Raw genomic sequence first — 56,656 nt, forward strand, 5'->3', positions numbered from 1 at the left:
CAAAGGTTGGTCAACAAAGTATCTAAACTTGGTTCATCACGCTATTGAGTTCTCAAACAACCTACGCACACAACAAACACACCACACAATCGGTGGCAGCCACGTTGCGACGGATTACGAGCGTAAAGCAACCGTGAAGATAAAGCAAATTCCCGGTAAACAACCCGCTGCACTCGCACACACACGAACTGTTTTTACAGCTTTAAAATGATTGGCCAGACGCTTATGACTACCAGCGTTCCGAGAGTCTATAACCCGCGGTGCTGTGTCGCGCTGACTTGGATTAATGTACACACACCCCACACCAAACACAAACCCGCAGGCCAAAAGGCTTTTCTGCAGGGTATGAAATCACACTAAAGTGCACATGCACCCGTCTACAGGGTTTTAACACTGCACAGACTCAGCCTTTAGCGCTTCACGCGCTCCACTTCTGCACCCAGTGAGCACAGCTGTTCCGGGAACTCCGGGTAGCCACGGTCAATGTGGTAGACGTCGTGCACTTCGGTCTTCCCGTCCGCCACCAGGCCGGCCAGCACTAGTCCCGCACCCGCGCGAATGTCTGAGCTCCACACCGGCGCAGAAGAAAGCTGCTCCCTACCCCGGATAACCACGTGGTGGCCGTCAATGCTGGCGTCCGCCCCCAAGCGCATCATCTCGTCGACAAACCGGAAGCGGGACTCAAAGATGTTCTCCGTGATCACGCTCATGCCTTCGCTCACAGTGCACAGCGCAATCGCCATCGGCTGCAGATCAGTCGGGAATCCGGGGAAAGGTAATGTTTGGTAGTCCACCGCCTTGGGGCGTTCGTGCTGCACTACCCTAAAGCCGGTCGGGTACGTCTCAACCTGGGCGCCAACAAGCTTTAGCTTCTCCAAAACCAGGTGCAAGTGCTGTGGATCGATACCTCCGACCGTGATGTCCCCTCGCGTCATTACTGCGGCATACGCCCAGGTGCCAGCGACAATTCGGTCGCCAACGACTTCGTGGTCCACCGGGTTTAGTCGCTTCACCCCCTCGACGGTGATGGTGTTGGAACCGGCGCCGCTGATCTTCGCGCCCATCGCTACCAGCATGTCGCACAGGTCTACGATCTCCGGTTCGCGCGCCGCATTGTCCAGTGTGGTGGTGCCCTCAGCCAACACCGCAGCGGTCAGAATGTTCTCTGTTGCGCCCACCGAGGGGAAGTCCAGCTTAATCTGCGCGCCATGGAGCTCTTCTGTCTCGGCGACCAGGCAACCGTGTTCGATCTTGGTGGTTGCACCCAGGAGCTCTAGGCCGGATTGGTGCATATCAAGGGGGCGGGAACCGATGGCGTCACCACCAGGAAGAGCAACCCGCGCCTTGAGGCACCGCGAGGTCAATGGCCCCAGCACCGCGACGGATGCACGGAACTGGCGCACGGCCTCAAAGTCCGCGTTGTACTCGATGTGCTCGGGAGTCGTGATGCGCACGACGTCGCCATCGAGCTCCACCTCACAGCCCAGGCCGCGCAGAACCTCAGCCATATAGGGCACGTCGGCGATTTCGGGGCAATTGGTCAACGTGGTGGTCCCAGGCGCCAAAAGCGCTGCTGACATGAGCTTAAGCACGCTGTTCTTGGCGCCGGACACCTTGATGGCGCCCTGCAGCCTGGTTCCACCTGTCACTACGAAGCTGTCTTTCACGCCCCCCAGCCTATAAAAAAATCGCCCCGCGCAAAGCGGAGCGATTGTTCAAAGCAATATCAGGGCTGAATCAGGGCAATGCGCCGATACGTCGAGCGGCGTTGACCGCCTCGTAACGGGTGTGTGCCCCGAGCTTACGCATCACGGAGCGCAGGTAGCTCTTCACGGTCTCCGCGCCGATACCCATCTCGGCTGCGGCCTCTACGTTCGTATGCCCCAGGGCCACGCAGGCCAACACGTCGAGCTCGCGCGCTGAAAGCTTGGTGGTCTGCTTCACACGCACTGGAGAAACCATCTGGTCGCACAGAGCTTCAATGTCGCGACGCAGGTCTTCGTCCTCCACGCGATTGGCCAGCATGCGCAGCTTGCTGTGCGTGGCGCGCACTTGCTCCCATTCCGCACCGGACATCGACCGGACTTGCTTGTTTGCAGCCGCCCCTGCCGCTGCACCGCGTCCAGCGTCGTTTGCGCGCAGCGCCTCGTTGACAGCAATCTCCTGTTCCAGGCAGCGGGCAGTCATGGTGACCTCTTCGAGCACCTTATCGCCCATGCGGGCACGCGAGTGGACGCCTGCGTAGAGCACTCCCCTGACTTCCCGCTTCACAATCACAGGCACGGCAACGACGGAGTGCAACCCTTCGTCACGGATGTGCCGATCGAAGTCGTGGCTGATGGCCTTTGCCCGGGTGTAATCGGAAACACCCACGGGGCGGCGGGTGGTCACCACGCGCCCACCAACTCCCGCACCCGGGGCAATCTCAAGGTTGTGCAGCGCTGGGGTGCGTAGACCCACCCACTTGGAGATCCGCAACTTTCCGTCCGCCGAGCTCGTGGCGTACATAGTCACCGGAATGCCGGTCGCGTTCTTTAGAGAATTCAGCGCAGAAATGATGACGTCGTCGTCATCGCGTTGCCGCTGCTGGTCCACCTGGTTCACTCCTCAAACTTGACCTGTGGCGCCCGCCCCGAAGGGCTAGGACGTCGTGTGAGAGGGAGTATAGTTCACCCCCTTGTTACCCCCAAAACTGCCCCCATGCTTTTGTTGCAAGAAGGGAAGGGCGCGCGCACGACCTTATCGGGGCTAATCGAACAGAGTTTCTCAGGAAAAGTTAAGCGCTACCTAGGTTTATTATGCGAGCCAAGCTGTTGTCCACTGTCTTATCAGCAGCCTTCAAAAGATGCTTTTCCAGCCTTCCGGCAATCAGCGGCACCGACACATCTGCGATCAGAATCGCCTCTACTGCGGTCTCCGCCGCCCCTTCTGCTGCGAACTCCCCAGCGCCCCCAGTGACGGGTGCGTAGATGAAGTGAGTATCCATCGTCCCCATCTTCATTGGCAGATCCATCTCGGCCTTTACCTCGAACGCGCCGGTTTCATCCGGAGGCGAAACGTAGGTCTCTTGGTATGCGATGGGCGCCTCACCGTCTTTGGCGAGTTCTTTTAGCTCTTTTTGTGACGCCCTCACGCCAACCCGCGCCCATACCCGACCATCTGGCAGAACCTCCCGCTCGGCCTCGATGATCTGGGATTCCGTTTGTTCCACCATCCCTTCGTCCGTCAGCAGGAACGCCTCGCTGGAGACGACCTCATAGACATCATGAATGGACAGGTCAATAGTGCGGTTGACTTGCTTCGAATGCGACATATCCGCAATTGTGCCAGGAATGGCGCCCGGTGGTGCGACTAGCGGTGCTGCCACTCCGGCTTGCGCTTCTCCACGAAGGCCGTCATGCCTTCCTTCTGATCCGCGGTGTCGAAGAGTCGCCAGAACTGCTGACGCTCCGCCTCCACGCCCTCTTCCAGGGTGGTGCGGTAGGCCTCGTCCACCATCTCGGTGGCGGCAGCCGTTGCGACGTGGGACATGCTTGCAACCTTTGCCGCTACCTTCTGCACCTCGTCAGCGAAGCCCTCCGCCGGAAGCACGCGGGAAACTAGACCACTGCGCTCAGCCTCTTCGGCATCCATCATGCGACCGGTGAGGATCAAATCCATGGCCTTGTACTTGCCCACTGCGCGGGTCAGGCGCTGGGTGCCGCCCATGCCGGGGATGATGCCCAGGGTGATCTCCGGCTGGCCGAACTTTGCGGTCTCGCTAGCCAGCAGAATGTCGCCGAGCATCGCTAGCTCGCAACCGCCGCCCAGGGCGAAGCCGGATACGGCGGTAATCAGCGGGGTCTTCAGCTGCGCTAGCTTCTCCCAGTCGCCAAACAGGCGCTTTTCCGCCACCTCGGGGTAGGTTTCATCCTTCATTTCCTTGATATCCGCGCCAGCGGCGAATGCCTTCTCACTGCCAGTAATAACGATGGCGCCGATCTGCGGATCCGCGTCCAGAGACTCCGCTGCCGGAACAATTTCAGACAGCACGGCACTGTTCAGCGCGTTGAGGGCCTTCGGGCGGTCCAGGGTGATAGTCGCGACGGCGCCGTTGACGGCCACCTGGATGTTTTCATAAGTCTGGTTTTCGGTAGTCATGCTTGCCATTGAACCAAATCCCCTGCTGCGGTGCCTGAGAATTTGGTCAAGATCGGAGCGTAGGGGCGTCAAAAAAATTATGAAGCACTTACGAACGCACAGGTCAAGCAACCTAGGTCAAGGAACAGTGGTGTCGAGCGGACGAAAAGTGTAGACTACCCAGTATAGACCGATCAGTCTAGAACGAAAGGATCGCCCCCATGGCGAGGATTTACAACAACATCACCGACCTCATCGGCGGAACTCCGCTAGTTAAGCTGGGCGCATACAGCGAAGGGCTGAAGGCCAACGTCCTGCTGAAGCTGGAAGCTTTTAACCCGGCTAACTCCGTGAAGGACCGCATCGGTAAGGCCATCATCGAGGCGGCTGAGAAGGACGGCACCCTGAAGCCGGGCGGCACCATCGTCGAGGCAACCTCCGGAAACACCGGTATCGCACTGTCCATGGTCGGCGCCGCTAAGGGCTACAAGGTCATCCTGACCATGCCGGAAACCATGTCCAACGAGCGCCGTATCATGCTGCGCGCTCTGGGCGCAGAGCTAGTTCTGACCCCGGGCTCCGCCGGCATGCAGGGCGCAGTCGACAAGGCCAACGAGATCGTCGAGAACACCGACAACGCTATCCTGGCTCGCCAGTTCGCCAACCCGGCAAACCCGGAGGTCCACTACAACACTACCGGCCCGGAGATCTGGGAAGACACCGACGGTGAAGTAGACATCTTCGTTGCTGGCGTGGGCACCGGCGGCACCATCTCCGGTGCGGCTAAGTACCTGAAGGAGAAGAACGACAAGATCGAGATCGTCGGTGTGGAGCCGGCGGACTCCCCGCTGCTGACCGAGGGCCGCTTCGGCCCGCACAAAATCCAGGGCCTGGGCACCAACTTCTTCCCGGAGATCCTGAACAAGGACATCCTGGACCGCGTGGTGGACGCTCCGCTGGAGAACGCAACTAAGACCGCCCGCGAGCTGGCCGTCTCCGAAGGCATCCTCTCCGGCATCTCCTCCGGTGCAGCCGTGTGGGCAGCTGTGCAGGAAGCACAGAAGGACGAGAACGAGGGCAAGACCATCGTCGTCATCGTTCCCGACTTCGGCGAACGCTACGTCTCCACCCTGCTGTTCGACGACCTGCGCGACTAGTTTCGCCCTGGCAGCCACCCGCAACCTAGTGACGGCTGGCTAACGGCTAGTAGCTGCAGGCAAGTAGGCGCTACCGCCTTTCCACCCCAGCGGTGGAATAGGGGGCAGCGCCTTCTCGTTATAGTGGCTGCGAAAGCTTTAAGCCGATCCCCACCCAACCGAAAGACCACACCGTTGAGCATTCTTGGACGCATCCGCGAAGACCTGGCTAATGCCCGCGAGCACGACCCAGCAGCACGCGGAGACGTAGAAAACGCCATTGTGTACTCCGGCCTGCACGCCATCTGGGCGCACCGCGTATCCCACGCACTGTGGAAGCGGGGGCACCGGGGCATCGCCCGCATTATTAGCCAAGCCGCTCGCGGTTTCACCGGCATCGAAATCCACCCTGGCGCCACCATCGGCCGTAGGTTCTTTATCGACCACGGCATGGGTGTAGTCATCGGCGAAACCGCGGAGATCGGCGATGACGTCATGCTCTACCACGGCGTGACGCTCGGCGGCTCCGAACTGGTGCAGCGCAAGCGCCACCCCACCATCGGCAACGGCGTGATGATCGGCGCAGGCGCGAAGGTGCTGGGCCCCATCACTATCGGCGAGGGCTCCGCGATCGGCGCCAACGCGGTAGTGACCAAGGACGCTCCCCCGAACTCCATCCTGACGGGCATCCCGGCGAAGATTCGCCCCCGCAAGCCCAACCAGAACACTCCGCTCGTCGACGCCGTAAAGTGGGTCGACGATATGCAGAACAACATCTAGGCGCGCCCCGCAGCGCGCCCAGTGCGATTGCGCGCACCACGCGCAGCCGACTAGGCCAGCAGCTCCTTAAAGTCCGGGTTCTTCTCCACGAAGGCCTCGACAGCGGAGCAGCTGGCCTTAATCTTTAGCCCCTCCTCCTTGGTCTCCAGCAAAGCCTCGCTAATCAGCGGCTTGGATAGCCCCTGCCCTCGGAACTCCGGATCCACCACGGTGTGATTGAAGTCGCGGACGTTGCCCTCCTGGGAATACTCAGCGAAGCCAGCCTCCTGGTCATCCATGTAAATGACGAAGCGGCTCTGCTCTTGATCGTGAACGACGCTCTTGGTGCCTGACATAGTGCTGGGACTCCCTTCCCTATTTGCTCTTCTTATCCTCTAGTAGCTGTGCTAACTTCTAGCCCCCAGTGTACGTACGGCAAAACCCCGGTAGCATTCCGCTACCGGGGTTAAATGTGGCCAGAGCCGGGATCGAACCGGCGACCTTTCACTTTTCAGGCGAACGCTCTACCAACTGAGCTATCTGGCCTTCGTTGCCCGACCGCTTCCGATTCGAACATCGAAGCGACCCTGACGGGACTTGAACCCGCGACCTCCGCCGTGACAGGGCGGCGCGCTAACCAACTGCGCCACAGGGCCAATCTTGCCTGCGCAACTAAATAAAACGACCAGACCACAACTTGTCTAAGCCGTCCGTTGCACGAGAATAGACTCTACACAGTCTCAAAGTTCTTAAGCAAATCAGCTGTACAAACGCCATTTCCGGCAAGCTTTCGCGTCACTGTTGAAGTGTTCAACACACAAGCTGGGGGCATCACAAAGAAAACAAAAAGAAAAGAACCCCCCGGCGCGAAAAGCACCGGAAAGGCTCTCTATTAGGTCTTTTATGGCGACCCTGACGGGACTTGAACCCGCGACCTCCGCCGTGACAGGGCGGCGCGCTAACCAACTGCGCCACAGGGCCGTACTCCCAACGGGATTCGAACCCGTGTTACCGCCGTGAAAGGGCGGGGTCCTAGGCCTCTAGACGATGGGAGCTCTACAAAGTAAGCCAGCAAGAAACTCTAGCTTTCCTTAGCAGCTTGAACAGTTTAAACCAGGGGCGAGCAGCAGAACAAATCGCCCGGTGAGGTGGGCAAAGTCAGCCACTAACCCCGCTTTGGAACACGTGTTAGTCCGCAGCCGTCGGGTAGTCCGTGTAGCCGCGCTCGCCACCCATATAGAACGTGTCCTGATCTGGCTCGTTCAGCGCCAGACCCTCCTGCCACCGGCGCACCAAGTCCGGGTTAGCGATCAGCTGGCGCCCCACCACCACGGCATCCACGTAATCCAATGCCAGCTCGCGCTGCGCGTCCTCCTTCGTGGTGACGGTGCCGAACCCGTCGTTCATCAGAACCTTGGTCACACCGTTGGCGCGGGCCTTATTCGCCAAGGTCGCAATTAGCTCGCCTTCCGGCTGTGCGTGCAGGAAAGACACGTAGGCAAGGTTCACAGGGGCAAGAGCATCCAGCAGGCCACCGTACGTGGCCAGCATGTCCTCCTCGTCGTCTTCGATGACTCCCTGTACGTTGTGGCCCGGCGAAAAACGCACTCCCACGCGGTCCGCGCCGATTTCCTCTACTATCGCGCGAATCACCATCTCCGGCAGGCGCCAGCGGTTCTCGGGGCTGCCACCAAATTCATCCTCTCGCTGGTTGGCAGATGGTGCCAAGAACTCGTGCAGCAAGTATCCGTTGGCGTTATGCACCTCCACACCATCGACACCTGCGTCAATGGCTCGGCGTGCAGCCCTGCGGAATTCCTCGACGATGCGCGGGAGCTCGTCAACCTCCAACGCCCGTGGAACCGGGGCATCCATCTTGCCGGCAAAGCCACGAACCTGGCCGTCCCAGCCCAATGCGCTGGGCGCTTCCGCCTGCGCTCCGTCGATGAGATCAGGGTGGCTAGTGCGACCACCGTGCATGATCTGCATGAAAAGCACACCGCCGGCATCGTGCACTGCGTTGGCTACGCCCTTCCAGCCGGCCGCCTGCTCCTCATTTGCGATACCTGCCTGGCCCGGAAATGCACGGTTCGTCCACGCAGGAAAGGTCCCCTCCGTAACAACCAATCCGGCGCTAGCACGCTGGGAATAGTACTTCGTGTGCAGCTCGTTCGGCACAGCACTGTGGCCCGCCCGCTGGCGGGTCAACGCTGCCATGGTGACACGGTTGTTCAAGGTAAAACGGCCAAGTTCCAATGGGGTAAACAAAGTTGTCATGCCAGCTCCAACAACCTTCGGTACCGCTTTGTTCCATCCTCGTTTCGCCCTATCAACGGAAAAACCCCGCCGCAGTGCACCATGGAAATCACCATAAACGCGCTGCAGCGGAGTGGTTAAAGCTGTGGGCCCTGCGGGGCTCGAACCCGCGACCTGCGGATTAAAAGTCCGTAGCTCTACCAACTGAGCTAAAGGCCCAACGGGAGCATTCTATCTAATGCTTCTACGAAGCAGAAAATTGCCCCCTAGCGCCAGCCCCTAGCCCTTCATGGAACCCTTCTCCGCCAGGTTGATGTGGAAACTGAAGGCGGATTTCAGGTCGTGCGGAGTCTGCAGGTAATTCCCTGCTGCGCAGGCACGCTCGTAGTACTCCTCCAGCAGCGGTCGGTAGTCCGGGTGCGCAACGGAGATGATCTTCGGCACGCGATCGCGCGGTGCCAGGCCACGCAGGTCGGCGTAGCCGTGCTCCGTGATGATCACCATCACGTCGTGCTCCGTGTGGTCGACGTGGGAGGCGAAGGGCACGATGGCGGAAATGTCGCCGTCCTTGGCCGTAGACGGGGAGATGAAGGTGGACAGGAAGGCGTTGCGCGTGAAGTCGCCGGAGCCGCCGATGCCGTTCATGATGCGCGAGCCAGACACGTTCGTGGAGTTCACGTTTCCGTAGATGTCACAGCCGATCATGCCGTTGGAGGCGATCAAGCCGGTACGGCGGATGACCTCCGGGTGGTTGGAGATCTGCTGCGGGCGCAAGACGATGTGCTCGCGATAGCGTTTCGCCTCATCGTTCATCTTCTTTGCGTACTCCGGGGAAAGCGCGAAGGAGGTTGCGGAGGCGACGGTCATCTTGCCGTTGTCGATGAGGTCCAGCATGCCGTCCTGGATCACCTCAGTGTAGGCCTGGATGTTCTCGAACTTGGAGTCCAGCAGACCCGCCATCACGGCATTCGGCACGTTACCCACGCCGGACTGCATGACGTAGCCGTCGTAGGTCAGGCGACCGGCCTCAACCTCGCCCTCGAGGAGGTCCAGGAAGTGCCCGGCAATCTTCTCGGAGATCTCGTCGGTCGGCTTGAAAGGCGCGTTACGGTCCTCGGCGTTGGTCTTCACCACGGCCACAACCTTGTTCTGGTCGACCGGAATGTACGGCGTGCCGATGCGATCGCCGGGGCGGTTGATCGGGATCGGGGTGCGTTTCGGCAGATCCTGGATCTTGTAGATGTCGTGCATGCCCTCCAGGTCGAGGGACTGCCACTCGTTGACCTCGATAATGACCTTGCGGGCGGAGTTGAGGTACTCCACGTTGTTGCCGACTGCCGAGGAGGGGATGATGTTGCCCGCCTCGTCGATGCGTACGGCTTCCACGACAGCTACGTCCAGCTGCCCGAAGAAGCCTTCCTCAACCTGCTGGCCGAGGTGGGAGAGGTGGATGTCCTGGTACTTGATTTCGCCCGCGTTGATCTTCTTACGCATCACCGGATCGGAGGCGTAGGGGGTGCGGTATCGCACCGCATCCGCTTCCGCCAGCACACCGTCACAGTCAGGCGCGGTAGAAGCGCCGGTAAAGAGGTCAATCTGGAAGTCTTCCCCGCGACCATGCAGTTCCTTAGCCTTCTCGGCGATGGCGGTCGGCAGCGCCTTGGGGTAGCCCGCGCCCGTGAAGCCGGACATGCCGATCTTGTCGCCATGGTTGATGAACTGCGCCGCCTCGTCGGCGGACATGACCTTGGACCTGTAGAACTCGTTGGCGATGCGCTCAGACATCGGTTCCTCCTCCATTACTGTGTAGCGGTTTCTCCGCTTCATTTCCTCAGCCTACATAAATGTGACGTAGCTCGCCCTCACCCTTCAGCCTATTGTTGAACAATCTTTGTTGCTAGTTTGGCTTCTTTTTGGACGCCCTTTGGTATTCTGTCTACCCCGGTGTGACAATGGTGCCCGTGACTACATCGACCACAACCCCCGCCTCCACCACGCCGCAAGATTCAACCGTCCAGGCCGGCTCGACCGGCGGAGCCCCCTCGGCGAACCAGCAGTTCCAAGGACTGCAGATCGGCAAGATGCAGCTCGACTCCCCCGTCGTGCTCGCCCCGATGGCAGGCGTAACCAACGTGGCCTTCCGCAGCCTGTGCCGCGAACAGGAGCGTGAACGCATGGGTTCCGTCGCCGGACTTTACGTCTGCGAAATGGTGACGGCTCGCGCGCTGGTCGAACGCAATCCGAAAACCTTACACATGACGACCTTCGCGCCAGACGAGGATCCCCGCAGCCTGCAGCTGTACACCACCGACCCGGAGTACACCTACAAGGCGGCGAAGATGATCGTCGACGAGAACCTCGCCGACCACATCGACATGAATTTCGGCTGCCCCGTGCCCAAGGTCACCCGCCGCGGCGGCGGCTCCGCCCTGCCTTACAAGCGCAGGCTCTTCGGAAATATCGTGGCCGCCGCAGTCAAGGCCACGGAAGGCACGGACATTCCCGTGACCGTGAAGATGCGCGTGGGTATCGACGACCAGCACCACACGCACCTGGATGCCGGTCGCATCGCCGTGGAGGAGGGTGCGGCCGCCGTGGCTCTGCATGGCCGTACCGCGGCACAGCGCTACTCCGGCCACGCGGATTGGAACGAGATCACGCGCCTCAAGCATCACCTGGCCCACACCGGAATCCCCGTGCTGGGCAACGGCGACATCTTCAAGGCCACTGACGCCCGCGCCATGATGGAGCAGACCGGCTGCGACGGCGTAGTCGTAGGCCGGGGTTGCCTGGGCCGCCCGTGGATCTTCGCGGAGCTCTCCGCCGAGCTACGCGGCCTGCCGGTCCCCAGTGAACCCACCCTGGGCGAGGTAGCGCGCATCATTCTGCGCCACGCGGAACTGCTGGCCGCCCACGACGGTGAGCAAAAGGCCTGCCGCGACTTACGCAAGCACATGACATGGTACCTGCGCGGCTTCCCCGCCGGCGGGGAACTACGCCGGAGCCTGTCCCGGGTAAGCAGCCTGGACGAGCTGAAGTCTGCACTCGCCGACGTGTGGGACTCCCCCGCCCTGGCCGAGGACGCCGACGGCGCCCGCGGCCGCCAGGGATCCCCGGCGAAGGTGGCCCTTCCGGAGGGGTGGCTGGACGACCCGGAGGACGAGACTGTCCCCGACGGGGCAGATATCGAAAACAGTGGCGGTTAACAGTTTTCGGGTCTATGGGTTTTTCGGGGCTATACGCGGGGGCTAAACCTCAGCGCCACCGAGCTCCAGAGACTATAGTTTTTTCACATGCGTAGGGTGTACCGAAACCAACTCCGAGAATTTAAGCACGACATTTCGCTGATGGCGGATTTCGTGCGCACTGCGCTCAATTCCGCTACCCGTTCTCTGCTAGAAACCGACCTGGACCTTACCGAGAAGGTCCTAAGCAGCGTGGATACACTCGAGGATCTGCGAGAAACAGCAGTCAAGGATGCCTTCCGGCTGCTAGCGCTGGAGGCGCCCGTAGCGCGGGACTTGCGCATCGTCGTTGCGGGCCAGCACATTGTCGAGGATTTCACCCGCATGGGCGCGCTTGCGGTGCATGTGGCAAAGGTGGCGCGGCGGCGTCACCCAGAAAACGCTGTCCCTGCGACCGCCCGCCCATATATCGAAGAGATGGCTCGGCAGTGCGACAACTCGGCGGCGAAGATCCAGACCCTGCTGCGCGAGCTCGACGTAAACACTGCCCTCGAGCTCGTCGAAGACGACGATGCGGTCGATGACATCCACCGCCACATCTTCCAGCTCACCACCCAGCGCGAATGGCCACACACCGTGCGCGAGGCCGTGGACGTCACGCTGCTGTCACGCTACCTCGAGCGCTACTCTGACCACGCCGTGGAGATCGCCAACCGAATCGTCTTCATCATTACTGGCCTCACGCCGGACGAGTACCACCGAAAGCAGGAGGACGAAGAGCTGCAGCAGCGGTTCCGCGAGCAGTTCGACGAGAGGCGCTACCGCTACGACACGAACCTGGACTACTAGCCAGGATTATTAACCAGTCGCTCCAAGTGGGATTTAGCGCGCGTACGCCTTCTTCGCGAACTTTGCGGCGTTCAGCGCATCGTCGAGCAGCTGCTCCGGGGTGCGGCTAACGTCCAACTGGATGCCCTTTTCCCCCGGCGTGAGGCGCTGCAGATCCTCCAGCTGCGCGGTCAGCAGCTCGCGTGGCATGTCAGCTTCTCCCACACGGTTCTTCATGCGCTCCGCGAGCACATCCTCGGTGCCGTACAGGTGGACGTAAAACACGGTCGCGTTCTCACCCGCGTCGTTCAGGATCTCGCGGTGGTCGATGCGCAGCGCGGTGCAGGCAGTGACGGTGTTATTGCCTTGGGTGGCCTCGTCCGCAATCCAATCACGCACGATCCCTAGCCACTTATGGCGCCCAGCCTCCGGCGGGAGCTTGCCGTCTTGCAGGATCTCCAGTGCCCCTTCGGGGTGCAGGTCGTCGGCTTCCTGCAGCTGCCAGCCGGTCTTCTCGGCCAGGGCGCGCGCCAGGGTGGTCTTGCCGCTGCCGCTCACCCCCATCACGACGACGTGGAGGGTTGCCGGGGTCTCTTGGCTAGACATGTGGCTCCTTTCTTCTCTGCGGTGGTTCTCTGGGATACCCGTTACTGCCTCCAGTATGCCCATTATTTTTATTGTTGACGCCAAAAGCGGGGTTCCGGCGCTAACCGGAACCCCGCTAGTGGGTGGCAAGCTCAGCGGGAGCCTGCCGAAGACACTTTTTCTAAGATTCTGTACCCGCGTGATACGCAGATAGGAGCTTTATCCGAAGCGACCGGAGATGTAGTCCTCGGTCTCCTTCTTCGACGGGTTTTCGAAGATCTGCTTGGTCGGGCCAACCTCGACCAGCTGGCCGGGCTTGCCGGTAGCTTCCAGGGAGTAGAAGGCGGTCTGGTCGGACACACGGGCTGCCTGCTGCATGTTGTGCGTCACGATGACGATGGTGAACTCTTCCTTCAGCTCGTGGATCAGGTCCTCCACTGCCAGGGTGGAGATCGGGTCCAGCGCTGAGCAGGGCTCGTCCATCAGCAGAACTTCTGGCTCGACCGCGATGGCGCGGGCGATGCACAGGCGCTGCTGCTGACCACCGGACAGGCCGCCACCCGGCTTGTCCAGACGGTCCTTAACTTCGTCCCACAGGTTGGAGCCACGCAGCGCGCGCTCTGCAATCTCACGGAGCTTCTTCTTGTTCTTCGCGCCGGACAGCTTTAGGCCAGCCACTACGTTCTCTTCGATGGACATCGTCGGGAACGGGTTTGCCTTCTGGAAGACCATACCGATGGTGTTGCGGACAGCCACCGGGTCGATCTTCGGGCCGTAAATGTTTTCACCGTCAAGCAGGATCTCGCCATCGACGTAGGCGCCGGGGATAACCTCGTGCATACGGTTTAGGGTGCGCAGCACGGTGGACTTACCGCAGCCGGACGGGCCAATGAAGGCGGTCACTGCCTTCGGCGGGATGTGCAGGTTGACGTCCTGTACGGCGTGGAAGTCGCCGTAGTAGATGTTGACGTCGTTGAGGTCTAGGCGCTTAGCCATTGTGTTGTTCTCCTAGGAAAGGCTTTGTTTGGGTTTTCGGTCCCAGTGGGGCCTAAGGCGATAGGTTCAGCCTTAGACCTTCACCGAGTAGCGCTTCGAGATCAGGCGGGCGCCAATCATCAGGATCGCCACGAGCAGCACCAGGGTCAGTGCGGAGCCCCACAGGCGCTCTAGCACGAACTCGTTACTGCCTGCGCCATACAGGTCAACCATGTACAGCGGCAGGGACTGCTGACCACCTTCGAACGGGTTCCAGTTGATCTTGGTGGTGGAGCCAACCAGGATCAGCACTGGCGCGGACTCGCCCATCACGCGGGCGACGGCCAGCATGATGCCGGTGACGATGCCGGACAGAGCAGTCGGGAGGACGATCTTCACGATGGTCTTCCACTTCGGCACACCCAGTGCGTATGAGGCCTCACGCAGATCCATCGGAACCACGCGCAGCATCTCTTCCGCGTTACGCACGATGATCGGAACCATCAGCAGCACCAGCGCCAGTGAGACTGCGAAGCCGGAGCGCTCAAAGCCGAACATGGTGATCCACATCGCGTAGACGAACAGGGCGGCAACGATGGAGGGAACGCCGGTCAGAATGTCGACCATGAAGGTCGTGATCCTGCCGAGGAATCCGCCGCGAGAGTACTCCACCAGGTAGATAGCGGTGAACACGCCGATCGGGATGGAGACCGCGGAAGTAACCAGAACTTGCATCAAAGTACCGATGATGGCGTGGACTGCACCACCACCGGCCTTGTTACGCGGCTGGCCGACCATGTCGTACATCCACCAGTCGGGGTTAAGAATGGCGGGCAGACCTTCGCCGACGACCTTGATTAAGACCCACAGCAGTGGGACCAGGGCTAGCGCCATGGCGAAGTAGATGATGACGGTGGCGAACTTGTCGACCGCCTTACGCTTACCAGAAATCTGGGTAAACAGCTCGGAGGACGAAGAGGACTTCTTGTTTTCTACAGTTGCTGCATCAGTCATTGTTCTCTTCTCCTACTTCTTCGCCACAACGGCACGGGCGGCAGCGTTGACCAAGAAGGTCAACAGGAACAGGACGAGGCCGGCGGAGATGTAGGCACCCGCCTTCAGCTCGTCGTTGAACTCTGGCGCGGCTGCGGCAATGGCCGTTGCGAAGGTCGTACCGCCATCCATCAGGGAGCCACGGAAGTTCGGCGCACTAGCGATGACCATGTACAGTGCCATGGTCTCACCCAACGCACGGCCCAGGCCCAACATTGCACCGGAGATGTAGCCGGACAAGCCGAAGGGCAGCACGGTCATGCGGACAACTTCCCAGCGGGTTGCGCCCAGAGCCAATGCGGCTTCGACGTGCCCCTTCGGGGTCTGCACGAAGACCTCACGGGTGGTGGCGGCGATGACCGGCAGAATCATGATTGCCAAGACGACGCCACCGGTGAAGATGTTTCGAGAGGTGGAGAACGGCGGGGAGCTACCCTGCTGGTGGTTGAACAGGAAGAAACCGCCGGCCCAGCCAGACAGCCACTCGAAGAAGTCACCCAGCGCCGGGCCGAGGACGTAAGCGCCCCAAATACCGAACACGATGGAGGGCACTGCGGCCAGCAAGTCGATCATGAAGCCCAGGGGCTTGATGAAACGCTTCGGGCAGTAGTTAGACAGGAAGATCGCAATGCCCAGTGCAACCGGCATGGCCAGCAGGAGGGCGACGATCGAAACCAGGACGGTGGTGAAGAACAGGTTCGGGATACCGAACTGCATCCATCCGCCGTCATTGTTGGTGTAGTCGGTGTTCCAGCGTTCACCGTAGGTGAAGAAGCTGAAAATTCCGTCGCGCAGGCGGTTCAGTGCGGGGACTGCCTGCATGATCAGGAACAGGCCGATCAGGCCGATCATCACGGTGATCAGGATTGAGGAGGTCTTTGCCAGCGTTTCGAAAACAACATCGCCAGGGCGCTTAACGCTGCCACCGCCGGAGCGTTGGCTATTCTGCGCCAACTGGTGATCCTGCTTCGGCTGAGGGGCGTCGCCCTCTGCCTTTGCAGACTTGGCGACCTCAACCTTATTGGCGTTTGCCATGAGGGATCCTTAAAAGGTCGTTATTCAATACCAGAATAAAATTGAAAAGTGTTTCGCGTCACTGTAGTTGCCGTATTCAAATCGTAACCCCCGATCGAAGAACGAGCGGGGGTTACGTCACTGTCTGAATGCCAGCGTTTAACTACTTCAGAGCGTCGACAGACTCTTCCAGCTTAGACTTGAACTCGCCGTCCACCGGGATGTAACCCTGGTCAGCCAGATCATCGTTCTGGTTGTCCAGGATGGTGTTCAGGAAGTTCTTAACCAGCTTCGAGGTGTTGTCGTCGTAGCCAGCGGAGCAGACGATCTCGTAGGTGGTCAGAACCAGCGGGTACTCATCCTCGCCGTTCATGCCGTACAGCTTGTCAGCGTCCACGACCAGGTCGTTGCCCTCACCGGAGAACTCAGCCCCACCCAGAGCCTTGTTGACGTTGTCCTTGTTCAGCTCAACCGGGCCGGAACCGAAGTCGATCTTGGCGATGTTGACTGCGTCGAGCTCCTCAGCGAAGCCGGACTCAACGTAGGTGATTGCACCGTTGGTAGCTGCAACCTGGTCAGCGACACCCTTGGACTTCGGAGCACCGGTGCCGACCTTGGTCGGGAAGCTCTTGCCCTCGGAGTCCCACTCGCCGGTGGACGCAGACAGGAACTTCTGGAAGTTGTCGGAGGTACCGGACTCGTCAGAGCGGTATACAACCTCGATCGGTTCGGACGGCAGGTCAACGCCCTCATTCTCGGCCTTGATGGCCTCGTCGTCCCACTTCTTGATCTCACCCTTGAAGATCTTGGCAACGGTCTTGGTGGACAGGTTCAGCTCGTCCACACCCTCCAGGTGGTAAGCGATTGCCACCGGGCCGATAACCATCGGCAGGTGCCATGCGTCGTTGCCGTCGCAGCGCTTCTTGGCGTCCGCAATCTGGTCGTCCTTCAGCGGGGAGTCGGAACCAGCGAAGTCAGCCTGGCCAGCGATGAACTTCTTCTGGCCGTCACCGGAACCAGAAGCGTTGTAAGCCAGGGTAGCCCCGGTGCTAGAGAAAGCCGGGCCGAAGATGTTCTGGATTGCGTTGTCCTGAGAGGAAGCGCCTTCGCCACGCAGTTCGCCGGTGGCCTCTTCCATCTCGCGGGAACCTTCGCCGCTGCCGCCTTCGTTGTTGTCAGCGTTGGAGCAGCCGGTCAGGATCAGGGAACCAGCAAACAGGGTTGCAGCTACAGCGCTGGTGCGCTTCATGGTGAACTTCACGAGGTTTTCCTCCGAAAATTGTCAGAAGTACAGAAAAGTGTCTTACAGGAGAAGCCCGCAGTTGTAGGAGCCACTCTTGCGCCACCAAGAAAGTTAATCGGTGCTTATGGATTTAAAGAGTGCTGTAAGTGAACAGCAGATGAACAACAGTGTTCATGCAGTACAGGCAACTTTGTCGGTTCAGAAAGCATTGCCAAAGCACCCCCAGCGCCACACCTAAACGCTACCCCCACGTGACGGAAGGTGGCTTGATTTAACCCACAGTTAACCTAGGGCGAAGCTGAACCCACTTCACTCTTGGCAATACACGGCAAGTGGGCATAAATATTTCTCAGGTGATACCGATGAACAGTTAAGGCTTCTCGCTCCTTGGCCCCACTACTTAGAGACACCCACGGTAGACCACATCGGTGTGCACCACTTCGAAGCCAAGCCGCTTGTACGTAGAAACCGCGGGCGCGTTGTCCCCCTCCACATACAGCTCAATGCGACCGCAACCGTTATCCAGCAGCAACTTCATTCCCAGCTGCGTGATCGCCTGTCCCAGTCCTCTACCACGAGCATCGTCAGCGAGGCACACGACGTACACCTCACCTGCCCGCTCGCCGGCATCTTTTTCCTTCTCTTCCAGCGGGATCTTCGTCCAGTGGAAGCCCACCAGCCGGAAAACATCGTCGTTCCCCTCGCCCCCATCGGCAGCACAGGGAATACCCACCCGCTCGGCAGCGGACTTCTCATCCCGCACCCACAGCAAGATAACCGCATCCGGATCGAACCAATTAGTGTCGCGAGCAGAACGCAAGTGATCTACGTCCCAGCCACCTTGCTCGGGGTGCCACGCGAAGGCCTCATTATTGACGCGCACCCACTCGGCATCCACGGAATCCGCGTCGAAGCGAGCAACGGATTCGGTGTAAGTCAGAACCTCAATTTCTTGCTCCTCGCAGCGTTTCTCGGCTTCTGCACCGCCCGCCTCAATAGCCTTGGCCGACTTCGTAGCCGGGGCACAGTCCAGCGACATCTTCAGCAGTTCACGGGTTCGGCGGGCATCCAGCGACTCCACAAAGCGTTGGGCTCCGGCGGAATCTCCGTGCGCCCACACGTCAATCGCACCACTCACACCCAGCTGGTCACGCAAAGCTTCGAACAGGGCGACCCCCACCCCGCTGTGGCGAACATCCGGGGCTACAGCCAGCTCGATCACGCGATCCGGGTCGATCGCTAGCACACCAACCACGCGATCGTTGTTTCTTGCCACTACGTGCTTGTGGCCGCGGTTCTCGTCGATGCCGCGCAGGAAAGCCTCGCTGATCGCAGGCACCCCATCTGCCTCAGCGACCTCGCCCAGCACCTCGTGAACCCCCTCCAACACCTCAGAGTGCTCCCACAGGTCTTCAAATGTGTCGTAGGTAATAGCCATGCCCCCAATTGTTCCTCACTTTCGGCATGTTTGGGGTCGATTTCGAGGGTTTCTTAATGCTTCACTGGGATTGCTGCGGCGGAGGCGTGGCGTCATAAAGAAGGAACAGGGGCACCTAGTAACCTGTAGGGAACAATAAAGAGACTCGAGAAGGGGGCCGGCCAGGTGAAGAAAATCGCAATCCGCGGCGCGCTCACCCTCGTGCTGGTGCTACTCGTAGCGCTGATCGCCGATGGTGTGATCGCCGCCCGCGCCGAGCACAAGATCTCCGAGGCGCTGTACGCTGACTCGAACCTGGCCAACCCGCCAAAGGTGCAGGTGGCGGGCTTCCCCTATACGGGTGCCGCACTCAGCCACGAACTCCAGGCCGTCACCGTCGTCGCCAACGACGTCGACGTGCCTGGCTTCGGCCTGATGAGCGTGCAAACCTCGGCACAGTACATTACGGTCTCCGCAGACGATGTTTTCAACGGCACCATTGAAAATGCCCCAGCGCGCAAGGTCTTTACTCGCCTGCAACTGGACGGCGTGCTGTTAGGTAACCGCATGGATATCGAGGCGCTGCAAATTCAGAATCTCGACGACATTTCGCCCCGCGGCGGCTGGGAGACCGAGGCCATCTTCGAGGGCAAACCGAAGGACTTCGCCAAACCCGCGAAGGTCGAAGTTAAGCTGCGCATCGTCGAAGGCACCATGGTGATCACCCCGACCAGGATCCTCTCCACCCCCGACGGTCTAGGCATCAAGGCCAAGAACGTCACCGACGAAACCACGCTCGATCCGGACATCAAAAAGCGGGTTAATGACGCCTTTAGTTTGAGCATCCCGGGCAAAGAACTACCCATGCGGGGCGACCCGGAACAAATCTTCATCTCCGGCGGCTCAGTGTTCGTCGAAGCCTCGCAGGTGTACACAAAAATCAGCTTGTCCGATTTGGCTCCGCGATCCCGCCCCTTGAGTGAAGAAGAACTCCCCAGCCTATAGTCTTGAGGGCATGGCTGAAGAAGAAAAGAAGAAGTTCAAGGTAGACGCTAACGAAGCGGTAAACCTGGCCGCCGAGCAATCCAAGTCCACCAGCGACAAGAACCTGCCGGAATTCGGCGACATGCCCATCCCCGATGACACAGCCAACCTGCGTAAGGGGCCCAACCTGCACGACGGACTGCTGGCCCTGCTGCCGCTGATCGGTGTATGGCGCGGCCAAGGCCAGGCGGCACCTCCCGGCGAGAAGGAGTTCACCTTCGGTCAGCAGGTCGTCTTTGCCCACGACGGTGAGAACCGCATCAGCTACGATTCCCGCACCTGGCGCATGGATGACGACGGGCAGCCGACCGAGACCCCCGGGCGCCGCGAATCCGGCTTCCTGCGCATCAACGATGACGATGAGATCGAGATGATCCTCACCCACTCCGACGGCATGGTGGAAATCCTGTACGGCAGCCCGCTGAACGAGCGCGCCTGGCAGCTGGAAAGTGCCTCGACGATGGCGACGGCCACCGGCCCGACGAACCTCGGGCCGGGCAAACGCCTCTACGGTCTGATGCCGAACAACGACCTCGGCTGGGTAGACGAGCGCCTCATTGACGGCGAGATGGTTCCCTGGCAGTCCGCGCAGCTTTCCCGCGTGGTCGGCTAGCCGGTCACAGCCTCCCAGGCCATCTTTTCCACCTCGTCAGCGACTTCCGGGCGGGGCAGCTGGGTGCCGTCCAGTTCTGTTACCCGTGCCTGCACGCGTACGGAGGAGACCAGCCACACGCCGGCGGCGGCTGTGAGATCCTCGACCCGCAGCACCCGTTCCTCGGTACCCCATCCGCGCTGCTCGGCCAGCTTAAATAGCGCGGCCTGCGAGGTCCCCTTCAGAATTCCCACGTGAGTCGGCGGGGTGACGAGCTTCTTCTCCCCCGTCGTCGGGTCCACCTCCGCGGCAATTACGGTCGAGGTCGGCCCCTCCAGCACGAGCCCCTCGTCGGACAGGAAGATCACGTCGTCCACCCCGCGAGCCTTCGCACTGCGTAGAGCGGCCATGTTGGCTGCATAGGACAGTGTCTTCGCGCCGATCAACGCCCACGGGGAACGTTCCGAAAGGTCGATGCGGAAGCCCCGCTCGGCCGTCATTACCCGCACGCCGTGCTCCCGGTCGTGCAGCACGTGCTCGCTGACCGGTGCCACCGTGACCCAGCCCGTCGGTTGGCCCGTGGATTCCCGCCCGCGCGAGTAGACCCAGCGCAGTGCGGCCTCCTGCCCTTGCCCGTTCCTTTCCTCGAAGTTGGCCACGGCAATGTCGGTCGCGCGGTACCAACGCTCCAGGTCAGGCTCCGGCAGATCCAGCATCGCGGAGCTATTGAGGAAGCGGGTGGCGTGGCGCTCGCGGTTGCGCACGTTGCCGCCGCGCAGCATGAAGGTCTCGAACACCCCGTCGCCGCGCACAGCAGCCAGGTCGTCCGCGTAGATCATCGGCACGGTCGTATCCCGTACCTGTGGGTCTGTGTCAGCGCCTGTGCCAGCGCCGTCCTCACCCAAAACGTCAACGACCACGAACTTTGCTCCCTGATTGCTCATGTTCCTCATTCTATTCCCGCACTGTTCTCGGACGTTTTACAAGCCCCATGGAGACCCGCCATTGGCAAGCCAACCCCACCCCGTCCTACGATGGGTGATGTGTTTGATCTGACTCACAGCCCGATCGTCGACCATGCACCTTCCGCCAGCCCGTTGACTGGCAGTGAAGCTGCCGAAGCTTCAGAGGCGCCGGATGCCCAGAGCAGCGCGACCGCCTGGCACTACGGCAACCCCCTCACCGAGCAGTCCCGTGTAAACGGCGGCAAGCCCGGCCTCGTGGATTTTTGGGATCGCGTGGCCATCCGGGTCTCGGGTCCGGAGCGCCGCGATTGGCTCAACAACCTGATCTCCCAGAAGGTCAACGCCATCGAACCCGGCCAGGCCACCTTCGGTCTAATCCTCGACCTGAAGGGGCATGTCGAACATTTCTTTGGCATTCTCGCCACCGATGACGCGCTGATCCTCGACACCCCAGCCGCACAGGCCGACGCGCTTGAGGATTATCTGAGAAAGATGGTCTTCTGGTCCCAGGTTTCCGTAGAGCGCCTACCGTGGGCACGGCTCACGGTGATCGGATCGAATCTCGCAGCGGATTCTTCGCTCTTTACTAATGACGCCACCTCCTCCGCCGCTCTTCCTACTCAGCTAAACATCGCCATTTCGGAAGGTCTAAACCTGCAACTGTGGAGAACCGGAACTATCGGTGAGGTAGACGCCGTGGATCTGTGGATTCCCCGCGAGGACATCACCCGCGCCTGGGACATGCTGACTGGCGTCGCACAACCCACCGGGCGCATGGCTTATGACGCCTTCCGTGTACAGGCACGCCTTCCGATCCTGGGCGTGGATACCGACGAGCGCGCCATCCCCCACGAGGTTCCCGCCTTCATCGGCAAGGGAATCAGCGGCGCCACCCAGCTGGACGACGTTTCCGCCGGCCCCACCGAGGCCGCCGTGCACCTGAACAAGGGCTGCTACCGGGGGCAGGAAACGGTTTCCCGAGTGCATAACCTGGGCAAATCCCCGCGAGTGCTGGTGATGCTGCACCTCGACGGATCCGCCAACCGACTGCCCGGCGTGGGCACCGAGCTCACTGCGGGCGGTCGTGGAATTGGCCGGGTTGGATCCAGCGTGCACGATTGCGACTACGGGCCGATCGCGCTGGCTTTGGTGAAACGGAATGTGGTGGAGAAGGTGGCGTCCAAAAATAGCGACGTACCCCCGCTACTAGCCGATGGGATCGACGCATCGATCGACCCCAGCGACCTTGCGAATGCAACGGGTGACAACTCGATCCGACCGGGGCGGGCGGCGATCAACCGGCTGCGCGGGAAAAACTAGAAAACCCTCACATTGGCTTGCCCCCCCTTTGCTGCGCAATAACTCAGCAGTTCAAAGGGTGATTCGGCGTGGAAACCCCCGCGTCCGCACCTTCGGTAGGAGGGGGATTTTGGGAAAAAATGATTGCTAACCGCTATGGTGTAGGGCAGGAAGAAACTTAACTTGTAAACGAAAAGGGTGGCCGAACTCCCGCGCCACTCGAGGACACCGCAAGGGGGTCAGGCCATGGGTCGCGGCCGTGCCAAGGCAAAGCAAGCCAAGGTTGCTCGTCAGTTGAAGTACAACGCTCCGGAAATGGATCTGGAGAGGCTGCAGAGGGAACTCTCTGGCCAGTCGCAGAACCGGGGTTCCGGTTCCCGCGGCAGTAGCGCGTACGACGAGTACGAGGATGACTACAGCGATTACGCTGCAGAATACGACGACTACAGCGACGAGTACGCCGACGACTACGAGGATAAGTACTCCAACGGGTCGCGGTAAAAGCCAACCTATTCACTAAAAACTCCCGCAGCTGGTGCTTTTGGAAAGCACAGCGCGGGAGTTTTTCTTGCCGTTTGCCCTTGCCCCGGCTCTGGTTGGCTCTAGTTAGTCGCCCCTAGTTCACGGGGCTGCGGTATTCGCCGTCCAGGATCGCACCGGACTGGCCATCCTGTGCCGGGCGAACTTCGCCCAGTCGCCAGGCATCAATGTGGCGGGCAGTCAGCATCGCCAGGGCGCGCTCGGCATCGTCCTCCGCGACGACGGCGACCATGCCCACGCCCATGTTGAAGGTCTTCTCCATCTCCTCCTGCGAGACCTGGCCTTCCTCCTGGATCAGACGGAAGATCGGGCCAGGGGTCCAGGAGGAACGCTCCAACTCTGCGACCAGGCCATCCGGGATCACGCGCCCCAGGTTGGCGGCCAGACCACCGCCGGTGATGTGGGCGAAGGTGTGAACGTCACACTCGCTGGCCAGCTTCAGACAATCAAGGGCATAGATGCGGGTCGGCTCCAGCAGCTCCTCCCCCAGCGTGCGGCCGAGGGATTCGATGTGCCCGTCCAGCGGCAGCTGCTTGGTATCCAGCAGCACGTGGCGAGCCAGGGAGTAACCGTTGGAGTGCAATCCCGAGGAGGCCATGGCGATCACCACGTCACCCGGGCGCACGCGATCCGGGCCCAGCAGGTTAGCCTCTTCGACCACGCCGACGGAGGTGGCGGAGACGTCATACTCGTGCGGTTCCATCACACCCGGGTGCTCGGCGGTCTCGCCGCCTAGCAGTGCACATCCGGCTTCCTCGCAGCCCGCAGCGATGCCAGAAACGATGCTGGCAACGTGCTCGGGCACAACCTTGCCGATGGCAATGTAATCCTGCAGAAACAACGGCTCGGCGCCGCAGACCACCAGGTCATCCACACACATGGCAACCAGGTCGCGGCCGATCGTATCGTGCTTATTCATCGCCTGCGCCACGGCCAGCTTGGTGCCCACGCCGTCGGAGGATGCGGCCAACAGCGGCTTTTCGTAGTCCCCCAGCGCAAACAGTCCGGCGAAGCCACCGAGTCCGCCGCGTACCTCGGGGCGGGTGGCCTTCTTAGCTAGCGGCGCGAAAAGCTCTACCGCCCGGTCGCCGGCCTCAATGTCTACACCGGCAGCGGCGTACGATGCGCCCTCTGCCTGCTTCGGAGTGTTATCGGGGTGCTCACTCATGGCTTGTCCTTGCTTTCCTAATTCTTCGCCTGCTGCTTCAGCATCGTTTCTACCAATGCCGTGTTCGGGTTGTCGCTCGGCATGCCCAGTGGGAACACGCCGTCGAAGCATGCTGCGCACAGCTCGTCGCTGCTTTGTTGTGACGCCTCTATCATCGCCTCGGTCGAAACGAATGCTAGGGAGTCCGCGTCGATCTCCCGGCGAATTCCCTCTACCGGGTCCGAAGGATCTACATTATTCGCAATCAGCTCGGTGGGCGAAGCGAAATCGATGCCATAGAAACACGGCCACTTTACCGGCGGCGAGGCGATACGGACGTGCACTTCCTTTGCCCCAGCTTCGCGCAACATCTTGATAAGTGCGCGCTGGGTGTTGCCGCGGACAATTGAATCGTCCACCACGACCAAGCGCTTGCCCTCGATGACCTCGCGCAGCGGGTTTAGCTTCAGGCGAATGCCCAGTTGGCGGATGGTCTGTGACGGCTGGATGAAAGTGCGCCCCACGTAGGCGTTCTTCATCAACCCCTGACCAAAGGGAATGCGCGAGGCCTGGGCGTAACCCACCGCCGCAGGCGTGCCGGACTCCGGCACGGGGATCACTAGGTCGCCCTCCGCCGGGGCCTCCTCGGCCAGCTTGCGGCCGATCTCCAGGCGAGTGCCATTTACCGAACGGCCACGGATGACGGAATCGGGCCGGGCCAAGTAGACATACTCAAACACGCAGCCCTTGTGCTTGGTCTCCGCAAAACGGCGGGAACGCACGCCGTCACCGTCGATGGCCACCAGTTCGCCCGGCTCGACGTCGCGAACGAAACGCGCGCCCACGATATCCAGCGCCGCGGTTTCGGAGGCGACCACCCAGCCGCCGCTAGCCAGCTGACCGATGGACAGCGGGCGCACGCCCCGCGGGTCGCGGACAGCGTACAGTGCGTCGCCGTCGGTAAACAGCACACAGAAAGCACCCTTGACCTTTGGGAACAGCTCCATGGCCGCTTCCTCCACGCCGTGCCCCTCACGGGTGTCAGCGGCCAGCAGGGCACACATGACCAGTGAATCAGAGGGGTTTTCCTTAGGATCCACCAGGCCCAACCGGGCGGCTTCCTGGGTGAGCTCACGGTGGTTCACCAAGTTGCCGTTATGCCCCAGCGCCACATCGGTTCCGTCGGGCGCCATGCGGAACATGGGCTGCGCGTTCTCCCAGCTATTACCGCCGGCGGTGGTGTAGCGGTTGTGTCCCATGCCAATGTGCCCCTTGAGGGCCTCGAGCGACTGCTCGTCAAACACCTGGCTGACCAGACCCAGATCCTTGAACACGACGATCTGATCGCCATCCCCCACCGCGATACCCGCAGCTTCCTGACCACGGTGCTGCAAAGCGTACAAGCCGTAGTACGTCAGTTTGGAGACGTCCTCCCCCGGCGCCCATACCCCGAATACGCCACATTCCTCCCGGGGCTCTGTTTCGCCCCGGTCGTCGAACGGGCTCAGCAACGGTTCTGCCTCTGCTTGTTTTCTCTGGCCTTGAATGTTTGCCACTATGTCGACTCTACTAGCCCATCCGCACTAACCCAAAGGGATGCCATTTCGCCACCGGAGCGATCTTACATTCTAAGCAACGGAAGGTGCTCGGCGATGGCGGAGGCGCGGGTGCCGGAAGTGTCCGCGTCCGAACCAGAAAGATCCTCAGCCCCCACAACCAGACGCAGCCACGTAATCGGCGAGCACTGAACAACGTTGGGCGGAGTGCCACGGCGATGCTCCAGCCCCGCGATGCACTGGATGGCGGCGAAGGGAGGAATGCGCACCTCGACGGAATGGCCGGGAGCCAGCTCTTCCAGGACAGCCGCAGACAGACGAACCGCCGCAGCTACGTCGGCACGTGGCGGACGAGGCTGCTCCGCGGGGTTCCTTACCCAGGGCAAAACCGCTTCAACCGCACTGCGAGCAGCAGCGGATAGTTCCGGTCCGTGTAAACGCTTCATGCCTAGAAATTGTAGTGCGGGATTTGTAGTGCTCTTACGAACACCGAAGTGTGGGGCGCGTTAGTATTGGGAAGTTGAAGACGAAAGAAGTACAGGTAATTTAGTAGAGGGAATTTAAGGAAGGCAGTGACCCGTGGCGGAAAGTGCAGAAAACACCACCCCAAGCGAGCACAATGCATCTGATAACACAGCGGAGGCTTCCCATGAGCGTAGCCCGAAGGTGACTCTGCGCTTCCTCGCCGCACCGACAGACGTACTGATGGCAGGGGCGATGGGCGTACACGGTGGGCGCGTGCTGGAGTGGATCGATAAGGCCGCCTACGCCTGCGCCGTCGGCTGGGCTCAGTCTTACTGCGTGACCGCCTACGTGGGCCACATCCACTTCACCCGCCCGATCCCCTCGGGCCACATGGTGGAAGTCCGTAGCCGCATCGCCTACACCGGTCGCAGCTCCATGCACATCGTCAATGAGGTGCTGTCCGCCGACCCACGCGAGGGCGTGTTCACCCGTGCCTGTGACTGCCTGGTGATCTTCGTTGCCTTGGACGAAAACGGTAAGTCCAAGCAGATCCCCTCCTATGTGCCGACGACCGATGAGGAAAAGCGCGTGGAAGATGCCGCGCTTTCCCGCATCCAGCTGCGCAAGGCCATCGAAGAGGAAATGCTGCGCCAGACCTACACCGATAAGTCCACCGCGCCGGAGCTGGTGAACCGCTTCCTGGCCAAGCCGACGGACGTGAACTGGGGCGGCAACGTACACGGTGGCACCGCCATGGAATGGATCGACGAGGCGGCCACTGCCTGCACTATGCAGTGGACCGGCGAGCGCACCACCGCGGTGTACGCCGGTGGTATTCGCTTCTACCGCCCGGTGCACATCGGCGACCTCGTGGAGGTGGATGCACGCCTGGTGCGCACCGACGAGCGTTCGATGACAGTGATGGTGCACCTTCGCGCGGGCGACCCGCGCGAGGGCAAGGGCAACCTGCCGGTGGCCATTCACGCATCGATGACTTACATCGCTATCGACCTGGACGGTAACCCGCTGCAGGCCCGCAAGTACACGCCAGTGACCAGCGAGGATAAGCGCCTGGAGGAGCACGCCTCCACGCTGCGTAACCTGCGCAAGGAGTTCCTGCCGCGGCCGTTGGTTAGCCCCAGCAACCGCGATTTCCGCTTTGTGGAGTAAAGCCGGCCACGGCGTTTAAACACAGCAAAAGGGGCTCGCGACCTTACCGGTCGCGGGCCCCTTTCTTGGTTCTAGCTCTTCTCTTCCTTAGATGACGGAGTTATTTCCTGCTGCGTGGCTAAACAGCGCGGGCAGCGTGGACGTCCACGCATTCTCCGCCGCCTCCAGGGAGAGGACGACGTCGAAGTCCTCGTCATGCTGCTTGGCCGGGTCGAGTTCGACCTCCCCGCCGAAGGGCAGCACCGGGTACACGCCGGATCCGAAGCGAATGACCGGCTGGTCTGCTGCGTCGTTCGCGCCGGTCAGGCCGATCCAGCCACCGGTCAGACCCGTCTGGGCCAGTTCGCGCATCAGGTCGCCGTAGTCCTCGCTGCGTACTGCCAGCAGCACACGGGAAGCGGTCTCGGAGAACAGCCCCACTGCCGCCTGCTGGGCCAGCGTGCGGCCCTCCACAGCGGCGGACTCGTGCTGGCTGAGCATCGGGTTCACGGCCACTCCGCGACCGGACTGGATTGCCAGCTCCACGACAGCCTGCGACAGGCCCCCCTCGGAGAGGTCGTGGGCGGCGACGATCTTGTCGCGCTGCGCGGTGATGAAGGCTCCCAGGCGCTGTTCCACGGACAGGTCCACCTGCGGTGGCATGCCGGCCAGTTCGTCGTGGACGACCTGCTGCCAGATGGAGCCGCCGAGCTCCTCGCGGGTCTCCGCGCCCACCAGAACCAGGTGGTACTCTTCCTGCTTCTCGCCCTCGACACCTGGCTTCGGCAGCTGCTGTGGAATCCGGCGGGCGCAGTCGTCAATGGTGCCCAGCACCGCGATGACCGGGGTCGGCAAAATGGCGGTCTCGCCGGTCTGGTTGTAGAAGGAGACGTTACCGCCGGTAACCGGGATAGCCATCTCCTTACAGCCATCGGCCAGCCCGTGCACGGCCTCGCGGAACTGCCACATCACGCCCGGATCCTCCGGGGATCCGAAGTTCAGGCAGTTGGACACTGCCACCGGAGTGGATCCCGTGACGGAGACGTTGCGGTAGGCCTCAGCCAGCGCCAACTGGGCGCCGGTGCGGGGATCCAGGCGGGTGTAACGGCCGGAGGCGTCGGTAGAAACGGCGATGCCGCGACCGGTCTCCTCGTCGATGCGCAGCACCCCCGCGTCCGCGTCCTTGGCCGCAACGGTGTTGCCACGCACGTAGCGGTCGTACTGCTCGATGATGAACTCACGGGAGCACAGCGCCGGGGAGGCCGCCAGGTCCAGGATCTGTTGACGAACCTCCTGGGAGGTCTCAGGCAGCTCCACGCCGCGGATCTCGTTCAGCTCGTCCTGCTCCGCCGGGCGCTCGTAGGGCCGCTCGTAGACCGGGCCTTCCTCGGCCATGGTGTGCGCAGAAGCGTCTACCACGATCTCGCCGCAGTGCTCGATGACGAGGTGCTCGCCGTCGGTCACACAGCCGATGTCGGAGGCCAGCACGTCCCACTTACGGCAGATCTCCATGAACGCATCCACGTTCTCCGGCTCCACAATGGCGCACATGCGCTCCTGCGACTCGGAGGACAGGATCTCCGCGGCGGTCATGCCCTCGGCGCGCAGGTGCACGTTGTCCAGGTTGATGTGCATGCCGCCGTCACCGGCAGAAGCCAGCTCTGCGGTTGCACAGGAAAGCCCGGCGCCGCCGAGGTCCTGAATACCCACCACCACGTTGGCGCGGTACAGGTCCAGGCAGCACTCAATCAGTACCTTCTCTGCAAAGGGGTCGCCCACCTGCACGGCGGGCAGCTTGCGCTCTGCGCCTTCCTCAAAAGTGTCAGAGGCCAGCACAGACACACCACCGATGCCGTCCAGGCCCGTGCGGGAGCCGAAAAGGATCACTCGGTTGCCCTTGCCAGAGGCGAAGGCCAGCTTGAGGTCTTCGGTCTTCAAAGTGCCCACACACAGTGCATTTACCAGCGGGTTACCCGCGTAGGTGGCGTCAAAAACAGTCTCGCCGCCAATGTTCGGCAACCCCAGAGAGTTGCCATAACCGCCCACACCCGCGACCACGCCGGGCAGCACGCGCTGGGTATCCGGCAGGTCGGCCGGACCGAAGCGCAGCTGGTCCATCACAGCCACCGGGCGGGCGCCCATTGCCATAATGTCGCGGACGATGCCGCCCACGCCGGTGGCTGCGCCCTGGTAGGGCTCCACGTAGGAGGGGTGGTTGTGGGATTCGACCTTGAAGGTCACCGCGTGTCCATCGCCAATGTCGATCACGCCAGCGTTCTCACCGATACCGGCGAGCATCTTGGACTTCATCTCTTCGGTCGTGGTCTCACCGAAGTAGCGCAGGTGCGTCTTCGAGGACTTGTACGAGCAGTGCTCGGACCACATGACGGAGTACATGGCCAGCTCCGCGTCGGTCGGACGGCGGCCCAGCAGTTCCTTAATGCGCGCGTACTCGTCGTCCTTTAGGCCCAGCTCGTGATACGGCTGCTCCAGGTCCGGGTTGGCCTTAGCATCGGCGACCGTGTCGTTGTGAATCATGAGGATCGGGTGCTCCTTGTAAGAAGAAAGATTAGGAAACGAGCGCGGACAAAACAGACTGGAACAGCCCCAGGCCATCCAAGGACGGGCCCGTCAGGGTTTCCACGGCGTGCTCCGGGTGCGGCATCAGGCCAACTACGCGACCGTTTTCGCTGCACACTCCGGCGATCGAGTTGCGGGAGCCGTTGTGGTTCTCGACGTAGCGGAACACCACGCGGCCTTCGCCCTCCAGGCGCTCCAGCGTTTCCTCGCTGGCCTGGAAGCGGCCTTCGCCGTGCTTCGACGGAACCAGGATCTTGCTGTCCTCGGCGAACTGGTTGGTCCATGCCGTGGAGGTGTTTTCCACCTCCAGGTAAATGTCACGGCACACAAAGTGCAGCCCCTCGTTACGGGTGAGGGCGCCGGGCAGCAGGCCGGCTTCCTGCAGAATCTGGAAGCCGTTGCAGATCCCCAGCACCGGGGTACCGCGCTCCGCGGCAGCCACCACGGATTTCATTGCCGGGGCGATAGCGGCGATGGCACCGGCGCGCAGGTAGTCGCCGTAGGAAAAGCCACCGGGGACGACCACAGCGTCGACGTTCTTCAGATCCTCGTCTGCGTGCCACAGCTCCACTGGCTCCGCACCCGCCAGGCGCACAGCGCGCACGGCATCGACATCGTCGAGGGTGCCGGGGAAGGTAATCACTCCAATGCGGCTGGTCACTTACTTGGCCTCCACATCTGCGCCTTCGATGACCACGTCGTAGTCCTCGATCACGGTGTTTGCCAGCAGGTCGGAGGCGATCTTCTCCAGATCCTCGCGCGAGACCCCCTCGCCGACCTCCAGCTCAAAGCGCTTACCCTGGCGCACATCCTCCACTCCCCTGATGCCGATTCGGCCCAGGGCGCGGACTACGGCCTGACCCTGCGGGTCGAGGATTTCCTTCTTGGGCATAACGTTGACGACAACACGAGCCATGGCTTCTACATTCTCCCAGCTTTGCGGTATTTTCCCGGTTGGTTACCGCCCTATCGTAACACTGGTGGGCGACCGCCCCCTTAAGCTACAGAAGCCTGCTGGCGTGCCACGTAATCGCAGTAGTTCGCGGACTCGTAGCCGGCCTCGCGCAGCAACTCGAGAATGCGCAGCATATCGCCCGCCACGTCGTCTTTTCCGGCCTTCGCCGCGCTGATGGAAAGGCGGATGTCTTTGCCCTTCGCGGCACCGCGGCGCACGCTATTGAGGACGTTGCGACGCCACCACTTCACCGCCCCAAAGCCATCACCAAACGCGAGCACACGCACCGGATGGCGCTTTTCATTGCCGAGATCCCGGATGGTGTACGCATCCGCCGCGACCACGAACCCTAGCTCGCCGGCGGCCTGCAAAGCTTCCTCCGACGCCAGCCAGCGCGTCGGGGCGAAAGCTTTAGGCGCCAAGCCGAGCGCATCCAGCTGGCGGGTGGCAGCGGAGAGCCGCAGCGTTGACTCGTGGCGGCCGAGCCGGTGGAACTCCCCTTTGTCAGGCGCCCCACCCAGCGGCCCGAGCCCGCCTAACAGCAGCTCGTGGCCACGGGCAGCGGAATCGTGGACCAGCTCAAGCGTCGCGTGGTCATCCTTCAGACGCCAATTCGGCCCCTGCACCGTGAGCACCAAACCGGCGTGAAGATCCAGCGCCCGCGCTGCGTCGCGCATCTTCTCCGCCGCGGTGACCGTGCCCTGGCGCAGACCGGTGATGGTCAGCAGAACGCGCGGGGCACGCTGGACGCTGGGGCTGGACTGTGCGGGGCTCATAGATACTTAGCCTGCACAACACAGGTGAACGGGAGGTAACGCCCGCCCTACATCTGAGCGTCGAATTGTTAAAAGCTCGTCTCCTCGACGGACTTGTCCGTCACCAGCAGCTCGGCGGCGCCCATCTTTTCCAGCTCCCAGGCCGTCTCGAAGGCCGCCTGGCGCCACTTGGCATAGCGGCCGGATACGCCACCGTGGCCGGCCTCCATGTCGATACGCAGCAGCGTGTTCTCGGCACCCACCTCGCGCAGCTTGGCCACCCACTTCGCGGGCTCCACATACAGCACGCGGGTGTCGTTCAGGCTGGTCACCGCCAGAATCGGCGGGTAGATCAGGTCGGCCGCGACATTCTCATAAGGCGCGTAGCCCGCCATGTAGTCGTAGACCTGCGGGTCGTGGAAGGGGTCACCCCACTCGTCCCACTCCGTCACAGTCAGCGGCAGTTCCGGCATGAGCATGCTGGTCAGCGGATCTACAAAAGGAACCACGGCCTCAATGCCCGCAAAGCGATCACCTGCCAGGTTGGCCACCGCCCCCATGAGCATGCCACCGGCGGAGCCTCCCTCGGCCACCATCTGCTCTCGAGTGGTCATGCCTTCGCGTAGCAGGTGGTCGGCGACGGCCACGAAGTCCGTGAACGTGTTGCGCTTCTCCAGCCCCTTGCCGTGGTCGTACCACAGTCGGCCCATCTCGCCGCCACCGCGGATGTGCGCGATGGCGTACACCACGCCGCGGTCCAGCATGGACAGGCGGAACAGGGAGAATCCTGGATCGATGCAGTTTTCATAGGACCCATAGCCGTATAGCAGCACCGGGTTTGCCTGAGTGATGTCCACGTCCGTGCGGTGGATGAGGGATACCGGGATGCGTGTGCCGTCCTCAGCCGTAACCCACAGTCGCTGGGAGGTGTACTGGTCGGGGTCGAACTCCCGACCGTCCGGGTCGGCCAACACCTGCTGTTCCTTGCGTAGGATCTTCTCCCCCGTCGCCAGATCGATGTCGTAGATCCGCGGCGGTGTCGTGAAGGCAGTGTAGGCCACGCGCAGCACCGGGCTCTCCCACTCGCTGTTGCCCACGGCCCCAACGCCGCAGAGTTCCCCGGGGAACTCGATCCGCTCGAACTCGCCGAAGGCCGGGGCGGAAGAGTCGCCGGTCGAGGTGTCGGCGTCGCCAAGCTTCATGATGTAGCTGGTCTCCAGCGCATTCTCCCGAGCTTCGAGGACAATATGGTCGCTGAAGACATCCACGCCCTCCAGGCGCACGTCCTCGCGGTGTGGCACAAGAGCTTGCACGTCGTCCCACGAGGCGACCTGGCCGGTTGGGTGGTAACCCAACTCACAGTTCGGGCCGGTCTTGTTGTGCAGCACCAGCCACAAGTCCTGGCCGCCCACAACCGCGTGATCCACCGCATACTCCACATCGGCCTCGCGCGGGATCACGCAGGTCAGCTCCGCATTCGGGTCCTCCAGGTCGAGGTACCACACCTCGCTGGTCACCTTCGACCCCGTGTGGATCAACAGATAACGATCGGAGCGGGTCGTCGCCACCCCCGCCCAAAAACGTTCGTCGTCTTCGCGGTACACCAGCTCGTCTTTATCGACGCCCTCACCGATTGTGTGGCGCCAGACCTCGTGCGGTCGCCACGCTTCATCCACGCGCTGGTAGTACACGGTATCCCTGCCGACCCAGGTGGCACCGTAGAAAACATCCTCGATCTCGTCCTCCAGATCCTCCCCCGTGGTGAGCTCGCGGATGCGCAGGGTGAAACGCTCAGAGCCGGTCTCGTCCACCGAGTAAGCCAAGCGCGTACCATCCTGGGTTACGCTGGCCGCGCCCAGGCTAAAAAACTCCTTGCCCTCGGCTAGGGCGTTGCAGTCCAAGAAAGTCTCCTCGCCCGGCGCGGGGATGCCGGGCTCGATCGTCGGCGGGGTCCAGTCGTCCTCGTCGGCGATGGGAACGCGGCACATGGTGCCATAGCTCTTGCCTTCCTCGGTGCGGGAGAAGTACCACCAGCCCTCGGAACGCACGGGCAGGGACATATCGGTCTCCTGCACGCGGGCCTTGACCTCCTCGAACAGGCGGTCTTCCAATGGCTTGAGGTGGGCGGTCTGTTGGGTGGTCCAGGCGTTCTCCGCCTCTAGGTGCTGGCGAACCTCCGCGTTTTCCTTGTCGCGCAGCCACTCGTAGTTATCCACGAACTCGCGGCCGTGGAAGGTGCGGGTGTGCGGCACCCGCTTGGCGACCGGCGGAGCCGCGATCGGGTTGTTAGCTGTCTGGGACGCGTCGTTATTAGGCATACGCGCCATGCTACTCAGGCCAAGTTACTAGGGCCTGCAGCCCCCTAGACGCACTGGCCGATCCAGTCGGAGAACCGCTTGCCGGATAGTTTCTCGTAGGCCTCGATGTAGCGGGAGCGGGTGGCTTCCACCACGGAGCCCGGCAGTGGCGGCGGGGGCGTGCCCTCGGACTTGTCCCAGCCGGACTTCGGGCCGGTTAGCCAGTTGCGCACATACTGCTTGTCAAAGCTGGGCTGCACCTTGCCCTCTTCGTAGCCCTCGGCGGGCCAGTAGCGGGAGGAGTCCGGGGTCAGCACCTCGTCGGCCAGCACCAGAGTGCCGTCGGCATCCAGGCCGAACTCGAACTTGGTGTCGGCCAAGATCAAGCCGCGCTCCTCGGCGATGGCGGCGGCCTTCTTGTAGATCGAGAGGGTGGCCTCGCGCAGTTCGTTGGCGCGCTCCTCCCCTAAAGCCTCGACGACCACGTCGAAACTCACGTTCTCGTCGTGGTCACCCAGCTCGGCCTTGGTGGCCGGGGTGAAGATCGGCTCCGGCAGGCGGGAGGCCTCCACGAGTCCCTCGGGAAGCTCCACGCCACACACGCTGCCGGTTTCCTCGTACTCCTTCAGGCCGGAGCCGGTCAGGTAGCCACGGGACACGCATTCGAAGGGAATCATATCCAGCTTCTTGCACAGCATGGCGCGGCCGAGGACGTACTCGGGGATCCGTTCGTCATCCAACGCACCGGCCAGGTGGTTTGGGAAATCAATCTCGTCAAAGAAAAAAGCGCTCACGGCAGTGAGCACTCGTCCCTTGTCCGGGATCTCGGTATCAAGGACGTAGTCGTAGGCGCTGATCCGGTCGCTGACAACCATCAGCAGGTTGTCGTCATCGACCTCATAGATCTCCCGCACTTTACCTGCGGAATGGTGCTCGTACTCGCACAGTTCTGGACGCATGAGTAGACAGTGTAGCCCTGCACCAAGCTTTTGACTATTTGTGGCCGGAACTGTGCGATTCTTCGGCGTTTGCGCAGCTACAGAATCTCGCCCGGCGTGTAGGCAGCGGCCTCCGGATGGCGGTTCTTAACTTCTTCGATGTGCGCTAGGACGCGGGACACCTGGGACTCGGCTGCGCCGATGAATGCGTGGCGATCCGCCAGCGCCTCCTCCAGCTGCGGCTCGTCCAGCGGGAAGCGGTCGTCGCCCGCGAGGCGCTGCACCAGATCCTGGTCGCCGCCGTTCTCGCGCATGTTCAGCGCCACTGCCACGGCGTGCTCCTTGATCAACTCGTGGGCCGTCTCGCGGCCTACCCCGGCGCGCACGGCCGCCATCAGGATGCGCGTGGTGGCCAGGAACGGCAGGTAGCGCTCGAGCTCTCGGTCGATCATTGCCGGGAAAACTCCGAACTCGTCCAGGACGGTCAGGAAGGTCTCACACATGCCGTCGAAGGTGAAGAAGGCGTCGGGAAGAGCAACGCGGCGAACCACAGAGCAGAACACGTCGCCCTCGTTCCACTGCGCGCCGGCCAGGTCGGCGGCCATGTTTAGGTAGCCGCGCAGCAGAACCTGCATGCCGCCCACGCGCTCGCAGGAGCGGGCGTTCATCTTGTGCGGCATGGCGGAGGAACCGACCTGGCCTTCCTTGAAGCCCTCCGTGACGGTCTCGTTACCCGCCATCAGGCGAATCGTCATCGACAGCGAGGACAGGGCGGCGCCGATCTGAGCCAGGGCGCTCAGCGCGTCCATGTCCAGGCTGCGCGGGTAAACCTGGCCAACGGAATCGAATACGCGGGAGAAGCCTAGGTTCTCGGCGATGGTGCTTTCCAGCGCCGCCAGCTTGGACTCGTCGCCGCCCACCAGGTCCAGCATGTCCTGGCTGGTTCCCATCGGCCCCTTGATACCACGCAGCGGGTAGCGGCCCAGCAGGTCCTCGATGCGCTCGAGCCCCACCAGCAGCTCATCGGCGGCAGAGGCAAAGCGCTTGCCCAAGGTCGTTGCCTGGGCGGCCACGTTGTGGGAGCGCCCAGCCATCACCAGCGACTGGTTCTCCGCCGCGCGGCGGCCGATGCGGGCCAGGACGGCAACTGCCTTGTCGCGGGCCAGCTGCAGGGAGCTGAAGATCTGCAGCTGTTCCACATTCTCCGTCAGGTCGCGGGAGGTCATGCCCTTGTGGATGTGCTCCTGGCCAGCCAGCGCGTTGAATTCCTCGATGCGGGCCTTCACGTCGTGGCGGGTGACCTTTTCGCGTGAGGCGATGGATGCAAGGTCTACGTTCTCGATGACCTTCTCGTAGGCCGAGATAGCCTCGGCCGGGACCTCCACCCCGAGGTCAGCTTGGGCCTTCATGACGGAGATCCAGAGCTTGCGCTCCATGATGATCTTGTCCTCCGGGGACCAAATGGCGGTCATCTCCGGGGAGGCGTAGCGGTTGGCAAGGACGTTGGAAATATTTTTCTTAGCAGGCACGTCCCCGAGTTTATGCGTACCGCCGACTTTTAGGAATCTGCGAACTTCTCCAAATCCTTAATACGCCCCGCGGCAATCACCAGGTCGCCGGAGCGAATCACATACCCCGCCGGCGGCGTAGAGAAGTGCCCGTCCGCCGAGCGCACCGCGACGATGGCGATCCCCTGCGGCGTCTCCTCCACTTTTCGGCCGTGCATGTGCAGCGGGGGCGCCAGCTTGGCCATCGCAAAGTCGCGGTCGAACTCTATGTACTCCTGCACGTGACCTGCGATCAGATGCGCCACGCGCCGCCCGGTATCCCTTTCGGGACGCACGACGTGGTGCACACCGATCTGCGTCAGGATCTTCGCGTGTTGCTGGTTGTCTGCCTTCGCCCAGACATTGGGCACCCCTAGATCCATCACGGCAGAAGCCGTAAGTAGTGACGCCCCCATGTCTGAACCGATGCCGATGACAACACGGTGGGCATCCTGCACCCCGAGCTGGCGCAGTGCATCCTGATCGGTGGTCTCGGCGATGACCGCGTGCGTCAGCAACGGGGCGGCTTTCGTCACCACAGCTTCGTCCACGTCGATGCCCAGCACCTCCACGCCGGACTGCACGAGTTCTTCGCCGAGGGCCATGCCGAAGCGGCCCAGGCCGATGATGACGACGGGAGGGTTAGCTGGGCGGGAAAAGAACTTAGCCAATGAACGGCCTTTCTACTGGGTAGGAATAGAGGCGTTTGTTAGTGCGGGCGGCCAGAGCCGCCACCACGGTGATGGGGCCAATGCGCCCGAGGTACATCAGCACGACCAGCCATATGCGGGCGAAGTCCGGCAGCTCCGGGGTGATGCCGGTGGTCAGACCCACGGTGGCGAAAGCGGAGATGGTCTCGAAGGTGATCTGGTGGGAGTCGTACTGTGGCAGCAAAAGTTGCAGCGCCATGATAGATACTCCGACCACTAGGAAGGCCATCATGAATACCGCCATGGCTTGGCGCACGATGCGGCTCGGAATGCGCCGGCCGGCGACCAGGAGCTGCTCGTCGCCGCGTACCTCCGCGATCAACACGGCCACCAGCACCGCGGCGGTCGTCACCTTCACACCACCCGCGGTGCCGCCCGAGCCGCCACCGATGAACATCAGGAAATCCGTCAGCATCAGCGAGGATGGACGCAGCTCCGTCAGATCCACCGAGTTGAAGCCGGCCGTACGGGAGGAGACAGAGTGGAAGAACGCCGCTTGCAGCGCCGATAGCGGCGTGAGGTCGCGCAGGGCGTTGGTCCACTCCATCAGCGCGAAGCCGACCGTACCCACCACCAGCAGGATCGCGGTGCCGGTGAGCGTGAAGATCAAGGTCAGAGATGGCGGGTGCTTCACCTTCGAACGCCACCGCGCCCGCAGTTCCAGCAACACGGGGAAACCCAGGCCGCCTATGACGATGCCAGCGGCGATGGGCAGGATGATGCCCGCGTCGTTGACGTAGGGCATGAGGTTGTCGGAGCGCAGGCCGAAGCCAGCGTTGTTGAACGCGGAGATCGCGTGGAACGTACCCTCCCACACCGCCGGCAGGAAGCCGTAACCGTATCCGAAGGCGAAGCGAAAGGTCAGCACGATGGCTATAGCTAGCTCAGTGGCCAGGGAAAAGCCGATGGTGCCGAAGATGATGGTGCGGATCTCGCCCAGGTTCCTTCCGCGTTGTTCCGCGGCGGCGCGCAGGCGCCCTTTGACGCCCATCTGTCCAGCCAAAACGAAGCTCACCACCGTGGCGAGTGTCATGATGCCGAGGCCTCCGACCTGGATCAGCAGCATGATGACGACCTGCCCGAAATGGGACCAGTAGGTCGCGGTGTCCACGACGGTGAGACCGGTCAGGCAGGTGGCCGACGTGGCGGTGAAAAGAGCGGTGGTGAATTCCGGGCTCTCCGGCCCGCTACGGGATATGGGCAACAGCAGTAGTGCCGTACCTACGAGGATAAGCAGCAGGAAACTGACGGAGACCAGCTGCGCGGGGCTGAAGCCTTGCCAGCCTCGCCGGCGACTTTCGACTGGGTGTGCAATCACAAAAGGTTACCTTAAACCCATTGCACCCAGTGCGAAACCCTTATGCAATCTTTACACCCAAATGCTGTCAAAATAGCGTTCGGGTACTAGATGGAAATGTGGCCCTCAACTGCGGGAAGAGCGATATCGGAGCGGTAGTGCGAACCTTCCAGTTGGATGCACTGCAGGGTCTCATAGGCCTGCTTGCGTGCCTCCGCCAGGGTGGCGCCGGTGCCGATGACATTCAGCACGCGGCCGCCGGAGCTCACCAGCTGACCATTCTGCTCCGCCACACCTGCGGCCAGGATCCCGCGGGATTCGTTGCCCGGCTCCGCCCCGACGATCGGCTTGCCGGTAACCGGGCTGGCTGGGTAGTTCTCCGCGGCCAGCACGACGGTCAGTGCGTAGCCGTCCTCCCACTCCAACGGCGGCAACTGGTCCAGGGTGCCGGTCGCTACAGCATTCAGCACTCCACCCAGCGGGGTCTTCAGCAGGCGCAGCACAGGCTGAGTCTCCGGGTCGCCGAAGCGGCAGTTGAACTCCACCACAGCAGGGCCTTCGCTACCCCATGCCAGACCTGCGTACAGCAGGCCGTTGAAGGGCACACCCTCGGCGACCATCTGCTTGGCCACCGGCTCCACGACCTCGGTCACGATGCGCTGCACGCCGTCTTCCGGCAGCCACGGCAGCGGGGTGTAGGCGCCCATGCCGCCGGTGTTCGGGCCTTCATCGTTATCCCCCACTCGCTTGAAATCCTGTGCAGGCAGCAACGGCACCACGGTCTCGCCATCCACCAGGCAGAACAGGGAAACCTCGGGGCCGTCCAGGAAACTTTCCAGAAGCACCGGGTTGCCGCCTGCGTGCACGGCGTGAATGTGCTCCAGAGCCTCCGAGCGGTCGGCCGTGACCACCACACCCTTACCGCCGGCCAGTCCATCGTCCTTGACAACGTAAGTCGGGCCGAACTTGTCGAGGGTGGCGTCAATAAAAGAATCGCTAGATCCGACAGGAACAGCGACGGCATCGGCGGTACGGACCTGCGCCTTGGCCATGATGTCCTTCGCAAAGGCCTTCGAGCCCTCGATCTGTGCGGCGGCGGCCGACGGGCCGAATACGGCGAAGCCCGCCGCGCGAAGCTCGTCGGCAACACCGGCGACTAGCGGGATCTCGGGGCCGATAACAACCAGGTCCGCCTCGATCTTGCGGGCCAGGGCCACCGGTTCGCCGTCCGGGTGCAGGGTGGCCACGGCCGTCATCCCGGCGTTACCCGGGCTGACGTGGACCTGTTCGACGGAGGGATCCAGGGACAGAGAAAAAGCCAGTGCGTGCTCGCGGGCACCGCTGCCGATAACAAGAATGCGCATGGTTCCCCAGTCTAGCGAAGCTAACCCCCGCCACCAGATACATTTAACGCGCTAACATCGGCAGCATGGCTACGGTATTCACGAAAATCCTGAACGGCGAGATCCCCGGTCGCATCGTTTACCGCGACGAAACCGCGGCAGCGTTTTTGACCATCGAACCCGCGGCATACGGCCACACGCTGGTCGTGCCGATCGAGGAGGTCGATCGCTGGACCGATATGGATGCGGCGACGTGGGTTCACTGCAACGAGGTCGCGCAGCTAGTGGGCAAGGCCATCGTCGAGGCTTTTGACGCCCCTCGCGCTGGCTACCTGATCGCTGGATTCGAGGTGCCACACGCCCACATCCACATTTTCCCGGCTTCCGACATGTCCGGCTACAGCCTGCAGAACGTGATGCGGATGGACGAGACGGATCCGGAGAAGATGGATGAGTCGGCTGCCAAGATTCGCCAGGCGCTGCAGGCTCAGGGTGTCGACGGGGCCAAAATCCCTTCCGCTTAAAGAATCCTTTTTCTTTCGTTACATTGTCCTTTCGTTACATTGTCATTGCGGTGGATAACCAGTGGAAAACGACAACGCCAACGACAAAGTCAACGGCAACGACGTGGTTGACCCAGAATTCGACCCAGAGGTCGATCCAGAACTGGATCTAGAGGAACTTGCCGAGGTCGATCCCCCGGCGGGTGCAGCCGTGGCAGAAAACCTCGAGGACTCCGAGAGTTCCGAGAACTACGATGACTACGACCCCGCCAATGCGGGCGACGTCATTGGTCCCGCCCCCGATGACCGCAGCTGGCTTAGCCGCCTTGGCAGTGGCATGGCCAGCGGCATTTCCAACACCGGGCGCTTCCTCTGGGACATTCCGGGGCGCATGACCCGCCCACAGTTACCGCAGCTGCGGGGAGCCATCCCCGACCCGCCGCTGGGCGCCCGCCAAGTCTCCCCCGGTTATGCCGATGATCTCTGGCAGGCGCGGCCCACCATCGACCGTCCGTACCCAGTAATCCTGATCCACGGGACGATCAGCTCGAAGAACGTGTGGCAGAACCTAGTTCTGCGCCTGCGAGACGACGACTTTGTGGTTTTTAGCCCGGACTACGGCGTGCACGGTACGCAGGATATTCCGACCTCTGCCCAGGACATCGGCGCCTACATCGAACAGGTGCTGGCCGCCACGGGTGCGGAGGCCGTGGATATCGTAGGGCATTCCCAGGGAGGTCTCCTGGCTCGCTACTGGATCAACGAACTCGGCGGCGAGGATTACGTCCACCACCTCATCACACTCGGCGCCCCGCACCAGGGCACCACTCTCATGGGCATGCTGGGCGGCATGTTCACCACGGACATGAGCCAGCGCGTGGCAGCCGCTACCATTCGCGGGGTCTTTGGCGCGGCGGGCATGCAACAGGTCATCGGTTCGCCGCTGATGGAAACCCTGGCGGCCTCTCCCGAAACCCGCAACCACATTCGCTACACCTGCTACGCCACCCGCAACGATGCCACCGTCGTGCCCCACGAAAACGCCTTTTTGGGCGACCGGCAGCCCACTATCCCCAGTGACCACACGACGTTCCAGCTCGAGGATGGCCATTCGATTGACACAGGCGAGGCCATCATCACGAACTACTTCCTCCAGGATCTGGGCGTATCCAAGTGCAAGCACGAGGAACTGCCAACGAACCCGGACGTGCAGGACATCGTCCACCTGGCACTCCTCGATGGCTTAGAGGAAGACGATACGGAGGTCTAAGCACCCCCGCATACTCCGCGGGACGTTATTCCACCTCGGGCGCCTCGGGCAGCACGATCCGGAAGCGCGTGCCCTTGCCTTCTTCGCTATCCACGGTGACCGTGCCGCCGTGGACCTCCACCAGCCCCTTGACGATCGATAGTCCCAGCCCCGAGCCGCCTGAAGCACGGGAGCGCGAGACGTCCGGGCGGTAGAACCTTTCAAACAGATGTGGCACATCTTCAGCCGGAATTCCTTGGCCGTTGTCCTCCACGTCCACAATCACGTGGTCGTCGCGCTTATCCAGGCACAGCTTCACCTCCGCGTCTTCGCCCGCGTGCCGCAACGCATTGGTCACCAGGTTGCCCAGCACCTGATGCAGGCGGTTCACGTCGCCGATGACAATCGGCACGTCCCCGGTTTCGTTGACGACCTGCACCGTGCGGTTCGGGAAGCCCGCGCGCGCCGACTCCGCAGTTTCCAGCACCAGTTCCAACATGTCCACGCGGTTCTTCGCCAGCGGTCGGCCCTCGTCCATGCGGACCAGCGCGAGGAGATCCTCGACCAGCAGACTCATGCGTCCGGCCTCTTCAGAGATACGGTCGATGACCATAGGGGCGTCATCAGTAGCACCCGATTGGTACAGCTCCGCGTAGCCGCGCACCGACGTCAACGGCGTGCGCAGCTCGTGTGAAGCATCCCCGATGAAGCGACGCATCGACGCCTCGGAGCGGCGCGCTTGCTGTTCGGAAGCGCCGATCGCCACGAACGCTGCCTGAATCTGCGCGAGCATCTTGTTGAGCGCCTGTGAGAGCCGCCCGACCTCCGTGTTGGGCCGCCAGTTCGGCACGCGTTGCCCGAGGTCGCCGTTCGAAATTTTTGACGCCGTCAGTTCCACCTCGTTCAGTGGACGCAAAGCACGGCGCACCAGATACATCGATGCCAAGATGACGAAAGCGACGACCGTCAGGCCGATCACTGCCTGCAACAGCACAAGACGGGAAATAATGTGCTCTTCTTCCGCCAAAGGCAAGGCGACGATCGTGATGGTGCCGTCGTCATTGCGGAAGCTGGTGGCACGCCAGCTAATGTGCGTGCCGGAATCCTCGCGCGAGCCGACGGTCACGGGCATGGTGGGCTGCCCCAGACCACGGATCTCGGGGCGGGCCTTCAATGGAGAGTTGAAGTACTCATAGGAGACCTGGTCATCGACGACCAGAATGTAGAAGTCGCTAGGTGGGCGGGTAACACCGGTGACGGGATTCGGCGGCTGCTGGAGGTTCAGCACACCGAAGCCTTCCAGCCCCAGAGCGGTGCTATCGCTCCCGCTCGGCGCACTCTGGTCTTCTGAATTACCTTCGGCGAGGCCGGACCGGTGAGCCCAACCATTTGTCGCCTGATCCAGCTGTTCATCAACCCTTTGAATGAGGAAGCGCTGCAGGGTAGTCGTCACGGAAACACCGGAAACTGTTAGACCCATGGCGACCAGCACCGCGATCACCACCACCAGGGAGATGCGCAGCGGATAGTGAGACAGAAAATGCCCTGGATGGCCGGAACGGACGGGGACGGCGGAGCCTACAGGAGACGCAGCAGGCTCAGCCGCACCGGTGTTTTCAGCGTTGGACATAGGAATTAGGTTTTAGGTGCGGGGCTTACGCAGGACATAGCCCACACCGCGGACGGTCTGGATGAGGTGAGGCTCTTCCGTGTCGATCTTGCGGCGCAGGTAAGACACATAGGACTCGACGACGTTGCCGTCGCCACCGAAGTCGTAATTCCACACGTGGTCCAGGATCTTCGCCTTGCTCAGTACAACCTCCGCGTTGACCAGCAGGTAACGCAACAGCTTGAACTCCGTAGGCGATAAGTCGACTACTTCGCCGGCCTTTGTGACCTCGTGCATGTCGTCATCCAGAGTGATGTCCTCGTAGGTGATCAGGCTAGATTCCTGCTCTTCCTCCGAGGACACCCGGCGCAGGATCACGCGTAGTCGGGTAATAACCTCTTCCAAGCTGAATGGTTTGGTCACATAATCATCGGCGCCGATGGTAAGACCGTGGATTCGATCCTCCACGCCGTCCTTAGCGGTAAGGAACAGCGCTGGGGCATCGTGGCCTGCGGCACGGAGCTTATTGAGCAGTGTGAAGCCGTCCATGCCAGGCATCATGACGTCCAGGATGAAAGCGTCCGGTTGGTAGGTTTCCGCCAGCGCCAGTGCGTCTTGGCCGTTGTCGGCCGTTTCCACATCAAACCCCTGAAACTTCAGGCTTACCTTGAGGAGGTCAGAAATATTGGCCTCGTCGTCGACGACGAGAACCTTCACCGGCTGGGTGTTAGGCATTGTCATGCACCTCATTGTGCTGCAGAGAATTAGCGTCTATCTGCATGATAGCTGGATGTTTCCTGTGAACCCTGTAGCAGCTTCCCTACCGCCGCGTACCCTCGCGGAATGCTTGCGGAAATACTCTTGCGGCCTCCGCTCACCAACTAGATTGCTTTCGAAAGCAGCAATGGTTCTGGAAAGAATCTAAAAATTAACCCGTGATTCAGTGCACATATTCCCGATAAGACCCGATAAGCTATCCCCATGACGAAATCCAACTCTCGCTCCCTCCGCCACCGCCTCGCTGCTGCCGGTGTCGCAACCATGATGGCTGCTTCCCTGGGCACCGGTGCCGCCTCCGCTGCTCCGCTGGGCTCCTCTCAGCAGGACATCAACAACTTCGTTCTGGGCGCCCGCGATAACGTCCACAACAGCACCCGTGGTCTGCCAGAGCCCGCCCGTGGCCAGATCAACCGCGCAGCCGACGATGCCGCTAATTTCTTCGCTCCCGGCGCCCTGGCCGCCCGCGAGCGTGCCAACAAGCCCGCACCGCGTCCGGCTCCAAAGAAGCGCCCCGCCCCGGCACCACGCAACACTCCGTGCCCGAAAAACGCCCGCGGCTGCGTTAGCCTGCGCAACCAGACTGCCTGGCTGCAGCGCGGCGGAAAGACCAGCTACGGCCCGGTAAAAGTTTCCACTGGTAAGCGTGGCTACGAAACTCCGAAGGGCTGGCACGTCATCACCCGCAAGGTAAAGGACGACTACTCCCGCACCTACGGCAACGCTCCGATGCCCTACTCCGTGTACTTCACCAATAACGGCCACGCCTTCCACCAGGGCTCCCCGAACGTAATGTCCCACGGTTGCATCCACCTGGCTGCCCCACACGCCAAGAACTTCTTCAATGCACTGAACGTCGGCGACCGAATCTACATCTACTAGGACACCCACACAAGGTTCACCAGCCTAACCACCCACCCCCAGGGCAGGCGCCACACCTGAGCGCCTTCGCCCTGGGGGTTGCTTTCGCTACGCTTATTCTTATGACTTCTCACAAAGACGCCCCTGAACAGTTCACCTTCCGTCGCGCGGTCGAAGCCGACCGGCCCTTCATTCACAAGATGAACGCTGAGACGGATACCTGGGGTGACCCGAACAGGGAGTACTCGGAGACCTTCGACGAGGACACTGTGTTCTACGTGGATGGCTGGACCGAGGGACAAGGTGGCGTCATCGTCGAAGAAAACGGCGAGTCCATCGGCGCAGCATGGCTGCTCGACTCTACGGAAGAAAACCACGGCTACGGCTACGTATCCGAGGAATATCCCGAGGTAGCGATCGCGATGGCGCCCGGCAACACGGGCAAGGGACTAGGCACGAAACTGATGCAGGCAGTGCTGGATCAGGCGAAGGCCGACGGCAAGCCGGGCGTAAGCCTGTGCGTCGTTTTCGGCAACGACCGCGCGAAGCACGTCTACGAGAAGATCGGATACGTCGAAAAGGGCGTGGACGAGGCCGAGCACGCGCACGTGATGCTGTACACGTTCGAGTAACGCTGGTTCAGGGAGTTAATCGACGTCGCCGTCGGACGGCTTTTGGTTTACCGGTGAATCAAGGCTGGCTAGGTATTCTTCCGGGGTTTCGTAGAGTTCATCCCAGCCTTCCTCGAGGATGCTGTGCGGCTGCCACATCATTCGAACGGAAATTGGGCCCTGCACAGGCCCCGTAGCACCCTCGTCCCACTCTGGGTTGAAGCCGTAGCTTTCCAACTTATCGACGATGATTTGCCTCGCCTCGGTCACTTGGCCCGAGAAGGACCGGACGTAGAACTGGATCTCTACTTCCTGCAAATCAAAATCTTCTGCGATCTCATAGGGGATGAGTGCCTCGCCGATCTCTTCGTCGTCACTGTCTATCGACCCCCAGTCATCGAAAACCCAGATGCCCACACCTTCGGCGCGCATTTCCAAGATGGAGCATTGCAGGCGATCGAAATCGGTGACTTTTCCTGCCCAGGGTTCCATTTCAGCTGTCAACGTCAGGGCTACCTCGTCCAGAAAGTCCTTGGACAAGTCAAGGTAGTTGTCCTGGTGAGTTGGTAGCTCTGCTAGGCGCTGTTTCCAATCTTCAGGAACATCCAAGAAATCCGGGAAATTAACCAGAGTACCTACAAGTCCGTCATAACTTTCCGCGCCAGATACCAGTGCGGCTCGGAGCGAACGGATCAGTACCTGTGATTCCTTAGGAGTAAGCAGATCAGCGATTTTTTGTGGTGAGCGTGTGGGTTTAGGCATACCAAAACCATACCTTTGAAATTTGAGCCGGCGACGAGAATCGAACTCGCACTCTCAGCTTGGGAAGCTGATGTTCTACCACTAAACTACGCCGGCAGCTCCAGCACGCGGGTTGCATCGATGCAGCCCCTAGCGTGCTGTCGAACACTCTAGCACCAGGGTTTCGGCAGCCACGAAAGGCGGGCGAACTCCCTGGGCGTGAGGTGAGCTGGAGACGAGACTTGAACTCGCAACCTACGGTTTACAAGACCGTTGCGCTACCGATTGCGCCACTCCAGCACTGATCCACCTTTATTTGCGAGTTTTAGGAACCAGCAACGGCCGGTGCTCACCCGCAGGCGATGGACTTTCCAAGCCTAGCAAGCCACACCTGCGAACGGTAAAACTCCCTCCTGTCACCCCATCCCACCTGGGGGAACAGGCTCTTGTGAAATCTCCCTAGCCCCGATGTACGGTGTGGAGGTGTCTAATTTCATGTCGAGGGCATTGAGAAGGAGCTCTAACCTGCTATTTTCCGGCAACAGGGCAACGATCGATGCTATCCGCTTAGCACCGCCGCCATCCCCTTTGGCGCCGGTGGATCTTTCCGATCCCGTAAAGGTTCACGCAGTGATGGATCTTGCCAGCCGCATCGGCGACCAGCTCCTCACCGCGGGCACCAGCAATTCGGATGCGAAGGCACAGATCCGAAGCATCATGAGTGCCTACGGCCTGAACAACACGCACGTCGACATCACGTTGAACACGATCTACGTCTACTCGCGCTTCAACGAAAACACGCCGCCGACGAACATGTTCCGCGTAGTGCGGCAGCTGTCGACAGACTTTTCCCGCATCACCGAGGTCGACCGACTCATCCGCTCGATCGTCGCGGGCGCCACTCCCCTGGAGATGGCGCAGAAGATCCTCTTCGACATTGAAACTTCCTTGCTGCCCTACCGCAACCGCTATGCACTAGCCAGCTGGGGCGGGTTCGCCGCTGCCGTCGCGCTGCTGCTCGGGGGTGGTTGGGCCGTGGCTATCGTTGCCGGCATAACCACTATCTTCACTATGTTCGCCAACGCCTGGTTGGCCTCGAAGTCCCTGCCGCTGTTCTTTCAGAACGTCCTCGGCGGATTCGCGGCGGTGATCCCGGCGGCGGTGACGTATTCGATTGCGGATCGGATCGATTTCTACCTGCCGCCCTCGCTGATTATCGGTTCTTCTATTGTCGCCCTGCTCGCAGGATTGACGCTGGTCCAGGCGCTACAGGACGGCATAACGGGCGCCCCGGTCACCTCCGCTGCACGTTTCTATGAGACGGTTCTGCAAACCGGCGGCATCATTACCGGCATTGCTGCCGGCATTCAGACGATGGCCGTCATGGGTATTACCCTGCCGCCGTTGGATACGACTCATACCTCGGGTGTGCTGGGTTCGGTGACCATTCAGATCATCTCTGGTGCTGTAGCCACGGCGTTCTTCTGCAGCGCTTGCTTCTGCGAGCGGCGCGCCACCGTGGTCGCCAGCCTGACGGCTCTAATTGCCTCTCTGGCCCTGTTCAGCGTGACGAACGTGCTCAACTGGCCCGGCACCTTCGGCACCGCAATGGCCGCCCTGGTCGTCGGCCTGGCCGGTGGTCTGCTTTCCCGTCGCTACATGATTCCCCCGCAGATCACCGCTGCCGCGGGCATCACCCCGTTCCTGCCCGGCCTGGCGCTGTACCGGGGCATGAGCTCCGTCCTCAACGACCAATTCGTCGTCGGTATGTCCAATCTGGGCCTCGCGCTGACAACCGCGACCGCACTGGCTGCGGGCGTGGTGCTGGGCGAGTGGATCGCCCGCCGCATTCGCCGCCCCCGCATTCTGCACCGCTACCAGCAGCTGCGACGTCCCCGCGTGGATCCGCGACGGACAAACCAGAACGAACCCCGGATGGGTGCCGATGGACGGGTTCGCCAGCCTTTGCACTGGCGTAGGCGCCGCAGGAGCGCGTCGAAGAGTACGTGGCAGCTGGCTAGCGAGATGCGCGCGGCAGAGGGCGAAGAACAGACCGAAGACCACCCGGCGGGCACGAGCGAACACTAAATCGCGTAAAATATTTAAAGTTGAGACTTAAAGTTCCGTACGTCGACTTTGTAGAAATGGGGTCAGGCTCGTGCCTCCGAAGGTCACCGACAACCGTTCCGCCAACAATGAATCCCTGCACGCGGTAGAAGCGGAAACCGCACAGGCAGCGCAGCGCATCGTCGCGACCTTCTCCGAGGACTTCCTCGACGCTGCAACACTGATGTGCATGCTGGGCGTGGAGCCGGAGGGGCTGATCCACCGTCGCGTGGTTGCCGAGCTCGAAGAGGCGGAGCAGGAGGCCAAGAAGTCCACTCGCAAGACCACCAAGAAGGCCGCAAAGAAGACGGCCAAGAAGTCTACGAAGAAGACCACTAAAAAGGCTGCGAAAAAGTCGACGAAGAAGAGCACCAAGAAGGCCGCAAAGAAAACCACTAAGAAGACGGCGAAGAAGGCTACCAAGGCTAGCGAGTAGCACATAGCGAATAAACCGCCTAACTGCACCGACACGGGTGATACACATGCAGTCCGATTTTCTGGTTGTCGCCAATCGCCTTCCCGTCGACCGCAACGTGGATGGGGCCACCGGGGAGGTCACGTGGGTTCCTTCCCCGGGTGGGCTGGTCACTGCACTGAAGCCAGTACTGGAATCTAACCGCGGCGCGTGGATCGGCTGGCCGGGGGCGACGGATGAGGTCGCGGCTGAAGACATGCCCGCACCGGAGGAAGCCGGCATCCAGATGGTTCCGGTGAACCTGGACGCGCAGGATTTCGCGCAGTTCTACGAAGGTTTTTCCAACGCCACCCTTTGGCCCCTGTACCACGACCTGATCGTGCACCCCACCTACGATAAGCGCTGGTGGGAACGCTATCAACAGGTTAATCAGCGTTTTGCCCAGGCGGCGGCGGATACGGCCGCGCAGGACGCAACCGTCTGGGTGCAGGACTACCAGCTACACCTGGTTCCCGGTCAGCTGCGCGAACTACGCGACGATATCTGCATCGGCTTCTTCCTGCACATCCCCTTCCCCGCCCCTGAGCTTTTCCGCCAGCTGCCGTGGCGCCGCCAGGTGCTGGACGGCACGCTGGGCGCGGACGTGGTGGGCTTCCACACCCAGGATTCCGCACGTAATTTCATGGTGGCGCTGCGGGCCATGGATTATTCGGTGCAGATCGTGGACGATTCCGAGTCCGCGAACTTCTTGCGCGGCGCCCGGCTACCGGAGGAGGCGCAGGTGGTCGGCACCGTCACGCTGGATTCTGGCCGCCAGGTCAAGGTGGGCGTGTTCCCCATTTCCATCGACTCCGCGAAGGTAAACGCGCGGGCCAATCAGCCGGATGTGCTGGCTCAGGCTAGCGACCTGCGCGCCCGGCTGGGTAACCCGAAGGTACTGATCGCGGGCGTGGATCGGCTGGACTACACCAAGGGCATCCAGCACCGCCTAGAGGCCATCGAGTTCCTCTTAGACTCCGGCCGCCTGGCCCCGGAAGACGTGGCTATGGTGCAGGTCGCCACCCCATCACGCGAGCGCCTGGATGATTATCGGCGCACCCGCCAGCAGGTGGAGGCCATAGTTTCCCGCATCAACGGCAACCATGGCAGCCTGGGGCGTTCACTGATCCACTACATGCACTCCGGCCTGCCGTTCGAGCAGATCGTGGCACTGTATACCGCGGCGGACGTCATGCTGATCACCCCGCTGAAGGATGGCATGAACCTGGTGGCCAAGGAGTACGTGGCCTGCCACTCGGACGGTTCCGGCGCGCTAGTGCTCTCGGAGTTCGCGGGCGCGGCCACACAGCTGGTGCAGGCGTACCTGTGCAATCCGCACGACGTCGACTCCATCGCCGACGCGCTGCAGCTGGCCATCGAGGACGAGCCCGCGAAAAAGATTCGCCGCATGCGCCAGATGTGGGAGCACCTGCAGGATCACGACGTCAACCGTTGGGCCGATGCGTTCTTGCAGCAGCTGAGGGAGGTTGAATAATGCGCCGTGCCGCTACTTTCCTCGCTCTTGGTTTAAGCGCTGCAACCGTGGCCGGCCTTTCGGCGTGCTCCGATCCAGAGGCGCCGCTGGGCAACTCCCAGTGGCAGGTTTCGGCGATCTACGATACGGACGTGCGTGGCGGCCTACTGCCGGAAGCTCAGCAGGGCCGCAGTTACATGATCTTCGGCATGGAATCGCTGAACGGCGCCAGCGGTTGTGTTCACTTGACTGGAAACGTGGAGTGGAAGGACGAGTCCATACACATCACCGACTTCTCCTCCTCCCGCATCGACGGCGCCCAGTGCCTACCAGGCGACGAGGACACTGCCGACCGCCTGAAGTCCGTCCTCAACGACCAGGACCTCACCTACACCCGCCCTTCCGATAACTCGCTGAAGCTGCAGCAGCCCGCGCCGGAGGACAAGCAGGATTGGCAGTCCGTCCCGGCGGTTGAGTTCATTAGCGGTCCGCAGGAGGGTTAGGCGCATGGATGGTTCGTTACTGCCCTTTCTTTCTGACGCCGACCTCTCCAGCCTGGCCGCCGCCCCAGACCTACTGGTAGCGATGGATTTCGACGGCACCCTGGCCCACTTCTCGGACGAGCCAACGGGTGTGCACGCCGTGCCGGGTGCGATGGACGCTCTGGAGAGGCTGGCGGAGCTGCCAAACACGGTGGCGATGGTGATTTCCGGGCGCAACTTGGAGCAGCTTGCGCATGCGACGATGCTGCCCGCGCACGGCCCGGTGCGCCTGGTCGGCAGCCACGGCGCGGAACCCGCCGACGGTGGCACGGCGAGCCTAAGCCCGGAGCAGCAGTCCTGGCTGAACAAGCTGCGTTCCCACGCGGAGGCCATTGCCGCTGAGCACGAGGGTGCGTGGGTGGAGGTCAAGCCCCTGGCGGTGGGACTACACACCCGCCTGGTTCCGGATAAGCAGCTGGCCGCGCAGCTGAATCAGCGCCTGGCGGATTTCGCCGCCACCAGCGAGCTTTCCCAGGTGACGTGGGGTAAGGACATTCTGGAGGTCGCGGTGGATAAGACCACCAAGGGCTCCTACATCGAGGATTTCCGCCGCGCTTACGCACGCCAGCACGGCCGGGAGCTGCGGGTGCTGTTCGCGGGAGATGACACGACGGACGAGACGGTGCTCTCCACGCTGCGCTACTCCCCTGCCACCTCACCGGGCACCCCGCCGGCCGCCGCGCCCGGCTCGGACGTCGGCATCCGCGTCGGCGGCGGGGAGACCTCCGCCACGCTTCGCTTGGATACCCCGGAGGATGTCCGGGACTTCCTGCAGGATCTACTGCGGCGCCGCGACGGACGTTCCGCGGATTAGCTCAGTCTCCAGCAGCACGCTCGGCGCCGCTGCCCGGCGGGCGGGTTTGGCCGGGTTTTCGCTCAACCGCTGTTCGATGAGTTCGGCAAGCATATTGCCGCTCTCCAGACCTTTGTCTTTGCTGGGTTGGCGGACGGTTGTGATGTGGGCGTCAATAGCTTCGGGAATACCGTCGAAACCCGTAACAGAGAGCTGGCTCGGTACGCCGATCCCCTGCTCGGCTGCGTAACGCACCACCCCAAGGGCCTGCGAATCGGTGGTGCAGGCGACGGCGGTGAGCTCGGGGTGGTTGGTCAGCAGCTCCTGGGCGGCTTCGAAGGCGGTCTGGGGATTGTTGATGTGCCGCTCGACGATGGGTGCGTCCGAGATCCCGGCTTCCTCGAGCACGTCCAGGATTCCCAGCACTCGCGAGCGCTGTACGTGCATGTGCGCGCCCTGGATGCGTTCGTTGCTCACCGGCCCGTTGTTCGGGGTGCGGTCCAGGCGGATGCACAGCACACCGATGTGGCGGTGACCTGCGTCGACGAGTTCGCGGATGGCGGGCTTGATGGCCTCGCGGTCGTCGATCCCCACGAAGGGGTCACCTACTCCGGCGGGCTGGTCGCACACCACGGTTGGCAGGCCGCGGTTGCGGACGGCGGCGAGGTACGGGTCGTCGACCGCCACGGAGTAGACGATGAACCCGTCCACGCTGGCCTGGTTCACCAGTTGTGCGGGGCGGTCGGCGCTGGGGGTATCGTCCACGCCCGCCGGGATGAGCAGCATGGAGGCATCCATCGACCCGCAGCTCACCGACACACCGGAGACGAATTCCAGCGAGGCCTGGTCCTCGAACGCATAGGGCAGTTCTTCGGTCAGCAGCACGCCGATCGCCCCCGCCCGGCGCGTGCGCAGCGAGCGCGCCATTGGGTCCGGCCCTGGGTAGCCGACCTTTTCTGCGAGATGCAGGATCTTGTCGCGCAGCTCGGGCGAAAGCTGGTCCGGGCGGTTGTACGCATTCGATACCGTGGTGCGCGAAACGCCCAGTTCGGCCGCAATGGAGGCCAAGGTGCCGCGCCGTGCTGGTCTGTTCATTCTCTTAAGGGTAGTCGCCGGTTCTTCCTTCTTGGGGGTTGACGCCACCTTCTCCTGGCTGCCGCGGGGTTCCGTGGAAGATTCAAACTTCATATTGACGATCGTTTTCGTGACCACTAACCTCGGAAGAATGAAGAAAATGGTTGCCAATATCGCAGCAGTGTTTAGTATCACAACGTTGGCGTTGGGCGTAACCGCCTGCGCCGGCGGCTCCGAGGATCCCGCCGCCGATGGAGACGAGATCAAGCTCGTCGCCTCCACCTCCATCTGGGGCAGCATTGCGGAAGACATCACCGAGGGAAACGATGACGTTGAGGTGACCACCATCCTCAGCAGCAAGGACGACGACCCGCACGAGTACGAGGCCACTGCCCGTGACATCGCGGCGGTTAAGGACGCGGACATCGTGGTCGCCAACGGCGCGGGCTACGACAACTGGCTGACCGACAACGTGGAGGAGGGCACTCCGCTGGTTACGGCCCAGCCGCTGGCCGAGGCGCACCACCACGGCGACGAGGGACACGAGCACGGTGCGGAGGGGCACGACCACGGTCATGACCACGAGCACGGCGAAGATGCCGAGCACGATGAACACGAGGGTCACGACCATGAGCATGGTGACGAGCACGATCACGAGGGTCACGACCACGGTGGAGCCAACCCCCACGTCTGGTTCGACCTGGACGTCGTCTCCGAGTTCGAGCAGAAGCTCTCCGCCGAGCTGCACAAGCTCAACTCCGACATCCCAGAATCCAACGAGGACGTAACCAAGAAGACTGACGAACTGAAGCAGCGCATCGAGAAGCTGAGCGGCAAGAACGTCATCCTCACCGAGTCCGTCGCCGCCGAGCTGGTGGACGATTCCGAGCTGAAGGACGTCACCCCGGAGGGCTTTGCCCACTCGGTGAATAACGAGTCCGAGCCTTCCGCAGCTGATCTGGCAACCACCCGCCAGCTGATCACGGACAAGAAGGCCGACATCCTCATCACCAACGAGCAGTCGGAAACCCCGGCAGCCGAACAGCTGACCGACGCCGCCAAGGAAGCTGGCATTAAGGTAGTAAACGTCAACGAAACCCCCGATGAGGGCCAGGACTACTTCGAGTACGCCGACGCCCTGATCAAGCAATTGGAGGATGCAACCAAGTAATGGTCCTCGCTCTCCGCGATGCGGCAGTCGAACCCCTCTGGCGCGACCTCAACCTCGAGGTCGCGCCAGGGGAGTTTTTGGCTATCTTGGGCCCCAACGGAGTGGGAAAATCCACCCTCCTGAACGTCGCCCTCGGCACCCGCAAACTCAGCCGCGGCAGCGTCAGTGTGACGGAAAAGCTGGGCTACATCCCCCAACAAAGGATGTTCGACCCGACCATTCCGCTACGCGCGAGAGATCTGGTCAGCCTCGCGCTCGCAGCGGGCGTCATAAAGAATAGGCGACCGAAGAAAGCCCAGATCGACGCGGCGCTCGAAGAAGTAGGTGCGACCGGCCTGGCCAATCGGCGGGTCGGCGAGCTGTCGGGCGGGCAGCAACAACTGATCCGGCAGGCGCAGGCGATGGCACAGGACCCAGAGCTGCTGCTGTGCGACGAGCCGCTGCTTTCCCTGGATCTGCGCGCGCAGAAGAAGACCGTGGAACTACTGGATCGCAGGCGGCGGGAACACAACACAGCAATCGTGTTTGTCACCCACGGCATCAACCCGATCCTGAACGTGACCGACCGGGTGCTGTACCTCGCCCCGCACGGCCACACGATCGGCACGGTGGATGAGGTCATGAACAGCGAGACGCTCTCCCGCCTGTACCAGACGGACGTGAAGGTAGTGAACGTAGACGGAAAGCTGGTGGTCGTATGAGCAGCCAATTCCACACCGGCGACTGGTGGGAAGACACCCTCGCACTGCTTTCGGTGGACTTCGTGCAGAATGCGCTGCTGGCGGCGCTGCTGCTGGGAATTGTCTCCGGCGCGATCGCCCCGCTGATCGTGATGCGGAAGATGAGCTTCGCCGCGCACTCCACCGGCGAGCTGGCGCTGATGGGCGCCGCCGCCGCGCTACTGTTCGGCTTTAGCGTGAGCTGGGGCGCGCTAATCGGCGCGGTGCTGGCCGCCGTAGCGCTGACGGCGTTGGGGCAAAGGGAGCAGGACGCCATCGTGGCGGTGATCTTGAGCTTCGGCATGGGCCTATCGGTGTTGTTTATCCACCTCTACCCCGGCAGGTCTTCCGCGGCTTTTAGCCTGCTGACAGGCCAGATTGTGGGCGTAAGCTCTGCCTCGCTGGGCATCCTAGCGGTACTGGCCGTGCTGGTGGTGGTGACGATGGCGTTGCTGTGGCGGCCACTGTTGTTCGCCACGGTGGATCCGGTGCTGGCCGCAGCCTCGGGTGTGAAGGTGCGCGTGTTGGCGCTCGTATTCGCCGCGCTGATTGGTGTGGTGGCCAGCCAGGGTGTGCAGATCGTCGGAGCTTTGCTGCTGATCGCGCTGCTAATCACGCCCGGCGCGGCGGCGGTGAAGGTGACCAGCAACCCGGTGTTGGCTGTGGTACTGTCGGGCGTTTTCTCCGTGGTGTCGGCGGTCGGCGGGCTAGTGGCATCGCTGGCGCCGGGGCTGCCAGTTTCGGTGTTCGTGACCACCTTGAGCTTTGTGATCTACCTGATCTGCCGTGGGATCGCCTGGATGCGTTCCCGACACGTGCAGGCGGATGCGGTGCGGGCGCGGGAGTATTCGGCTGCTGGCGAGTCGATCTCGAAGCAGACCAGCAACGAGGCCGCAGGCCATGCACACCACGCCTAAACAAGCCGGGCGCATAAAGCGCATAAAAACATAAGCACCTCCCCCGGAAGAGGGACAGAGGCAGCGCGGCTCGTTAAGGTAGCACTTGTGATTACCGAGACGTCTGCGAACCCACAACCCTCCAACCCCTGGATCGTCCGTACCACCACCGGCCTGGTTAAAGGGCACGCGGAGAACGGCGTAACCGCCTTCCGCGGAATCCCCTACGCCGAAAAGCCCACCGGAGAGCGTCGCTTCCGCCGGGCCGAGCCCATCGCACCGTGGGAGGGCGTTTTTAACGCCGCGACCTCCGGCGACGCATGTTCCCAGTACCGTCCGGCGCGCAAATCCGCAGGCAACTGGGAGGGCACGGAGGACTGCCTCTGGCTCAATGTAGTGGTTCCCCGTCCCGCGCACTCCCCCACGCCCGCCATCGACCCGGAAGCTTGCCGCCCGGTGGTGGTCTATTTCCACGGCGGATCGAACATCCACGGCTCGGCGAACAAGCCCCTGCTGTCCGGCGAGTACTTCACCCAGGCCATCGACTGCGTGTATGTGGCCGTGAACTACCGCGTGGGTATCTTCGGCCAGTTGGCCCTGGGCGAGGGCACGCACACTCCCGACGACATGGATACCAACGCGGGCCACTCCGACCTGCTGACGGCTCTGCGCTGGATCCACGATAACGCCCGCGTTTTCGGCGGCGACCCTGACCGCGTGACCATCATGGGCGAATCCAGCGGCGGCTCCATGGTCACCTCCCTGCTGGCCACCCCTTCAGCGAAGGGGTTGTTCAGCGCCGCCATCGCGCAGTCCCCCGCCCCGATGATCGCCCACACTCGCTCCAACGCGAAGTATTGGACAGACTTCGCCGCCCGCTGGCTGCACCGCATGCGGGCGGAAGAATCCCTGCCTCTGGACCAGCGCGCCCCGGTTCGCCAGGCACCACCGGAGCTCAGCGATGAGGAGCTGCAGGCCGCCACCGCAGACCTTCTGACCGCCGAGCACGCAACCTTGGGCCGCCTCTCGGACGAGATGGTGCGCTTCCACGCGGACAACCCGATCTCTAAGGCCGGTCCGTTCGCTCCGGTGATCGACGGCGACCTGCTGCCGGAGCACCCGCTATCCCCCGGCGCGATGATGGATGTTCCGCTGCTCATCGGCTCTAACCGCAACGAATACGACATGATGCACCTAGAGCCGAAGCCCAGCTCCATTCAATACGCGCGCAGTCGCACCTTCGCACACGCGATTTCTGGCTCCGCCGCACACGCCACCGACATTCTGGACCGGCACTACGGCGGACCGAAGTCCCGCAAGTTAAAGG

At 62.0% G+C, this 56,656-nt stretch carries 54 protein-coding genes and 7 tRNA genes (1 of these 61 cut by a window edge); 23 read left to right on the forward strand and 38 right to left on the reverse strand.

Annotated features, from left to right (window positions below; translation table 11 throughout):
* Positions 1–211, forward strand: a 211-nt coding sequence (locus MHX63_RS09300) for a hypothetical protein (protein WP_239388375.1), incomplete at its 5' end; no start/stop codon positions are given.
* A 199-nt stretch (positions 212–410) separates the two neighbouring features.
* Here the strand turns inward: MHX63_RS09300 and murA are convergent.
* The 4 genes from murA to MHX63_RS09320 all read right to left on the reverse strand — a co-directional run bounded on the left by murA (position 411) and on the right by MHX63_RS09320 (position 4,149).
* The gene (murA, locus tag MHX63_RS09305) at positions 411–1,667 is read right to left on the reverse strand and encodes a UDP-N-acetylglucosamine 1-carboxyvinyltransferase (RefSeq protein ID WP_239388377.1); all 1,257 of its coding nucleotides are present in this window, start codon (positions 1,665–1,667) and stop codon (positions 411–413) included.
* A gap of 70 nt (positions 1,668–1,737) precedes the next feature.
* The gene (gene ramA / locus MHX63_RS09310) at positions 1,738–2,595 is read right to left on the reverse strand and encodes an acetate metabolism transcriptional regulator RamA (protein ID WP_239388505.1); all 858 of its coding nucleotides are present in this window, start codon (positions 2,593–2,595) and stop codon (positions 1,738–1,740) included.
* A gap of 181 nt (positions 2,596–2,776) precedes the next feature.
* A complete protein-coding gene (locus tag MHX63_RS09315; protein ID WP_239388379.1) occupies positions 2,777–3,313 on the reverse strand; it encodes a DUF2505 family protein in 537 nt (178 codons plus the stop codon).
* Between the two features lie 38 nt (positions 3,314–3,351).
* The gene (locus tag MHX63_RS09320) at positions 3,352–4,149 is read right to left on the reverse strand and encodes an enoyl-CoA hydratase-related protein (RefSeq protein ID WP_370644090.1); all 798 of its coding nucleotides are present in this window, start codon (positions 4,147–4,149) and stop codon (positions 3,352–3,354) included.
* 191 nt (positions 4,150–4,340) lie between these two features.
* On the opposite strand from MHX63_RS09320, the gene cysK reads away from it, so the two are divergent.
* Both cysK and epsC read left to right on the forward strand, forming a co-directional pair.
* Entirely contained in the window at positions 4,341–5,276 is a 936-nt protein-coding gene (gene cysK, locus MHX63_RS09325) for a cysteine synthase A (protein ID WP_239388383.1), read from the forward strand.
* A gap of 174 nt (positions 5,277–5,450) precedes the next feature.
* Entirely contained in the window at positions 5,451–6,035 is a 585-nt protein-coding gene (gene epsC / locus MHX63_RS09330) for a serine O-acetyltransferase EpsC (protein ID WP_239388385.1), read from the forward strand.
* 50 nt (positions 6,036–6,085) lie between these two features.
* Here epsC and MHX63_RS09335 read toward each other — a convergent pair whose 3' ends face one another.
* The 8 genes from MHX63_RS09335 to MHX63_RS09370 all read right to left on the reverse strand — a co-directional run bounded on the left by MHX63_RS09335 (position 6,086) and on the right by MHX63_RS09370 (position 10,055).
* Positions 6,086–6,370: a GNAT family N-acetyltransferase gene (locus tag MHX63_RS09335; protein WP_239388387.1), complete on the reverse strand. Its 285-nt coding sequence runs from the start codon at positions 6,368–6,370 to the stop codon at positions 6,086–6,088.
* Positions 6,371–6,487: 117 nt separating this feature from the next.
* A tRNA-Phe gene (locus MHX63_RS09340) sits at positions 6,488–6,560 on the reverse strand.
* Between the two features lie 36 nt (positions 6,561–6,596).
* A tRNA-Asp gene (locus MHX63_RS09345) sits at positions 6,597–6,670 on the reverse strand.
* A gap of 248 nt (positions 6,671–6,918) precedes the next feature.
* Positions 6,919–6,995: transfer RNA gene (locus MHX63_RS09350), tRNA-Asp, on the reverse strand.
* A 1-nt stretch (position 6,996) separates the two neighbouring features.
* Positions 6,997–7,069, reverse strand: a tRNA-Glu gene (locus MHX63_RS09355).
* A gap of 133 nt (positions 7,070–7,202) precedes the next feature.
* Positions 7,203–8,291, reverse strand: a complete 1,089-nt coding sequence (locus MHX63_RS09360) for an alkene reductase (RefSeq protein ID WP_239388389.1) — start codon at positions 8,289–8,291, stop codon at positions 7,203–7,205.
* 125 nt (positions 8,292–8,416) lie between these two features.
* A tRNA-Lys gene (locus tag MHX63_RS09365) sits at positions 8,417–8,489 on the reverse strand.
* A gap of 60 nt (positions 8,490–8,549) precedes the next feature.
* On the reverse strand, positions 8,550–10,055 hold the full coding sequence (locus MHX63_RS09370; RefSeq protein WP_239388391.1) for an acetyl-CoA hydrolase/transferase family protein: 1,506 nt from the start codon (positions 10,053–10,055) through the stop codon (positions 8,550–8,552).
* 296 nt (positions 10,056–10,351) lie between these two features.
* On the opposite strand from MHX63_RS09370, the gene dusB reads away from it, so the two are divergent.
* Together dusB and phoU are read left to right on the forward strand one after the other, a co-directional pair.
* Positions 10,352–11,476: a tRNA dihydrouridine synthase DusB gene (gene dusB, locus MHX63_RS09375; RefSeq protein WP_239388507.1), complete on the forward strand. Its 1,125-nt coding sequence runs from the start codon at positions 10,352–10,354 to the stop codon at positions 11,474–11,476.
* An 87-nt stretch (positions 11,477–11,563) separates the two neighbouring features.
* The gene (gene phoU / locus MHX63_RS09380; protein ID WP_239388393.1) at positions 11,564–12,304 is read left to right on the forward strand and encodes a phosphate signaling complex protein PhoU; all 741 of its coding nucleotides are present in this window, start codon (positions 11,564–11,566) and stop codon (positions 12,302–12,304) included.
* A 33-nt stretch (positions 12,305–12,337) separates the two neighbouring features.
* Here the strand turns inward: phoU and MHX63_RS09385 are convergent, their stop codons facing one another.
* The 6 genes from MHX63_RS09385 to mshD all read right to left on the reverse strand — a co-directional run bounded on the left by MHX63_RS09385 (position 12,338) and on the right by mshD (position 18,591).
* Positions 12,338–12,889: a gluconokinase gene (locus tag MHX63_RS09385; protein WP_239388395.1), complete on the reverse strand. Its 552-nt coding sequence runs from the start codon at positions 12,887–12,889 to the stop codon at positions 12,338–12,340.
* A gap of 198 nt (positions 12,890–13,087) precedes the next feature.
* Complete coding sequence (gene pstB / locus MHX63_RS09390; protein WP_239388397.1) at positions 13,088–13,864, reverse strand: phosphate ABC transporter ATP-binding protein PstB; 777 nt, start codon at positions 13,862–13,864, stop codon at positions 13,088–13,090.
* Positions 13,865–13,936: 72 nt separating this feature from the next.
* Complete coding sequence (pstA, locus tag MHX63_RS09395; RefSeq protein ID WP_239388399.1) at positions 13,937–14,857, reverse strand: phosphate ABC transporter permease PstA; 921 nt, start codon at positions 14,855–14,857, stop codon at positions 13,937–13,939.
* Between the two features lie 12 nt (positions 14,858–14,869).
* On the reverse strand, positions 14,870–15,931 hold the full coding sequence (gene pstC / locus MHX63_RS09400) for a phosphate ABC transporter permease subunit PstC (protein ID WP_239388401.1): 1,062 nt from the start codon (positions 15,929–15,931) through the stop codon (positions 14,870–14,872).
* A gap of 142 nt (positions 15,932–16,073) precedes the next feature.
* The gene (gene pstS / locus MHX63_RS09405; RefSeq protein ID WP_239388403.1) at positions 16,074–17,171 is read right to left on the reverse strand and encodes a phosphate ABC transporter substrate-binding protein PstS; all 1,098 of its coding nucleotides are present in this window, start codon (positions 17,169–17,171) and stop codon (positions 16,074–16,076) included.
* Between the two features lie 382 nt (positions 17,172–17,553).
* Positions 17,554–18,591, reverse strand: coding sequence for a mycothiol synthase (gene mshD, locus MHX63_RS09410; RefSeq protein ID WP_239388405.1), 1,038 nt, complete (start codon positions 18,589–18,591; stop codon positions 17,554–17,556).
* A gap of 165 nt (positions 18,592–18,756) precedes the next feature.
* On the opposite strand from mshD, the gene MHX63_RS09415 reads away from it, so the two are divergent.
* Entirely contained in the window at positions 18,757–19,575 is an 819-nt protein-coding gene (locus MHX63_RS09415) for a DUF2993 domain-containing protein (RefSeq protein WP_239388407.1), read from the forward strand.
* Positions 19,576–19,585: 10 nt separating this feature from the next.
* Entirely contained in the window at positions 19,586–20,227 is a 642-nt protein-coding gene (locus tag MHX63_RS09420; protein WP_239388409.1) for an FABP family protein, read from the forward strand.
* Here the strand turns inward: MHX63_RS09420 and MHX63_RS09425 are convergent.
* Positions 20,224–21,159, reverse strand: a complete 936-nt coding sequence (locus MHX63_RS09425; protein WP_239388411.1) for an aminodeoxychorismate lyase — start codon at positions 21,157–21,159, stop codon at positions 20,224–20,226. The genes MHX63_RS09420 and MHX63_RS09425 overlap by 4 nt on opposite strands.
* Before the next feature lie 81 nt (positions 21,160–21,240).
* On the opposite strand from MHX63_RS09425, the gene MHX63_RS09430 reads away from it, so the two are divergent.
* Together MHX63_RS09430 and MHX63_RS09435 are read left to right on the forward strand one after the other, a co-directional pair.
* Positions 21,241–22,491 (forward strand): folate-binding protein YgfZ, encoded by a 1,251-nt coding sequence (locus tag MHX63_RS09430; protein WP_239388413.1) that lies wholly within the window; start codon positions 21,241–21,243, stop codon positions 22,489–22,491.
* 225 nt (positions 22,492–22,716) lie between these two features.
* Positions 22,717–22,971 carry a DUF3073 domain-containing protein gene (locus MHX63_RS09435; RefSeq protein ID WP_239388415.1) on the forward strand — a complete coding sequence of 85 codons (255 nt, stop codon included), beginning with the start codon at positions 22,717–22,719 and terminating at the stop codon, positions 22,969–22,971.
* A 115-nt stretch (positions 22,972–23,086) separates the two neighbouring features.
* On the opposite strand, the gene purM is transcribed toward MHX63_RS09435, so the two are convergent.
* The 3 genes from purM to MHX63_RS09450 all read right to left on the reverse strand — a co-directional run bounded on the left by purM (position 23,087) and on the right by MHX63_RS09450 (position 26,159).
* Positions 23,087–24,178 (reverse strand): phosphoribosylformylglycinamidine cyclo-ligase, encoded by a 1,092-nt coding sequence (gene purM / locus MHX63_RS09440; protein WP_239388417.1) that lies wholly within the window; start codon positions 24,176–24,178, stop codon positions 23,087–23,089.
* 17 nt (positions 24,179–24,195) lie between these two features.
* On the reverse strand, positions 24,196–25,668 hold the full coding sequence (purF, locus tag MHX63_RS09445; RefSeq protein ID WP_239388509.1) for an amidophosphoribosyltransferase: 1,473 nt from the start codon (positions 25,666–25,668) through the stop codon (positions 24,196–24,198).
* 110 nt (positions 25,669–25,778) lie between these two features.
* Positions 25,779–26,159, reverse strand: a complete 381-nt coding sequence (locus tag MHX63_RS09450; protein WP_239388419.1) for a sterol carrier family protein — start codon at positions 26,157–26,159, stop codon at positions 25,779–25,781.
* A 133-nt stretch (positions 26,160–26,292) separates the two neighbouring features.
* Here MHX63_RS09450 and MHX63_RS09455 point away from each other — a divergent pair, with 133 nt between their 5' ends.
* Entirely contained in the window at positions 26,293–27,348 is a 1,056-nt protein-coding gene (locus MHX63_RS09455) for an acyl-CoA thioesterase (protein WP_370644089.1), read from the forward strand.
* Between the two features lie 87 nt (positions 27,349–27,435).
* Here MHX63_RS09455 and purL read toward each other — a convergent pair whose 3' ends face one another.
* The 10 genes from purL to purD form a co-directional block, all read right to left on the reverse strand.
* Positions 27,436–29,865, reverse strand: coding sequence for a phosphoribosylformylglycinamidine synthase subunit PurL (gene purL, locus MHX63_RS09460; protein WP_239388421.1), 2,430 nt, complete (start codon positions 29,863–29,865; stop codon positions 27,436–27,438).
* Between the two features lie 31 nt (positions 29,866–29,896).
* Entirely contained in the window at positions 29,897–30,568 is a 672-nt protein-coding gene (gene purQ / locus MHX63_RS09465) for a phosphoribosylformylglycinamidine synthase subunit PurQ (RefSeq protein ID WP_239388423.1), read from the reverse strand.
* A complete protein-coding gene (purS, locus tag MHX63_RS09470; RefSeq protein ID WP_239388425.1) occupies positions 30,569–30,823 on the reverse strand; it encodes a phosphoribosylformylglycinamidine synthase subunit PurS in 255 nt (84 codons plus the stop codon).
* Between the two features lie 80 nt (positions 30,824–30,903).
* Positions 30,904–31,638: a DUF2334 domain-containing protein gene (locus MHX63_RS09475; protein ID WP_239388427.1), complete on the reverse strand. Its 735-nt coding sequence runs from the start codon at positions 31,636–31,638 to the stop codon at positions 30,904–30,906.
* Positions 31,639–31,706: 68 nt separating this feature from the next.
* Positions 31,707–33,944: a S9 family peptidase gene (locus MHX63_RS09480; RefSeq protein ID WP_239388429.1), complete on the reverse strand. Its 2,238-nt coding sequence runs from the start codon at positions 33,942–33,944 to the stop codon at positions 31,707–31,709.
* A 35-nt stretch (positions 33,945–33,979) separates the two neighbouring features.
* On the reverse strand, positions 33,980–34,873 hold the full coding sequence (locus MHX63_RS09485; RefSeq protein ID WP_239388431.1) for a phosphoribosylaminoimidazolesuccinocarboxamide synthase: 894 nt from the start codon (positions 34,871–34,873) through the stop codon (positions 33,980–33,982).
* A 77-nt stretch (positions 34,874–34,950) separates the two neighbouring features.
* Positions 34,951–36,381: an adenylosuccinate lyase gene (gene purB / locus MHX63_RS09490; RefSeq protein ID WP_239388433.1), complete on the reverse strand. Its 1,431-nt coding sequence runs from the start codon at positions 36,379–36,381 to the stop codon at positions 34,951–34,953.
* A 29-nt stretch (positions 36,382–36,410) separates the two neighbouring features.
* Positions 36,411–37,070, reverse strand: a complete 660-nt coding sequence (locus tag MHX63_RS09495) for a TrkA family potassium uptake protein (protein WP_239388435.1) — start codon at positions 37,068–37,070, stop codon at positions 36,411–36,413.
* Positions 37,063–38,427, reverse strand: a complete 1,365-nt coding sequence (locus MHX63_RS09500; protein ID WP_239388437.1) for a potassium transporter TrkG — start codon at positions 38,425–38,427, stop codon at positions 37,063–37,065. The genes MHX63_RS09495 and MHX63_RS09500 overlap by 8 nt, the downstream gene beginning before the upstream one ends.
* An 86-nt stretch (positions 38,428–38,513) precedes the next feature.
* On the reverse strand, positions 38,514–39,770 hold the full coding sequence (gene purD, locus MHX63_RS09505) for a phosphoribosylamine--glycine ligase (RefSeq protein ID WP_239388439.1): 1,257 nt from the start codon (positions 39,768–39,770) through the stop codon (positions 38,514–38,516).
* A gap of 65 nt (positions 39,771–39,835) precedes the next feature.
* Here purD and MHX63_RS09510 point away from each other — a divergent pair, with 65 nt between their 5' ends.
* Positions 39,836–40,273 carry an HIT family protein gene (locus MHX63_RS09510; RefSeq protein WP_239388441.1) on the forward strand — a complete coding sequence of 146 codons (438 nt, stop codon included), beginning with the start codon at positions 39,836–39,838 and terminating at the stop codon, positions 40,271–40,273.
* Positions 40,274–40,334: 61 nt separating this feature from the next.
* A complete protein-coding gene (locus MHX63_RS09515; RefSeq protein WP_239388443.1) occupies positions 40,335–41,522 on the forward strand; it encodes an alpha/beta fold hydrolase in 1,188 nt (395 codons plus the stop codon).
* A 25-nt stretch (positions 41,523–41,547) separates the two neighbouring features.
* Here the strand turns inward: MHX63_RS09515 and MHX63_RS09520 are convergent, their stop codons facing one another.
* On the reverse strand, positions 41,548–43,131 hold the full coding sequence (locus MHX63_RS09520) for a cell wall metabolism sensor histidine kinase WalK (RefSeq protein WP_239388445.1): 1,584 nt from the start codon (positions 43,129–43,131) through the stop codon (positions 41,548–41,550).
* 12 nt (positions 43,132–43,143) lie between these two features.
* The gene (locus MHX63_RS09525; RefSeq protein ID WP_239388447.1) at positions 43,144–43,851 is read right to left on the reverse strand and encodes a response regulator transcription factor; all 708 of its coding nucleotides are present in this window, start codon (positions 43,849–43,851) and stop codon (positions 43,144–43,146) included.
* A 240-nt stretch (positions 43,852–44,091) separates the two neighbouring features.
* Between MHX63_RS09525 and MHX63_RS09530 the strand changes: the two genes are divergently transcribed.
* The gene (locus MHX63_RS09530) at positions 44,092–44,769 is read left to right on the forward strand and encodes a L,D-transpeptidase (RefSeq protein ID WP_239388449.1); all 678 of its coding nucleotides are present in this window, start codon (positions 44,092–44,094) and stop codon (positions 44,767–44,769) included.
* A 101-nt stretch (positions 44,770–44,870) separates the two neighbouring features.
* Positions 44,871–45,380: a GNAT family N-acetyltransferase gene (locus tag MHX63_RS09535; protein ID WP_239388451.1), complete on the forward strand. Its 510-nt coding sequence runs from the start codon at positions 44,871–44,873 to the stop codon at positions 45,378–45,380.
* 15 nt (positions 45,381–45,395) lie between these two features.
* Here the strand turns inward: MHX63_RS09535 and MHX63_RS09540 are convergent, their stop codons facing one another.
* The 3 genes from MHX63_RS09540 to MHX63_RS09550 all read right to left on the reverse strand — a co-directional run bounded on the left by MHX63_RS09540 (position 45,396) and on the right by MHX63_RS09550 (position 46,400).
* Positions 45,396–46,121: a hypothetical protein gene (locus MHX63_RS09540; RefSeq protein ID WP_239388453.1), complete on the reverse strand. Its 726-nt coding sequence runs from the start codon at positions 46,119–46,121 to the stop codon at positions 45,396–45,398.
* Between the two features lie 25 nt (positions 46,122–46,146).
* Positions 46,147–46,217 (reverse strand) — tRNA-Gly (locus MHX63_RS09545).
* 110 nt (positions 46,218–46,327) lie between these two features.
* A tRNA-Thr gene (locus tag MHX63_RS09550) sits at positions 46,328–46,400 on the reverse strand.
* A 195-nt stretch (positions 46,401–46,595) separates the two neighbouring features.
* Between MHX63_RS09550 and MHX63_RS09555 the strand changes: the two genes are divergently transcribed.
* From MHX63_RS09555 to otsB, 5 genes are all read left to right on the forward strand, one after another.
* Positions 46,596–48,188 carry a threonine/serine exporter ThrE family protein gene (locus MHX63_RS09555; RefSeq protein WP_370644087.1) on the forward strand — a complete coding sequence of 531 codons (1,593 nt, stop codon included), beginning with the start codon at positions 46,596–46,598 and terminating at the stop codon, positions 48,186–48,188.
* Positions 48,189–48,258: 70 nt separating this feature from the next.
* Positions 48,259–48,642 (forward strand): hypothetical protein, encoded by a 384-nt coding sequence (locus MHX63_RS09560; RefSeq protein WP_239388457.1) that lies wholly within the window; start codon positions 48,259–48,261, stop codon positions 48,640–48,642.
* Between the two features lie 46 nt (positions 48,643–48,688).
* A complete protein-coding gene (locus MHX63_RS09565) occupies positions 48,689–50,155 on the forward strand; it encodes a trehalose-6-phosphate synthase (RefSeq protein ID WP_239388459.1) in 1,467 nt (488 codons plus the stop codon).
* A complete protein-coding gene (locus MHX63_RS09570; RefSeq protein ID WP_239388461.1) occupies positions 50,155–50,637 on the forward strand; it encodes an META domain-containing protein in 483 nt (160 codons plus the stop codon). The genes MHX63_RS09565 and MHX63_RS09570 overlap by 1 nt, the downstream gene beginning before the upstream one ends.
* Positions 50,638–50,641: 4 nt before the next feature.
* A complete protein-coding gene (gene otsB / locus MHX63_RS09575) occupies positions 50,642–51,490 on the forward strand; it encodes a trehalose-phosphatase (protein ID WP_239388463.1) in 849 nt (282 codons plus the stop codon).
* On the opposite strand, the gene MHX63_RS09580 is transcribed toward otsB, so the two are convergent.
* Positions 51,455–52,564, reverse strand: a complete 1,110-nt coding sequence (locus tag MHX63_RS09580) for a LacI family DNA-binding transcriptional regulator (protein ID WP_239388465.1) — start codon at positions 52,562–52,564, stop codon at positions 51,455–51,457. The genes otsB and MHX63_RS09580 overlap by 36 nt on opposite strands.
* 139 nt (positions 52,565–52,703) lie before the next feature.
* Between MHX63_RS09580 and MHX63_RS09585 the strand changes: the two genes are divergently transcribed.
* The 4 genes from MHX63_RS09585 to MHX63_RS09600 form a co-directional block, all read left to right on the forward strand.
* Complete coding sequence (locus MHX63_RS09585) at positions 52,704–53,714, forward strand: metal ABC transporter solute-binding protein, Zn/Mn family (protein WP_239388512.1); 1,011 nt, start codon at positions 52,704–52,706, stop codon at positions 53,712–53,714.
* Positions 53,714–54,415 (forward strand): metal ABC transporter ATP-binding protein, encoded by a 702-nt coding sequence (locus MHX63_RS09590; protein WP_239388467.1) that lies wholly within the window; start codon positions 53,714–53,716, stop codon positions 54,413–54,415. The genes MHX63_RS09585 and MHX63_RS09590 overlap by 1 nt, the downstream gene beginning before the upstream one ends.
* Positions 54,412–55,350, forward strand: a complete 939-nt coding sequence (locus tag MHX63_RS09595) for a metal ABC transporter permease (protein WP_111712312.1) — start codon at positions 54,412–54,414, stop codon at positions 55,348–55,350. The genes MHX63_RS09590 and MHX63_RS09595 overlap by 4 nt, the downstream gene beginning before the upstream one ends.
* An 87-nt stretch (positions 55,351–55,437) precedes the next feature.
* Positions 55,438–56,656: the 5' portion of a carboxylesterase family protein gene (locus MHX63_RS09600; protein ID WP_239388469.1), read on the forward strand. 431 nt of this gene lie beyond the right edge of the window; the window shows 1,219 of its 1,650 coding nt (coding positions 1–1,219); its start codon is at positions 55,438–55,440; the stop codon falls past the right edge of the window.

This window comes from Corynebacterium sp. ACRQK, assembly GCF_022345965.1.
Classification (GTDB): domain Bacteria; phylum Actinomycetota; class Actinomycetes; order Mycobacteriales; family Mycobacteriaceae; genus Corynebacterium.

Bases quoted from the DNA above. Each gene is read 5' to 3' on its own strand.
- MHX63_RS09315 (WP_239388379.1), bottom strand. From the start codon at position 3,313: ATGTCGCATTCGAAGCAAGTCAACCGCACTATTGACCTGTCCATTCAT.
- MHX63_RS09320 (WP_370644090.1), bottom strand. From the start codon at position 4,149: ATGGCAAGCATGACTACCGAAAACCAGACTTATGAAAACATCCAGGTG.
- cysK (WP_239388383.1), top strand. From the start codon at position 4,341: ATGGCGAGGATTTACAACAACATCACCGACCTCATCGGCGGAACTCCG.
- MHX63_RS09335 (WP_239388387.1), bottom strand. From the start codon at position 6,370: ATGTCAGGCACCAAGAGCGTCGTTCACGATCAAGAGCAGAGCCGCTTC.
- MHX63_RS09360 (WP_239388389.1), bottom strand. From the start codon at position 8,291: ATGACAACTTTGTTTACCCCATTGGAACTTGGCCGTTTTACCTTGAAC.
- MHX63_RS09370 (WP_239388391.1), bottom strand. From the start codon at position 10,055: ATGTCTGAGCGCATCGCCAACGAGTTCTACAGGTCCAAGGTCATGTCC.
- dusB (WP_239388507.1), top strand. From the start codon at position 10,352: ATGCAGCTCGACTCCCCCGTCGTGCTCGCCCCGATGGCAGGCGTAACC.
- phoU (WP_239388393.1), top strand. From the start codon at position 11,564: ATGCGTAGGGTGTACCGAAACCAACTCCGAGAATTTAAGCACGACATT.
- MHX63_RS09385 (WP_239388395.1), bottom strand. From the start codon at position 12,889: ATGTCTAGCCAAGAGACCCCGGCAACCCTCCACGTCGTCGTGATGGGG.
- pstB (WP_239388397.1), bottom strand. From the start codon at position 13,864: ATGGCTAAGCGCCTAGACCTCAACGACGTCAACATCTACTACGGCGAC.
- pstA (WP_239388399.1), bottom strand. From the start codon at position 14,857: ATGACTGATGCAGCAACTGTAGAAAACAAGAAGTCCTCTTCGTCCTCC.
- pstC (WP_239388401.1), bottom strand. From the start codon at position 15,931: ATGGCAAACGCCAATAAGGTTGAGGTCGCCAAGTCTGCAAAGGCAGAG.
- mshD (WP_239388405.1), bottom strand. From the start codon at position 18,591: ATGGCTATTACCTACGACACATTTGAAGACCTGTGGGAGCACTCTGAG.
- MHX63_RS09420 (WP_239388409.1), top strand. From the start codon at position 19,586: ATGGCTGAAGAAGAAAAGAAGAAGTTCAAGGTAGACGCTAACGAAGCG.
- MHX63_RS09425 (WP_239388411.1), bottom strand. From the start codon at position 21,159: ATGAGGAACATGAGCAATCAGGGAGCAAAGTTCGTGGTCGTTGACGTT.
- MHX63_RS09430 (WP_239388413.1), top strand. From the start codon at position 21,241: ATGGGTGATGTGTTTGATCTGACTCACAGCCCGATCGTCGACCATGCA.
- MHX63_RS09435 (WP_239388415.1), top strand. From the start codon at position 22,717: ATGGGTCGCGGCCGTGCCAAGGCAAAGCAAGCCAAGGTTGCTCGTCAG.
- purM (WP_239388417.1), bottom strand. From the start codon at position 24,178: ATGAGTGAGCACCCCGATAACACTCCGAAGCAGGCAGAGGGCGCATCG.
- MHX63_RS09450 (WP_239388419.1), bottom strand. From the start codon at position 26,159: ATGAAGCGTTTACACGGACCGGAACTATCCGCTGCTGCTCGCAGTGCG.
- purL (WP_239388421.1), bottom strand. From the start codon at position 29,865: ATGATTCACAACGACACGGTCGCCGATGCTAAGGCCAACCCGGACCTG.
- purS (WP_239388425.1), bottom strand. From the start codon at position 30,823: ATGGCTCGTGTTGTCGTCAACGTTATGCCCAAGAAGGAAATCCTCGAC.
- MHX63_RS09475 (WP_239388427.1), bottom strand. From the start codon at position 31,638: ATGAGCCCCGCACAGTCCAGCCCCAGCGTCCAGCGTGCCCCGCGCGTT.
- MHX63_RS09480 (WP_239388429.1), bottom strand. From the start codon at position 33,944: ATGGCGCGTATGCCTAATAACGACGCGTCCCAGACAGCTAACAACCCG.
- MHX63_RS09485 (WP_239388431.1), bottom strand. From the start codon at position 34,873: ATGCGTCCAGAACTGTGCGAGTACGAGCACCATTCCGCAGGTAAAGTG.
- purD (WP_239388439.1), bottom strand. From the start codon at position 39,770: ATGCGCATTCTTGTTATCGGCAGCGGTGCCCGCGAGCACGCACTGGCT.
- MHX63_RS09510 (WP_239388441.1), top strand. From the start codon at position 39,836: ATGGCTACGGTATTCACGAAAATCCTGAACGGCGAGATCCCCGGTCGC.
- MHX63_RS09520 (WP_239388445.1), bottom strand. From the start codon at position 43,131: ATGTCCAACGCTGAAAACACCGGTGCGGCTGAGCCTGCTGCGTCTCCT.
- MHX63_RS09525 (WP_239388447.1), bottom strand. From the start codon at position 43,851: ATGACAATGCCTAACACCCAGCCGGTGAAGGTTCTCGTCGTCGACGAC.
- MHX63_RS09530 (WP_239388449.1), top strand. From the start codon at position 44,092: ATGACGAAATCCAACTCTCGCTCCCTCCGCCACCGCCTCGCTGCTGCC.
- MHX63_RS09535 (WP_239388451.1), top strand. From the start codon at position 44,871: ATGACTTCTCACAAAGACGCCCCTGAACAGTTCACCTTCCGTCGCGCG.
- MHX63_RS09540 (WP_239388453.1), bottom strand. From the start codon at position 46,121: ATGCCTAAACCCACACGCTCACCACAAAAAATCGCTGATCTGCTTACT.
- MHX63_RS09555 (WP_370644087.1), top strand. From the start codon at position 46,596: ATGTCGAGGGCATTGAGAAGGAGCTCTAACCTGCTATTTTCCGGCAAC.
- MHX63_RS09565 (WP_239388459.1), top strand. From the start codon at position 48,689: ATGCAGTCCGATTTTCTGGTTGTCGCCAATCGCCTTCCCGTCGACCGC.
- MHX63_RS09570 (WP_239388461.1), top strand. From the start codon at position 50,155: ATGCGCCGTGCCGCTACTTTCCTCGCTCTTGGTTTAAGCGCTGCAACC.
- otsB (WP_239388463.1), top strand. From the start codon at position 50,642: ATGGATGGTTCGTTACTGCCCTTTCTTTCTGACGCCGACCTCTCCAGC.
- MHX63_RS09580 (WP_239388465.1), bottom strand. From the start codon at position 52,564: ATGAACAGACCAGCACGGCGCGGCACCTTGGCCTCCATTGCGGCCGAA.
- MHX63_RS09585 (WP_239388512.1), top strand. From the start codon at position 52,704: ATGGTTGCCAATATCGCAGCAGTGTTTAGTATCACAACGTTGGCGTTG.
- MHX63_RS09590 (WP_239388467.1), top strand. From the start codon at position 53,714: ATGGTCCTCGCTCTCCGCGATGCGGCAGTCGAACCCCTCTGGCGCGAC.
- MHX63_RS09595 (WP_111712312.1), top strand. From the start codon at position 54,412: ATGAGCAGCCAATTCCACACCGGCGACTGGTGGGAAGACACCCTCGCA.